The following is a 56,370-nucleotide window of genomic DNA, read 5'->3' as shown; positions in this document are numbered from 1 at the left end:
TGGACTCGGTTCATCGGTCGAGGAACGTCTGGCCGAGGAGGCGCGCACCGTCTCGGAGCTATCCGGAACCGCCGACGCGCTGGAAGGCCTGCGGGCCGTCATCGAACGCCGCAAACCGAATTTCACCGGCCAATGAGCGCCGACTGTGTCCTGGTCGAAGACCGCGCCGCGGTGCGGGTCATCACGTTGAACCGGCCCGACAAGCGCAACGCGATCGACATCCCCGTCCGCCTCGAGCTCGCAAAAGCGTTGGAGACAGCCGACGCCGACCGCTCGATCCGGGCCATAGTGTTAACGGGAGCCGGCCCGGCGTTCTGCTCGGGCGGCGACATCGCCTCGATGGAGCCGCTCGCTCCGGAGCCTGCCATGGAGCGGGTGCAGCTGGCGCAGAGGGTGATTCGTGCGATCTGGGACACACCCAAGCCGGTCGTTGCCGCGGTGGAAGGTTCCGCCTACGGCGCCGGCGCCGCGCTCGCGGCGGCCTGCGACCGTGTCGTCGCCGCCACGAACGTGCGCTTCGCGACGACGTTCACCAACGTCGGATTGGCCGGCGACATGGGCATATTCGCCTCACTGCCCAGGCGGGTCGGAATCGCCCGCGCTCGCCAGATGCTGATGATGCCGGCCCCCGTCGACGCGCCCGCCGCACTGGAGATGGGCCTGGTCGACGCGCTCGCCAACCCGGGAAGGGCGTTGCAGGTGGCGCTGACCGATGCCGAGCGCTTGGCCGCCGGTCCGGCACAAGCCTATGCGGCGATCAAATCGCTGCTCGCCGCGGCGGCGTCGCTCAGCCCATTGGAGATCCTGGATCGCGAGGCCGAGAACCAGGCACGGTTGTTCGGCAGCGATGACTTCGCCGAAGGGGTCGCGGCGTTTCGCGAAAAGCGCCGGCCGGAGTTCGGAGCGGTCCGGCAATGAGTTCTCCCGAGAGGAGCCATAAGTGACCTCACTGATCGAATCGGCCGCCGCCGCCGGCAGTCGATACGAGCGATTGATCAAACCCGACAAGGTGCACGGGTCGCTCTACACCGACCCGGACATCTTCGCCGAGGAGCTGCGCAAGATCTGGTATCGCACTTGGGTGTTCGTCGGACACGAGAGCGAGGTTTCCCAGGCCGGCGACTACGTGCGGAAGCGGCTCGGGCTGCAGGACGTGATCATGACCCGAGACCGGGACGGGCAGCTGCATCTGCTGCTGAACCGTTGTTCGCACCGCGGCAATCAGGTCTGCGCCGATGTCAAGGGCAATTCGTCGACCTTCCGCTGCCCCTACCACGGGTGGACGTTTCGCAACACCGGCGAGCTCGTCGGTTTCCCTTTTTTCAAAGGCTACGGCCGGCGTGACCTTGACCTGCCGCTGGGGCGGCTGCCACGAATGGACAGCTACCGCGGTTTCGTGTTCGGCAGTTTCGCCGCCGATGGCCCCAGCCTCGTCGAACATCTCGGCGCCGCGGCCGGCGAGATCGACCGGCTGGCCAGGCTGTCGCCCGAAGGTCGAGTCGAGCTGACCGCCGGCTGGCTGCAGCATCAGACCCGCGCAAACTGGAAACTATTGGCGGAGAACGAAACCGACGGATATCACCCGCAGTTCGTGCACGGCTCGATATTCGGTGTCACCGGCAGCCCGATCGGCGCGTTGTACAGCGACACCTCGACGGCGGTGACGCGGGATTTGGGCAACGGTCACAGCGAAAACGATCTGCGGCCCGAGTTCCGCAAGTTCGCCGAACCGATGCGCTGGTTCGGCACCACCGAGGACCGAGTGCCCGACTACGTCGCCGCGATCCGCCAACGCTACGGCGCCGACGCCGAAAAAATCCTCATCGAGGGCGGCCCTCACGTCATGATCTTCCCGAACCTCTTCATCGCCGAGATCCAGGTCTTCAACATCCAACCGGTCGCAGTCGGCGAGTGCATCCAGTACTCCACCGCGGTCCAGCTGGCTGGCGCGCCGGAATTGAACAAGCGGATGGTGTCGCAGTGCATGGGCTCGGTAGGCCCCGCCGGCATGCTGCTGGCCGACGACACCGAGATGTACGAGCGCAACCAGATTGGCATCGAGGCCCTGACACCCGAGTGGCTGGACGTGCGTCGCGGGCTCACTCGGGAACGCGTCGACGAGAACGGCTTCACCATCGGCGGAGCCACCGACGAGACCGGAATGCGCGGGTTTTGGTCGCGCTACAAGACGTTGATGGAGGCGCAGTCATGACGAGCACAGCGCTGGACAACGCCGCGGCGCTGGGGCCCGTCCCCGACGGCTTCGACCGCTGGGACGTGGAGCAGTTCCTCTACCGCGAAGCGCGTTACGCCGACGAGTGTGACTACGACGCCTGGGAAGCGTTGTGGACCGACGACGCGCTCTACTGGGTTCCCGTGGCCACCACCGACGACCCGCTGCGGACGATGTCGGTGATCTACGACAACCGCAGTCGCATCGCGACCCGGCTCAAGCAGGTCCGCACCGGTAAACGGCACGCGCAGGCGCCGCCGTCCAATCTGCGGCGCATGCTGTCCAACATCGAATTCCTGGGCGGCCGCGGCAATCCCAGTGGTGGCGTCGACCTGGAGGTGGGCGCGAACTTTTTGGTGTTGGAGTCCCGTGCCCGCGGCAACCACCTGTGGGGTGGCCGGGTGACCTACCGGCTGCGCCGTCAAGACGGTGAGTTGCGGTTGGCGTACAAGAAGGTCGTCCTCGTGGACAACGACCGGCCGATCCCCACGCTGGGCTTCCTGATCTGACTCGACATGACGATTGAATTCGGCGACAGCGAATCCGTGAACCTGCCGGGCGATGGTCCGGTGATCGGCAGCGAATTCGCGCAAGTATCTGTGACTTTCGATACCGCGGGAAATTCGCCACGCCTGAGACTGGAGGACCTTCGCTCAGGTCGCGTGCGTTACCTCGACGCGCTCGAACTGGAAACCATCATCTGGTTGCCCCAGGAGCGTCTCACCGCGCTGATGGATCCGTCCGCCGGCCGCTGGCGGGACGACGCGTGAAGCGTGCCGCGATCGTCAGCCCGCTTCGCACCGCCGTCGGCACGTTCGGCGGCAGCCTGCGTCCCCTGCGCGCCGAGGACCTCGCCGCCCGCGTCATCGAGGCGGTGGTGGAGCGCAGCGGCGTCGATCCAGCGGTCATCGAAGACGTCGTCTTCGCCCAGTCCTACGCCAACTCCGAGGCACCCTGCATCGGACGCTGGGCCGCCTTGCACGCCAATCTGCCGATCAGCGTGCCCGGTCTGCAGATCGACCGGCGCTGCGGCGGCGGCCTACAGGCCGTGCTCACCGCGGCGATGATGGTGCAGACCGGTGCCGCGGACGTGGTGCTGGCCGGTGGTGTCGAATCGATGAGCAACATCGAGCACTACAGCACCACCGCTCGATGGGGCGCGCGCTCCGGTAACCAGATGCTCTACGACCGGCTCGATCGCGGCCGCGAATTGTCGCAGCCGACATGGCGATTCGGTCCCAGCAGCGGCATGATCGAGACCGCCGAGAACCTGGCGGCCGACTACGGCATCGACCGTGACGCCGCCGATAGCTTCGCGGCCCGCAGCCATCAGCGCGCCGCCGCGGCCCAGCAGGCGGGCCGCTTCGACGACGAGATCGTCACCGTGCAGGTGCCGCAGCGCAAGGGCGCGCCGATCGAATTCGCCGACGACGAAGGGATCCGCGCCGACACCACGCCCGAAACCCTCGCCCGCCTGCGTCCACTGATGAGCGACGGCACGGTGACGGCCGGCAACTCCAGCCAGCAGAACGACGCCGCGGCGGCCTGCCTGGTGGTTGCCGAGGATCGCCTCGAAGACCTCGGCCTGGAGCCGCTCGGCTACCTCGAAGGGTGGGCGGTGATCGGCTGCGAGCCGTCACGGATGGGCATCGGACCCGTGGGCGCGGTCGAAAGGCTTTTCCGCAGAACCGGTTTGTACTTTGACGACCTGGCGCTGATCGAGATCAACGAGGCATTTGCCGTGCAGGTGCTGGCCGTACTGGCCGGGTGGGGAATCAAGCTCGACGACGTCGACGACCGGTTGAACGTCAACGGGTCCGGTATCTCGCTGGGGCACCCGATCGGTGCCACCGGAGTCCGGATCCTGGCCACCATGCTGCATGAGCTCCGCCGGCGCGGCGGTGGCTTGGCGCTGGAGACGATGTGCATCGGCGGCGGTCAGGGCATCGCCGCGATCTTCCGGGGAGCCGCGTCGTGACCGCGTCCCATCGTGCGCGCGATGTTCGGCATGGTGCTCTCGGCTGCCCTGCACGGTGATTGGATGGGCCTGGGCAAGAAGGTCTCCTACAAGCGCATGATCGACGCCATGACACAACTCACCGTCCGCGGATTGCGCGTCCCGGAAGACTGAATGGAACTTGCGGAAAGCAATCGTTGGCCATTGAATGCCGGGCCAGACGCGTAACCTTGGAATATGTCAAAGGTGCCATTTCTTGCCAAGACAAAGGTTGAAGACAACGATCCGAAATCCGAACGGACTCGGACGCGCATCCTCGATGCCGCCGCCCATTTGCTCAGCGTCAATGGCTTCGCGGAGACCCGGCTCGCCGATGTAGCCGAGTCCACGGATATCCCGTCATCGGCGATCTACTATCACTTCCCATCCCGGGATGACCTCATCGAAGAGGTGATGTACCGCGGGATCAGCGACATGCGCCAGCGCCTGCAACAGGTGTTGGACGGGCTACCCGCCGGCACCCCGCCGATCGATCACATCATGGCTGCCGTGGAGGCACACCTCCGGAACGAGCTGGAGCTCTCCGACTACTGCACCGCTTGGATCCGCAATTCGGGCCAGCTTCCCGAGGAACTGGCCAAACGGCAAAAGAAAGAGGCGGCCGCTTACGGGCGCATTTGGCAGGGGCTGTTTGATGATGCAGTTTCCGCCGGGGAAATCAATCCCGAATTGGATAGCGCATTGGTGCGATTGCTGGTGCTCGGGGCCCTGAACTGGGTGGCCGAATGGTGGGATCCTCGCCGCGGGTCGGTCGACGACATCGTGGCCAAGGCGCAGCTCGTGTTGCGCAGCGGCCTGATGGCCACGAACGGCGCGGCCGCCCAACCCAGCGCGAGCAGCGCCAGACCGGGCAAGCTTAGGCATCTGTTCGGCTGGCCGCATCGCCGGTAGCGCTGTCGAGCAGGAACGACCAGCAGACTCAATCGCGGGGGACCGAGGCGAACCGGCCCGCATCGAGTGCGTCGAGCAGCTGGCCGACGATCCACTCCAGGGCGGCCTTGTCGGGAGGTAGGGTCGCCTGCTCGTAGCCGACGAGCAGGTACACGGCCCAATCGGCGAACAGCTGTGCCTGGCGTTCGTCGTGCAAGATCTCCACCGCGGATTCGTGCAGGATCTGGTGGCGTTCGGCGTCGACATCCACTTGCACGGCATGGACATCGGAATCGGCGCTGCTCCACGCGCGGATCGCGGCCTCGGCGCGGTGCGGCAGATTCAAACCGATGTCGATCATGCGGTCGATGCGCCGCCGTGGATCGGGTTCCGTTCGAATCCACTCCACCAGCCGGACGGTGTTGGCCTGTCGCCAGAACTCGACCAGTTCTTTCGTGTATGTCGGCCAGTTCTCGAAGAAGTGATAGAACGAGCCGCTGGTGACCCCGAGCCGGTTGCACACCTCGGCCAGCTTCAGCCCGCCGTAGCCAAGGTCGGAGAGCACGTCGAGGCCCGTTTCCAGGTAGGCCACCCGCGATACGCCGCTCACCATGCTTGGGACTTTAGCCGGTAGGTCGGGCGCGGAATTCCTCCTCGGGTTCGGAACAGGGGAGCTTGCCCAACCCGCCCATCGCGGTTGACGCTCGTCCATATTTTAATCTACGTTAAACTGAGCGCCAGCGCGTCATACGAGCGGAGGAAACACAAGTGCCCGGAGTGCAGGACAAGGTCGTCATCGTCACCGGAGCCGGGGGAGGGCTGGGCCGTGCCTACGCGAGGTTCCTTGCCGGCAACGGCGCGCTCGTCGTCGTCAACGACCTCGGCGGGGCTCGGGACGGGTCCGGTTCGGGCACCAGCATGGCCGACGCCGTGGTCGAGGAAATCCGGGGCAACGGGGGCCGGGCGGTCGCGGACTACTCCAGCGTGGCCACCCGCGAGGGCGCCGAAGCGATCGTCGCCACCGCGATCGAGCACTTCGGCGCCGTGCACGGTGTGGTCAACAACGCGGGAATCCTGCGTGACGGGGCGTTCCACAAGATGACCGACGAGAACTGGGATGCCGTGATCAAGGTGCACCTCTACGGCGGCTACCACGTGACTCGGGCGGCGTGGCCGCACCTGCGTGAGCAGAAGTTCGGCCGCATCGTGATGGCGTCGTCGACCAGCGGGATATACGGCAATTTCGGCCAGGCCAACTATGGGGCCGCCAAGCTGGGGCTGGTCGGCCTGATCAACACCCTGGCGATCGAGGGCGCAAAGTATGGCATCACCGCGAATGCGGTCGCTCCGATGGCGGCCACCCGGATGACCGCCGACATCGCGCCCAAGGAAGTCCTGGACAAACTGGACCCGAACCACGTCGCACCGGCGGTCGGATACCTGCTCTCCGAAGAGAATCAGGAATCCGGCTCGGTGTTCGTCGTCGGCGGCGGGCTGGTACAGCGGGTGGCACAGTTCCAAAACGACGGCGTCACCTTCGGTGAACCGCCGACGCTGGAACAGATCACCGAGCGCTGGGCGGAGATCAGCGACATGTCGAACGCGAAGCCCGGCACCAACCCGGTGGGATAGCAACGGGGCCAACGTGGTTGGAGCGGTCCGTTGACCACGAGCATCGAGGCGCGACGGCGGTCGCTTCGCGAACGCTTCCCGGTGTGGCAGCCGCGCACGCTCGCGGGATGGCTTGACCTATGCGCCGAACGTTATGGCGACCGTCCCCTGGTGCTGGCCGACGACACGCGGCTCAGCTATGCGGATGTGGCGGCCGAGTCCCGATGTCTGGCCGACGGCCTCGCCGCGATCGGTGTTCGCCCCGGGGATCGCGTGGGCATGGTCATGGCGAATTACCCGCAATTCGTCACCGTGAAGTTCGCTATCGCTCGGGTCGGGGCGATCGCGGTGCCGCTCAACTTCTTCTATCGGCAGGATGAATTGCGCTACGTCCTTGCGGATTCCGGATGCCGGGTAGTGGTCACTATGACGGAATTCCGCGGCCTCGACTACCAGTCGATGTTCGACGGGATCGCGCCAGGCTGGGATTCACCGACGCCCGCCGGACCGTGGACGGCGGTGCTGCTCGACACCGATGGCCGAGCGCGGCAGGGCTGCCTGACGGTGGCCAGCCTGGCCGCGCTCGGGGACGAAAACCGCGACGCCAGCGCCGGTTTGGTCGTCGCTCCGCTCGATGCCGGCGACATGCTGTACACGTCCGGCACCACCGGCTCACCCAAGGGGGTCCTGGTCACCCATGACGCGGTGTTGCGGACGGCGTACGCGTCGGCGCTGACCCGGGCCTACGAGGACGGCAGGCGAATACTGTTCTCGCTGCCCTGCTACCACATGTTCGGCTATATCGAAGGATTGCTGTCGGTCATGTTCGTCGGCGGTGCGATCATCCCGCAGACCACGTTCAGCGCGGAGGGTTATTTCGCCGGAGTCGAGCGCCACCGTGCCAGCGACATCCTGTGTGTTCCCACCATGGCCGTCGCACTGATCGAAAGCCCGGCCCGCGAGCGGTACGACCTCGGCTCCCTGAACGCGATGCTGTGTGGATCGGCACCTGCGCCGATCTGGCTGTGGCGGCGAATCGAGGACGACTTCGGGGTCAGCGAAATCGTCACCGGTTACGGGATGACGGAGTGCGGGGGCGCGATGACGCTGACCCGGCCGGAAGACTCGCTTTGCCTGACATCCGAAACCGTCGGAAAGCCTAAAATGGCCGGCGCTGCCTCGGTTCCGGGCACCGATGCCCTCGTTGTCTACAAAGCGGTGGATCCCGAAACGGGCGAGGATGTGCCCATCGGCGAGGAAGGCGAGTTGGCTTCATCGGGGCCCACTGTGATGTTGCGGTATTGGAACCGGCCCGAGGAGACCGCGGCGGCCGTGCGTGACGGCTGGCTCTACTCAGGAGACGTCGGTCGGGTACGCGCCGACGGCTACCTTCAGGTGACCGGCCGGAGCAGGGAGCTGTACAAGAGCGGGGGAGAGCTGGTGATGCCCAAGGAGATCGAGGACCTCCTGGCGGCAAGCGACGAAATCAGCCAGGTCTTCGCCGTCGGTTTGCCCGACGACCGATGGGGCGAGATCGGGTGTGTCGTCGTGGTTCCGGCGCCGGGCGCGACCCTGTCCGAAACCGATGTGCTCGATATCTGCCGCGCGAAGCTGGCACGATTCAAGGTGCCCAAGCGGGTGGTGTTTTACCGCGCGGAGGACCTGCCAACCACGGCGACGGGCAAGGTTCAGAAATACAAGCTCGTGCAGCAGCTCACGTCGCAGAGGCGTTGACGCGGTCAGCCGTCATGCCGACGCCGGCGCTCCCGTCGTTTGGTTGGCGCGCGCGCATCCGTGCGACCGCGACGGTCACGCCGACCAACATCACGAACGCGCCGATTCCGGTGAGGAGGTACTGCCAACTGGCAAAGCCGCCACCGTAGTAGCCGACGGTCACGCCCCACCAGAGCACGACCATCGCGGCGAAACACCCGTAGATGACCGGAGATTGCGCCACGGCGGATCGCCGCCGCAGGAGCAGGGCCGTGGTCGCGAGTGGAAGGAAGAACAGCGTGATCGCGGGAACCGCCTGGTAGAGGGGATCGTCCCAGACGATCTTCATGTACTCCCAGACGATCACGAATGCCACGGCGCCGCCGACGACCAGGGCGGTCCATTGGGCTTGGGTGCCGTTGCGAAGGTACTCCGCTCGCCCGACTTTGATCGCCTGGGCGAAGAAGATCAATTCAAGGATCAGCGCGCTGAGCAGTCCGAGCCAGAACAGCTTGAGGAACCAGTGGTCGTACGTGTTGAACCAGATGTTGAAGCGGGCTACGACCCCAACGTCGTGCGCGAACCACAGGAACGTGCAGGGCAACGGGATCGAGATCCAGCCCTCGCGCCGGGTCATGACGACCGCGGTTATCATCGCGATGTTCTGCAGCACCATCGAAAGCCCGAAACCCACCAGGATCGGAACCGTGTTGTTGTCGATGGCTTCGAGAATCGCGTGCACGTCGTACATTCACGAATCGTATCGGTTATATGCGGACGTCTCGTTGTCGTACACGGTAAGTAACTGTCGATCGGGTGCACACCGCCCCATCCGCGGCCCGGCCAAGCACGTCGACCACCGCGGAGGTGGAGCCGACGCGCTGTAGATCGGCTCGCACTGTGATCGCTGCGTCGCCTCGTCCGGGTCGAAGGAAGATCGTGTGCAACCCGGCCGGAACCAACGCCGGATTGTGCTGCGCGACAGCCCGAGACGCCGCCATTTCCACCAGGCAGGTCCAGACGCCGCCGTGCACGAAGCCCATGAAATTGGTCCATCGCGACGGCTCGGACAGCGTGATTAGGACGGCGCCGTCACCTGCGCCGTGATCGACACCCAGGTAGTCGTCGATGTTGGCGGCCGGGCGGCACGTAGGCGGCGTCGCAGGCGGCGCCTCGAGCGGCACAACGGCCGCAGGAGAAACGGGCCGATGATGCAACCACGCGGAGTAGGTGGCGAGGAGATTGCCTTGCTCATCGCTGAGCTGGCCGCGGGCGTAGCCGCCACCGGCATCGACCATTGCGGCATCGGCGGCCGCCCGCAACCTGGTGAACGCCGGGACGGGCGCCAGGAAGTCGACCGCGATTTGCGACGTCACCAACCACCAGCCCGCGGGAAGTTGAGCGAAAATGCTCTCACCCATCACATGATCCAGCGCCGTGCCGACCGCGCCGGACTGCGGTTGCCCCAGGTTGTTTCGTGACCACGGACCCAGCACGACGTCGCACTGCCGCTGGTTGCCGGAGCTCACGCAGTTCTGCAGCCCGAACTTGACCTCCACCGACGTGGGGTCGTCGACCTCGCAGGGCCTCGTCGTCACATGTCACCCTTTGCTGACCTTGGAGAGGCCTCCGTGCGGGGCCAACCTACCCAATAAATTTAACCTATTCTAGAAAATGTCGCCTAGCAGCAGCGCATTGCCATGTATGCATCGTTGGGTTTTAATCCAGGTTAAGGCGATGCGCGCGCGGGCGGGAAGGTGGTGCACCCGGCGGGAGCCTTGACCATAAGTCAACTTATGGTACCGTCTCTGTGACGGGGGTCATAGGTGGCCAACCAGGGTTGATCATGACGGCGCTCCCGGCTCAGATCGAAATCTAATCAAGAATAGATTTGGGAGAGAAAAGGACAATGGGGTTCAAGAACTCGGCGGAGGTCGCGAAGTACATCGGCGGCATATTCGAGACGGCCTTCGACGATCCAGAGATCGGTCCCAAACTGGTCGACACCGGGCTCGTGGTGGCGTTCGCCTTCATCGAGCCGGAAGCCCTCGTCGTCATCGACATGGCGAACAAGTCGGTCCGCGAGGGACTGGAAGGCGGACCGTCGCCAACGGCGACGATGTCCATGACGGCCGACACCGGCAACGGCTACTGGCAGGGCAAGGTCAATCTGCCGCTTGCCATGGCCAAAAAGAAGATCAAGGTCGAAGGCAACGTGGCGAGCCTGCTCAAGCTGGCTCCACTCGGCAAGAAGCTCTACCCCGGCTATATCGAGCGGCTCAAGAACGACGGTCGCGACGATCTCCTCGTCTGATCGCATGTTTCCGGGTACCCACGCGGCGTCGGCGCCGGACCGGCCGGCCGTGATCATGGCCGAGTCCGGTCGGGCGCTTACCTACCGAGAACTCGACGACAATTCGGCTCGACTGGCGGCGGCGCTGCACGCAATGGGCTTGCGCCGGGGCGACGTCGTCGCCATGCTCTCGGACAACACCGTCGAAGCGTTCGAGATCTACTGGGCCGCATTGCGTTCCGGCCTTTACATCACCGCGGTGAACTGGCATCTGACTTCCGAGGAAGCCGCCTACATCGTGCGTGACAGCGGCGCGCAAGTTGTCATCGCGTCCACTGGGGTGGCAGAACTCGCCGAGCAGCTGCCCGATTTGGTTCCCGAGGTGCGGCATTGGTACTCCTTCGGTGCCGCAATCACCGGGTACCTGCCCTACGGCGCGCTCTTGGCCACGACGGATACCCGGCTGAGCGATCAGCCGCGCGGTTCGGAGATGTTGTACTCCTCGGGCACCACGGGACGGCCCAAGGGCATCAAGCCGCACCTGCTGCCGATCCAGGTCGACGAACCCGGCGACCCGCTGATCGGGCTGCTGGCCCATGCCTTCCAGATCTCCAGCGTCGACGTGTACTTGTCACCGGCGCCGATCTACCACACCGCCCCGCTGAAGTGGTGCGCCGGCGTTCAGGCGCTGGGCGGCACGGTGGTTGTGGTGGAGCGCTTCGACGCCGAGAAGGCGTTGGCCGCCATCCAGAAGTACCGCGTGAGTGTCACTCAGATGGTCCCGACGATGTTCGTCAGGATGCTCCAACTGCCGGACGAGGTGCGCGGCGCGTACGACGTGTCTTCGCTGCGCATGGCGGTGCACGCGGCCGCCCCCTGCCCGCCCGACGTCAAGGACGCAATGATCGACTGGTGGGGCCCGATCCTCGTCGAATATTACGGCGCGACGGAGCAACACGGCACCACGGTTATCACCACGGCCGAGTGGCAGAACAAGCGTGGGTCGGTCGGCAAGGCCGCCCTCGGTGTCCTGCACATCTGCGACGACGACGGTACCGAGCTGCCCCTGGGCGCGGTTGGCACCATCTACTTCGAACGCGACGTCGTGCCCTTCGAGTATCACAACGATCCCGAAAAGACCGCTTCCTCAAGGCATCCGGCACACCAGAACTGGGCCACTGTCGGCGACATCGGCTATCTCGACGAGGACGGCTACCTGTTCTTGACCGACCGCAAGGCATTCATGATCATCTCCGGTGGGGTGAACATCTACCCGCAGGAAGTCGAGAACGTGCTGGCGCTACACCCGAAGGTCTTCGATGTCGCGGTGATCGGCGTGCCCGACCCGGAGATGGGGGAACAGGTCAAGGCGGTCGTTCAATTGCGGCCCGGGACAACACCATCGGCCGAACTGGCCGACGAGATCATCAGCTATGTCCGGGACCGCATTGCGCATTACAAGGCGCCCCGGACCGTCGACTTCGTCGACGAGTTACCACGAACACCCACCGGGAAGCTCGTGAAGAGAATGCTGAAGGCCCGCTATGTGGAGGCAAGCGCATGACAACTGACACGGCCCCGAAGATCGACCGCCCGCCCTTCGATCCGGTGAGCATCTCGTCGCTGGAATTCTGGGCGCAGAGCTTCGACGAGCGTGAGAAGGCGTTCAAGATCCTGCGCGACGAACGCCCGGTCAGCTGGCACCGACCGATCGAGGGCTCGATGATGGAGCCCGAGGTCGACGGCGTCTGGGTGGTCACGCGCAACGAGGATGTCTGCTACGTCAGCAAAAACCCGGAGATCTTCTGCTCCGGGTATGGCATCACGTTCGAGGCCGTTCCCGAAGAGATGCTCGAGGCCGCCCAGTCGTTCCTGGGCATGGACGGCGCCAAGCACTCGAGCCTGCGCAGGCTCGTCAGCTCCGTCTTCACCCCGCGGCAGGTGGCTAAGATCAAGGACCAGATCGACCGCCAGGCGAAGTCCATCGTCGACGATCTGCTCAAGACCAAGGAGGGCGACTTCGTCGAGCAGGTGTCAAAGCGCCTGCCGATGTGGACCATCTACGAAATGCTCGGTCTACCCGAGGACGAGCGCGACGAGGCGGCACACCTGGCCGACGGCATGGTGGCCTGGGCCGACCCCGACGTTGCGGCCGGTCGCGAACCCGCCGAAGTGCTGACCGATTCGCTGGTCGGGCTGCTCAACATCGGCATCGGCCTGGCCGAGAGGCGGAGGGCGCACCCGCAGAACGACCTGATGAGCTCGCTGGTGCAGGCCGAAGTCGACGGGCGGCGACTCACCGACGACGACCTCGGCCCCTACTTCGTGCTGCTGTCCGTGGCCGGTAACGACACCACCCGCACCACCACCACCTTCACCACGCTGGCGTTGCAGCAGTTTCCCGAGCAAAAGGCGTTGCTGGAAAAGGATTTCGATGGGCAGATCAAGGTCGCCATCGAAGAATTCGTCCGCTGGACCACCCCGGTGATGACGTTCCGGCGCACCGCCACCCGGGACACCGAGCTGCGCGGCCAGCACATCCGCGAGGGTGACTGGGTGACGATGGTCTACTCGTCGGCCAACCGCGACGAGCGGGTGTTCGCCAACCCCTACGAGTTCGACATCACCCGATCGCCCAACCCCCACGTCGCGTTCGGCGGCGGTGGCCCGCACTTCTGCATGGGTGCCTTCATGGCGAAGATGCAGTTGGAAGCGATCTTCCGCGAGCTGATCTTCCGGGCGCCCAACCTGCGGGTCGGCGAGCCCGAGTATCTGACCGGAAACTTCATCACCGCAGTCAAATCCCTGCCCTACACCCTCGATTAGGAGAATCATGGCCGACTTCAGGGGCAAGCGCTACGTCGTCACCGGCGCGGCATCAGGCATCGGCCACGCGGTGGCCGAGCGACTCCTATCCGCGGGCGCCGAGGTCTACTGCCTGGATCGCAACCCACCGAAAGCCAAAGTGACCCAACACATCGAGGTCGACCTGGCCAACCCGCACAGCATCGACACCGCCGTAGAGCAACTCGACGGCGACTTCGACGGGCTGATGAATGTCGCCGGCATTCCCGGCACCGCGCCCGCCGAGTTAGTGTTGGCCGTCAACAGCCTCGCGGTCCGCCACCTCACCGAGTCGTTCTTCGAGCGCTTGCGGCCGGGCGGTTCCGTCACCATCGTGTCCTCGACCGCCGGGTTCGGCTGGCCGCTGCGGCTCGACACCATCCGTGACCTGCTGGCCACCGATACCTTCGAGGAGGGCGCGGCCTGGTTCAAGGCCAACCCGCAGCAGGGCAACGCCTACAACTTCTCCAAGGAAGTCACCACCGTCTACGCGATGTCGATGGGTTTGGCGTTGGCGGAGATGGGATTTCGCATCAACGCGGTGCTGCCAGGGCCGGTCGAGACGCCGATCCTGGTCGACTTCGAGGAGTCGATGGGCAAGGACACCCTCGACGGGCTGAAGAATCTGCTGGGACGGCACGCCGACCCTGACGACATCGCCGGTGTGGTGCTGTTCCTGGCCTCCGACGACGCCCGGTGGGTCAACGGCCAGGCGCTTGCGGTCGACGGCGGCATCAGCGGGGCGGTCGCGAGTGGCGTCGTGCCGGCCCCCGAAATCTGATCTGCCCAAGGAGGATCCGTGACTGTACACGCCGTCGAGGCGACCGATAGCGCCGGCGTGCTCGCCGACCTACGCCGGGCCTTCGCCACCGGGCGCACCCGACCCTTGGAATGGCGCCTGGACCAACTGCGCGGGATCGAACGGTTTGTCGACGAGCGGGAGGCGGAGATCGCCGCGGCTTTGGCGGACGACCTGGGGCGCTCGCCGGCGGAGGCATGGCTGGGTGATGTCGCTTCCACCAAAGGTGAAGCCGTTTACGCACGCAAGCATCTGAAGAAGTGGATGCAGAAGCGCCGCGAGCCATTGCCGTTGGCGCAGCTGCCAGGACGGGGGTGGGTGCAATGCGACCCCCTGGGTGTCGTGCTGATCATCGGGCCGTGGAACTACCCGCTGTATCTCAGCCTGGCACCGCTGGTCGCCGCGGTTGCGGCCGGCAACTGTGCGGTGGTCAAACCCTCCGAGCTGGCGCCCGCCACGTCGGCGCTGTTGGCGCGGCTGCTTCCTCGGTACGCCGATAAAGAGGCCGTGCGGGTCGTCGAGGGCGATGCCGCCATCACCCAAGAGCTGCTGGCGTCGGGATTCGACCATGTCTTGTTCACCGGCGGCACCGAGGTCGGCAAGAAGATCATGGCCGCGGCGGCGCCCACCCTGACCCCGGTCACACTCGAGCTCGGCGGCAAAAGTCCCGTGATCGTCGCGGCCGATGCCGACATCGACGTCGCCGCGCGGCGCATCGCCTGGGTCAAGCTGTTGAATTCCGGTCAGACCTGTATTGCGCCGGACTATGTGCTGGCCGATCACCGGATCGCCGAGGAATTGGTCGGCAAGATCGTTGCCAACGTGCGCGAGTTCCGTTCCGCCGAGCAGGATCCGGCACTGCGCATCGTCAATCAACGCCAGTTCGACCGATTGGTCTCGCTGATCGCGACCACCGACGGAAAGGTCGTTAGCGGAGGGCGGTCTGAGGCCTCCACGTTGCGGATCGAACCGACAGTAATCGTCGACCCATCGCCCACCGACCCGGTGATGGCGGACGAGATCTTTGGGCCGATACTGCCAGTCCTGACGGTCGAATCGCTGGACCACGCAGTCGATTTCGTAAATGGCCGCCCGAAGCCCTTGGCGTTGTATATCTTTGCCTCGGGTCAACTCGGCCGTGACTTGATCGACCGCATACCGTCCGGTGGCGCGGTGATCAATCATGTTGCCATGCATTGTCTGGTGCCGTCCCTGCCGTTCGGCGGTGTCGGTGCCAGCGGCATGGGCGCCTACCACGGCAAGTGGGGGTTCGAGACGCTCAGCCACCGGCGCGCGGTGCTGTCCAAACCGGCCAAACCAGACCCACGTCTGGTCTACCCGCCGTACAGCAAACGGGCCCTGAGCCTCATGCGGAGGATGTTCTGATGAAGGTGCGCGTCGACACCGCCAAGTGTTCGGGAATCGGGTTGTGCGAGGCAACCGCGCCGACGGTGTTCGAGATCGGGGATGACGGCCAGTCGCATGTGACCACCCCCGAACCGTCGGACGACGAACGCGCCGCGGTCGAAGAGGCGGTAATCAGCTGCCCGACCGGCGCGTTATCCATCGAGGGCTAGGGCAGTGGCTTTCGTCGTCACCCAAAAGTGTTTGCAAGGCCGCCTTCGGCATTACGGCATTGATGCGATGCGACGCCAGGGGTTGCCACGGTGCTGACGCAAAACGCGCGCGGCACCGGCCCGAGCGCTCAACCGCGGAGAACCATTGTTTAATATGGAATAAAATATTGCTCGTGAGGTGATGATGTGGGCTCTGCGTTGACCGATGAAGAAGGCCTGTTGGTCGACACCGTTCGTGCGTTCATCGACCGTGACGTCAAACCGACGGTCCGCGACGTCGAACACGCCAACGAGTATCCCGAGAAGTGGATCGAGCAGATGAAGCAGATCGGGATCTACGGCTTGGCGATCCCCGAACTGTACGGCGGCTCGCCGGTATCGACCCCTTGCTACGTGTTGGTGACGCAGGAACTGGCGCGGGGCTGGATGAGCCTGGCCGGAGCGATGGGCGGTCACACGGTGGTGGCCAAGCTGCTGACGCTCTTCGGCACCGAGGAGCAGAAGCAGAAGTACCTGCCCAGGATGGCCACCGGTGAGGTCCGCGCGACGATGGCGCTCACGGAACCCGGCGGCGGCTCGGATCTACAGAACATGGCGACCACCGCGGTTCCCGATGGTCAGGATCTGGTGATCAGCGGCGCGAAAACCTGGATATCCAACGCGCGCCGCTCGGATCTCATTGCGCTGTTGTGCAAGACCGATCCGAAGGCGACACCGAGGCACACGGGTATCTCCATCGTGTTGGTGGAGCACGGGCCGGGCCTAACGGTGTCGCGGGACCTACCCAAGCTGGGCTACAAGGGCGTGGAAAGCTGCGAGCTGTCCTTCGACCGATACCGCGCGCCCGCCTCGGCGATCCTTGGCGGCGTGCCCGGCAAGGGGTTCGCGCAGATGATGAAGGGTCTGGAGACCGGCCGCATTCAGGTCGCCTCCCGCGCGCTCGGCGTGGCGACCGCCGCGCTCGAGGACGCGCTCGCCTATGCGCAGCACCGGGAGAGCTTCGGTCAAGCGATCTGGAAACACCAGTCGGTCGGCAACTACTTGGCGGACATGGCAACAAAGCTCACCGCCGCCCGGCAACTCACGCTCTACGCGGCCGAGCGCTACGACCGTGGCGACCGCGCCGACATGGAGGCGGGGATGGCGAAGCTCTTCGCGTCCGAGGTGGCGATGGAGGTCGCACTTAACGCCGTGCGAATCCATGGCGGCTACGGGTATTCAACCGAATTCGACGTCGAACGCTACTTCCGCGACGCGCCGCTGATGATCGTCGGCGAAGGCACCAACGAGATCCAGCGCAATGTCATCGCGGGCCAACTCGTCGCGCGCGGCGGCATCTGAGGTCGCGCGCCGATTGCGCCGGCGGTACAGATCGCCCACAATCCGAGGTACCAGAGAGGGCGGAATTGCGGCCCGAAGAACGCCGCGATGGCCGCGAACCAGCAAGTGACTCCCGAGGGGCCGTCGTTCGGCACGTACGGCGACTTGATGACGCTGGACAGCGAAACCGGCTTGGGCGGACGACTTTTCGATCAGGGCATCCTGCATCGGTGTTCTGAGCGCCGGCATCCTGAGTGGCCGAGGCGCACGCGACAAGTCTCATGGAATCGCCGCCGGTTACGGCCCGTACAGGGTGCCCCGCCACATCGTTACCAACACGTCGACGGCGGCTTCCTCGTCGGCAAGATTCGGTTCGACCCCCAGCCCGGCGATGTACAGCACCCGCTCGGTGCCCCAGAACAGTGTTGCCGCGAGAGTCCTGCTCGGCACTTGCGAGGTGATGATCCCCGCCGCGCGTTCGCGTTCGATCTCGACGGCGCCGGCGGCGATGAAACGTTCGGCGATTGCCAACCACAGGTTGCGCAACTCGGGCTCGGAGTGCCAGTGGTGATTCGCCGCCTGTAATACCGGACGGTGGCGATGCCACGCATGTGTCACAGCCCGAATGCTGCGCTGCAGGGCGACCGTCGGCGAATCCTCGGGGGAGCGGGCCAGAAACGGTTGCACGGTCTCGAAGATGTCGTCCATCGCGCGCTCGAGCAGACCGCTGAGCACGGAAAACTTGGACGCGAAATAGAAGTAGAAGGTCGCCCTGGAGACCTGCGCCTCGGTGAGGATCTGCGCAACGCTGATGTCATTGAACGGTTGCCCTGCGAGCAGGCGCGCGGTGGCCGCGAAGATGTTCTCAGCGGCCGACGCCTCGGTGTCCGCCACCCGGCGTCGACCGACCGCTCGCCGCGTCATCTCGGTCATCGGCGACACCTTACCTGCGGTCTGCGCATCTCTCCGTGTCCCACCAGAGGAATCTAAGCAATTTTCAAAACAGGTATACACGCTGTCTGAACATCATGTTAGTGTGAGCTGGTCCACACCAGCCGAGCGGGTTGGCGCAACCACCGGCAGAAGCAAAACCGCACTTCAGCGCGGGGGAGAAAGGTCGGAGTTCGATGAGTTCGACGCTGAGTAGTAGCAGTTGGTGGCCGCTGGTGGGTGAGGAAGGATGGCCCCCGAATATCAAGCCGAGCCCGGGCGATTTCATCGCCAGCGCTCCGGCCCAGCTCACATTCTTCTTCGTAGCGGGCGCCGCCGCCGTCATCTTTGCGCTGCCCTGGGCAATCAGGGCAGCCGTGCGGAGCAAGAACTACATTCCTCTGCTGGTCATCGCCAGCGGATTCATTTGCAGCCAGTGTGAACCCATGCTCGACATGTTGGGCCACTTGCACTGGGCCAAGAACCTGGTGCCGGCCTTCACCAACTTCGGCATCACCGTGCCCGCGCTCATCCCGCTGTGCTACGTGGCGTTCCTCGGGCTCGAGTCCTACTTCTGCTACTTCGTCATCCGCAACGGAGCGCATGCGCGACACTTCATCATGCTGCTGGGATTGGGCATCGTCACCGACGCGGTCATGGAGACGATCGGCATCAACTTGCGGACCTACGAGTACTACGGCGTGCAGCCGTACAAGTTCCTCAACTTCCCCTACTGGTGGGGCTTCATCAACGGCGGCTCGTTCGTCACCATCGGCGCGATGTTGGCCTTCGCGGTGCCGCGGCTGAAGGGCGCGCACAAACTCTGGCTGTTGCTGGTTGCGCCGACCGGCATGATGATGAACTACTTCGGGATCGGCTGGATTCACCTACTCGCGCACAACTCGACGCTGCCGGTCGCGGCGCGCTGGGTGGCCGCGACGATCATGATGGCGATGATGGTCTGCTGGATGCTGGTCCTGCACAAGCTCGTCGGACGGCCCCAGTCATTGCCGGCGCCGAACTGGACGCTGTGGCGGATCTTCGCGTACGGAAAGCTGACGCCGAAGCGCTCGACGCGAATGGCGATGTGGCAGAAGATGTGCGAGGAAGGCGGCGTGAAACCCGGCGACGGGATCGCAACCAACCCCGAGGACCCAACCCAGGCCTTGATGGTCGGCCCCACCGTCGTATTCGCCGATGGGGCAAGCGCCGAGACGCGCCGACGCGAAGCCGCGGTTTAAACCGTTGCAGTCGTGGGTCGTCCGGGATGGGCCCAGGCGACCCGCGCGCCCAAGGGGGTCCTCCGATGACACCAGGTGTTCAGCTGACGATGGCGTTCAGCGGCGCGGCGTTCGTGCTGCTGCTGTTCCCCACGATCATCATGACCGGCCTGCTTCCGTCGATATCACCCATGCGGAACGCCAACGAGATAGCCGAATTTCCTCTTGGTGACCGCTTCAGGTTTGCAAGCGCCGTTCCGCGTTACACTGACATCTTCGTGAGGCCGTAGCGATGACCAAAATCCGTGCCGGCATTGGCATCTGGGCGTCAAGGCACCTCGATCCCAAGGTCGCGGGGCCGTATGCGGCAGCGTTGCAGGCCACCGGGCAGATCGACTACGCGGTGATCTGGGATCAGCTGACGAGCTGGTGGCCCAACAAGTTGTTCACGCCCGAGAACACCCCGCTGGCCGAGGCCTTCCCCGACATCGACTCGCTTCAGGATCCGTTCGCGACCATGGCGTTCGCCCTCAGCGCGGTCGACCGGATGGGCTTTGCGATATGCACGGACGCATCCAGGCGCGATGCCCCCGAGTTGGCGCAGACCATGCTCACTTTGGCCGGTTCGACGACGGGCCCCGCCCTGCTCTCATTGGGCGCCGGCGAGGTGCGCAACATCAATCCGTTCGGCCGCAAGCGCTCACTGGGTCTCAAGAGGCTCAGCGACACGCTGCAGGTGCTGCGGCTGCTGTGGACCGCCCGCGAGCCGGTCGATTTCGACGGCGAGATCTTCAAACTCAAGGACGCGTTCATCGGCAACGCCGGCAAAGACCGCCGTCCGGAGGTCATCGCCATGGGTGGCGGCCCGCGGCTGACCGAGATGGCATTCAAATACGCCGACGGTTTCGGCACCGGCGCACCGTTCGTGTACGCCGACCCCGCTAAGTACCACGCGTTGGTGCAAGGCCACCGTCAGACGCTGAAGGAATTGGGCCGCGCGGACGACAGTTTCCATTTCGCCCTGCACCACATCGCCTTCATCACCAAGGGCAAGGACGACTTCGAACAGTACGTCGACAACCCGTTGGTGAAGTGGTATGCGGCGACCGGTGGCCGGATCAACCAGCGAGACTGGGAGCCCGAGGGAATCGAACCCGTGATGCCGCTGGATTGGCATTACGCCTTCCACATGAAGCCCAACTCGATGACGCTCGACGAGATCAAGGCGATCACCGACCGGGTGACACCGGAGATGGTGCGCAAGACGTTCTTCTACGGCACGCCGGACGATATCGCCAAGGAAATCAGGCCTTTCGTCGAGGCCGGCTCCACGGTCAACCTCGTCGCCGACTTCGGCCCGATTCTGGTCCCGGCGGAGCCCGAGGCCACGATCGAGGCGTCCGCGGAGATCTGCCGACTGATCAAGCAGGCCGGACCGAAAGACTAGGGGACCGGCCGCCTCTCGATCAGAGTTCGGCGGGGAAGGGGTCGTTCTGGCCGCTGGAGTAGGGGTCCGCGTCGTGCTTCTTGCGGCGGGTCACCAGCTCCTTGAGCACGCCCAGCCGGCCGCCCTTGTCCTCGAGGTGGAAGTGTTTGAGCATGGTGCGGGCGGCGTTCTGGCCGGGCATCCCGCTGATGCCGGCGACGGGATGGGTGCCCGATCCGGTGAGGTAGAGGCCCTCGACCGGGGTCTTGTATCCGGCGAAACCGGCCACCGGCTTGTTGGGGCCGAACCGGCTAATGGTGGGGTCGACGTGGTAGACCGAGCCGTCGATCGCCCAGAACCGTTCCTCGATGTCGGGCAGCACCAACGGGCGGACGGCCACCTGCAGGTCCTCGACGCCCTTGTAGTACATGTCCGCGTCTTTGAGGATGCTGTCGGTGATCTTCTTGCGCGCCACATCCCAGCCGTCCTCGGGGTAGGACGGGGTCAGGCCGGTCCAGAACCACCACAGGTCTTTGCCCGGGGGCGACATCGACGGGTCGAACGAGTTGGTCACTTGGGCCAGACCGGGAATCGCGTCCGGCACCTTGCCGCGCACACACGCCCGCGCGGCCTCGAGCGCCTGCTCGTAGGTGTGATAGCAGTTGCACGCCTGCCGCATGTCGATGCCATCACCGCGCCACTTCTCGTGCTTTGACATGTCCACCCGCCCCGACAGCGCGACGTTCACCTTGGCGTCGGCGATGCCGCGCTTGCGGGTCGGAATGTGGTCGGCGGCGTTCTGCTTCTTGGGCTCCAACACGCCGCGGGGGAGCAGCCTGGTCAATGTGGTTTTCGGGCTGCATGCCGTCAAAACCGCACGGCGAGCACGGATTTCCGCGCCACCCCTGATCCGAACACCGGTGCAGCGGTTATTGGTGACGATCAACTCCTCGACCGGCGAACTGGTGATCACGTCGCCGTGGTTGTCCTTGATGACCCCGATCAACGCCTTGGGCAGCGATCCGGTGCCGCCGTGGAACATCGCCACGCCGTACTTGCTCAGCACGCCGAGGTAGATCAGCGACCAGCCTGACATGTCGGCATCGAACGGCATGAAGGGCAGACTCGCCAGCATCGGCGCGCGGATCATGTCGTGCTCGAAGCTTTCCTCGACCGCTTCGGCCTGCGAGCTCGACATCCAGCGGCCGAGGGCGGCCATTTGCTTGCGGTTTTTGACGACCGCGCGCGCCGACTTGAGCACGTTCTTGATCTCGGGCTCCACCACATTGGTCTGCATCATCGGCAGGCCGATTTCCACTGCGGCGTCGATGACTTCGTAGAGTTCGAGCAGCGCGCGCGCGTCCTTCTTGGAGAAGTACTCCAACTCCGCGGCGGTCTTGCGGGGGTCACGCCAAAGGCCGAGGGACGCGCCGTCGGCGGAGAGCTGGAAGTGGGCGGGGTCGATGACCGTCTGGCGCAATCCATAGTGACGCGACAGCCCGAGGTCGCGGTCGATGGTGGTCGTTCGGAACAGTGACGCCTGGATCGACGCCTCGTTGATCGTGTACTCCGGCGCTTCGGGTGCAAAGGAATTCGTCGACGTCATGCCGCCGGCGGTCGGGGAGGCTTCTACCACGAGCACGTCGAGCCCGGCCTTGGCCAAATAGGCTGCCGCGACCAGCCCGTTGTGTCCCGATCCGACAACGACAACGTCGGCTTCACGCGGCGGGGGAGCGACCTTCATGACCAGTCCTTCGAGCACGCGAGCGAGCGCCGCTCGCTGATTTAATCTAACTGCCGTTAAAATCGTATCGGAACGAAACCGCAATGTCGATGACGCTGGCCGGGCGGAGATCGGTGCCCGTCGCCGCGTGGAAATCGTGCCGCGACCGTGCGCCGACGTTGTAGGAAATTAATTGCCAATACATTCCGTCCATTGCGCCTCGGAACGGAGGTCACCAATGCCGACCGGAATCCGCAGGCGGCCGATCGGTTAACCGATCACCGTCGAGGCCAGCATTTCGCGGGGGTCGGAATAGCCCGACGCCATCACCTGAAGGAAGCGGGCGTCGGCGAACGCGTGCGAGATAGGGTATTCGCGCATGTAGCCGTAGCCGCCATGCAGCTGCAGGGACTGGTCGACCGCTTGCCCGCACACCCTGCTCGCGGTAAGGCGCGCGGCGCCCGCATCCGCGACATCGAGCGCGCCGCTGCCGCGCGCGTGCACGCAGGAATCGACGAACGCCGTCAGGCCGGCCAGCTCGGCCCAGAGCTCGGCCAGCCGGAACCGGGTGTTTTCGAACTCCGCCAGCGGACGGCCGAACACCTTTCTGGCATGCACGTAGTCGACCGCCAAACCCATCGCGGTGTGCGCACTGGCCAGCGCCAACACGGCGATCCACAGGTCGAGGTCGCGACGCAAGGAGGCCGGGGACGCCATCTCGGTATCCGTGTCGACCCCGGAGAGGGTCACGTCGGCCAGTCCGGCGTCGCGCCCGGCCAGGTTGTCATCGACGGGTGTGACGGTGACGCCCGGCTGGTTTAGCGGCACCAGGGCAACGCCGTCGATGTTGGGTACCAGAAGCGCGTCGGCGATGCGCCCGCCGGCGACGCTCGACAACGTGGCGGGTGCCGGGACGGCAATCAACTCACCGGTGCTGAGCCCGGGTAGCCACTGCTGTTTTTGTGCCGCCGTGCCGTGTTCGAGTAAGAACGGGATTGTGACACCGGCCTGCAGGGCCCAGATCAGCGCGAGGCCGCTCGCCCCGGCCGCGATCGTCTCCTCGATCAGGACGGCGAGGAAGCCGAGATCGTCGGTGCCGCCGCCGCCGTACTCCTCGGGCACCGCGGTGCCGAGGAATCCGGCGTCCCCAGCGGCGGTGATGATGCTGCGCGGCACGCCGTTCGCGTGGCGCCAGTCGTCAAGGTTCGGCGCGACTTCCGTGGCGATGAATCGCTTGACGCTGTCGCGGAAGGCGTCGTGGTCGTCGCCGTAAATACGTCGACGGCTCGAAATCACCTGGGCGCCATCCGGATTGCGCCGTCGAGTCGGATCGTCTCACCGTTGAGCATGCCGTTGTCGATGATTGACAGCGCCAGCCGGGCAAACTCGTCGGGCAGGCCCAGCCGGCTCGGATGCGGCACGGTCTTCGCCAGTGAGGCCCGCACGTCGTCGGAAACCTTTGCCAGCAGCGGTGTGTCGAACGTGCCGGGCGCGATGGTGCAAACACGAATCGCCTTGGACGCCAGATCCCGTGCGGCGACGATGGTCATGCCGACGATGCCGGCCTTGGACGACGCGTACGGAATCTGACCGATCTGGCCCTCGAATGCGGCCACCGACGCGGTCAGGATCACGACGCCGCGATCACCGTCCAGCGGCTCGTTGGTGGCCATCTGCGCGGCGGCCAGTCGCAGCACGTTGAACGATCCGATCAGGTTGATGCCGATGACCTCGGAGTAGGTCTCCAGCGAGCCAGGGGAGCCGTCCTTGTTGACCACGCGGACCGGGCCGCCGCGTCCGGCGCAGTGCACCACCGCCCGAAGCGGTCCCGACTCGGTGGCGGCGTTGATCGCTGCCGTGACATCCTCGGGACTGCGAACGTCGGCGGCGACGAACTGCACGGTGTCGCCGAGTTCCTTGGCCACCGTCTCACCGTCGGAGGACGGCAGGTCGGCGATGACCACCTTGGCGGCGCCGGATCCGACTAGGCGTTCGACGGTCGCCCGCCCGAGCCCCGAGGCGCCTCCGGTAACGACCGCGGTGATTCCCTCAATCTGCATGCGCTGCTTTTCCTTTCGCGGCCGTCACAGCCGTTCGATGATGGTGGCGTTGGCCATCCCGCCGGCTTCGCACATAGTCTGCAGCCCGTAGCGACCGCCCGTCGCCTCCAATGCGTACACCATCGTGGTGAGCAGCCGGGCGCCCGACGCGCCCAGCGGATGCCCCAGCGCGATCGCGCCGCCGCGCGGATTGAGCCTGGCCGGATCCGCCCCGAAATGCTGCGCCCAGGCCATCGGTACCGGCGCGAACGCCTCGTTGACCTCGTAGTGGTCGATGTCGGCCAGCGAGAGCCTCGACCGCCGAAGGACCCGTTCTGTCGCCGGGATGGGCCCGGTCAGCATCGTGATCGGATCATCGGCGGCCAGACCGAACGCGTGGAAACGCGCCCGCGGGGTGAGACCAAGCTCGTCGGCGATGTCGTCGCCCATGATCAGCACCGCCGCCGCGCCGTCGGCCAGCTGGGACGAATTGCCGGCGGTGATGTGCCAGTCGGTGATCTCGGGGAACCGCGCCGCCATCTCGGGGGAGTAGAAGGACGACTTGAGCGCCGCCAGACCCTGCGCCGTGGTGGATGGCCGCACGGTCTCGTCGGCGGTGACCACCCCACCTTCGGGAGTGGTGATCGGCGCGATCTCCGCGGTGAAGTCGGTGCTCGCCGCGTTCGCATGTGATCGGGCGGAGAACTCGTCGATGGACTCGCGGTCGAGTTTCCAGCGGGCGGCCACCAGTTCGGCCGAGACGCCCTGTGGCACCAGGCCGGGCGCGTACCGCTCCGTTACCGATGGCCCGTAGGGGTCCTGGCCGATCCGCGCGGTGAACATCGGGATGCGGCTCATCGATTCGACACCGGCGGCCACGACAATGTCGCACGCGCCGGCGATTACGGCCTGCGCGGCAAAGTCGGCGGCCTGCTGGCTGGATCCGCAGGCGCGATGCACCGCCACCGATGGCACGCTCTCGGGCAACCCCGCCGAAAGCCACGCCCAGCGCCCAATTGGTCCCGACTGTTCGCCGACCTGGCTCACGCAGCCGGCGATCACGTCGTCGACGCGAGCGGGGTCAACGTCGTTGCGGGCCATCAGCTGGCCGATCACCTGGCCCAGCAACTCGACCGGATGCACGCCACTCAAGGCCCCACCGGGCCGCCCGTCCCTGGGCGGCTTGCCCTTGGCCATCGGCGATCGAACTGCGTCGACAATGACTGCGCTGCGCGACATTTGGTTTCTCCTCGTGGCGTCTGGGTGGCGTCAGGCGTGCTGCGGCTGGGCGATGGCCGCGCTGTCCCAATAAAAAGCCCGGATTTCGCGTACCAGCCCGTCGGCGAACGACCACACCTCGAGGGCGGAGTTGGGAATGGTGCCGTCGGATCCGGGATTCTTCCAATCGAAGGCGATCCAGGCGACCACGTGATCGCCGTCGCCGATGGTCCGCACCAGCGTGAGGTTCGTGGCGCCGGCCTGGTTGCCCGCCTTGGCGATCCCGGTGAACAGGCTGCGCAGCCGACGGCTACCTTCCACGCGTCCGCCGTGCGGCAGCGAGGGCGGCCACTCGATCGCGGCGTCCTCGGCAAAGTGGTCGTCGATCGCGGCCGCGACCGCATCGGGGTCGGCGCCGGCGAGCGCGGCATAGAAGTCTGCGACGATCTGAGCATTCGGGCGCTGCGACATCGGGCACCTCACTATTCGGGGTTGGGGATCAATTTAGAACCTTATCGTCTCATTAACTGCTCGGCAACGGCGGTCCCGACGAGCCGCCGGCGATCATCGTGCCCTGGCTCGTGGCGCAGCGGTCACCGTTCCGATCCTCCACTACCACTTCGACGAACTTGGTGCGGCGGCCGCCGCCGAGCACGGTCGCGCGAAACGTCAACGGAGCCCCGGCGGGCCGGTGAAACTGGATGTGGAGGGAACCGGTCGCGGGCAAGAGCCCCTTGTCGCTCTGCCGCATGGTGAGCGCGCCCATGATCTGGTCGGCAGCGGCGGCGACGGTACCGCCGTTCACGGCCCCGTTGGGGTTGGGCGTCAGTGTCGAACGCTCCATGCGAAAGGTCGCAGAATCCACATTCAACTCGACGCACACGAGCCCGAGGTCCCGGCAGTATGGCAGGGCATTGGCCCAGGTCAGCCAGTCGGCGTCCTGGTCCGATGCTGGGTGCCACCACGCGGCGTCGGGCGCGGAACCGTCGTGGGACATCGTTGGCTCCAATTCCTTGGTTTCCCTTTGCAATGTAAACGATCGTTTCTGCAACGATGATCGCCACCCATGCGGATGTGACCATTGACAGAACTGCGTGGATCGGCAATTATGAGACGTTGAACCTTAAAAACGTGACCCGTCGGCAGAACGTCCGTTCGGGCGTGACTCAAGAAGACAAGGACAGCTAGGTTATGGGACTCGCCGACAACAAGGTCGCCTTCATCTCCGGTGTGGCGCGGGGTCAGGGCCGTTCGCACGCGGTGCGGCTCGCCGAGGAAGGTGCCGACATCATCGGCTTCGACATCTGCGCTAACGACGACGCGGTCGAATACCCCCTTGCCACCCGCGACGATCTCGACGAGACCGGCAAGCTGATCGAGAAGTACAGGCGCAAGGCACTGCTATCGGTAGTCGATGTCCGTGATTTCGACGCGGTCAAACGTGTCGTCGACGACGGTGTGGCCGAATTGGGGCGCTTGGACATTGTTTTGGCAAATGCCGGGGTTATGGCCATCACCGGCCAGCAGCGGCTGCAGCGCGAGGCCTTCCTGGCCGGGATCGACATCATGCTGGTCGGGGTGTTCAACACGGTGATGCCCGCCATCCCGCACCTGCGGGCGGGCGGGCGCGGTGGATCGATCGTGATCACCAGCTCCACCGCGGGTTTGGTCGGCGGACTCGGGGACGGCTCGCCGGGCGTGCTTGGTTACACCGCGTCCAAGCACGGCGTGGTCGGGCTAATGCGGGCCTGGGCCAATGTGCTGGCGCCGGAGAACATACGTGTCAACACCATCCACCCGACCGGCGTCAACTCGCCGATGATCGCTAACGAAGCCTTCGGGCGCTACGTCCAGGAGTTTCCGACGATCGCCCAGAACCTGCAGAACCCGTTGCCGGTACCTAACGGATTGCTTGAGCCGCAAGACGTTACGGATTCGATCATGCACCTGGTCTCGGACGCGGGCCGCTACATCACCGGCACCACGTACGTCATGGACGCGGGGTTTACGAACAACCGCTAGCCGCTCATCGAAAGGGGGCCGACGATGACCCAGATGGCTGAAAGGTTGGACCACCCGAGGCGTCCATCCGCTTCGCGCGCAGTCGATGCACCCCGCACGTCGGGACCGGTGAAGTGGTGGGCGGCGGTCGGCGCCGTCTACCTGGTCGTCATGGTGGCCGTGCTGACCCGCTGGGTGCTCAGCCCGTTGTTCAAGACCGTGCCGGTGGGACCGAGCCCCGTGCCGACCTTTATGAAGGTCGCCGTCGTGTTCTTCGAGGTGATCTCGATTCCTGCCGTGTTGGCCGCGTTCTATTTCCTGGTCGTCAGGCCGTGGCGGCGCGAGGGCAAGCTCAGCGTCGACGGAGCGCTGGTCATTGCTTTCGCGACTTTGTGGTTCCAGGACCCGTTGTCGGCGTACAGCGGCACGTGGTTCACCTACAACGCCTGGGCGCTCAACTACGGCTCCTGGGTCAACAGCGTTCCCTATGCGACCGGAAAGGCCGCACCCGGAGCCATGATCGTCGAGCCAATCCTGATCGTTCCCGGGGCCTACGTGTACTGCTTCGTGGTCGCGATGTTCGCCGGATCCTGGGTGATGCGCACCGCGCGCAACCGTTGGCCGCAGCTGAGCGCGGTCAAGCTCGCCGCCATCTGCGTCGGCGCGATGTGGGGCTTTGACGTCGTGCTCGAGGGCGTCATGTTCATGCCGTTGGGAATTTGGGAGTACCCGGGCGGGCACTTCAACATCTTCCCCAACACGTATCACAAGTTCCCGCTCACCGAGATGATCACGGCCGGTTCGGCTTTCGCCGCCGTCGCGATCTTGCGGTTCTTCAAGAACGACCGCGGCGAAACGCTTGCCGACCGGGGTGTGGAGTCGCTGAAGGTCTCGGATCGTCGCAAGAGCGTGTTGCGGGCGTTGGCGATGGTCGGCGCTGTCAACGTGTTGTTCTTCGTTCTGTACAACGTGGCCAACACGTGGACGGCGACACGGATGGCCGACTGGCCGGTGGACTTCCAGAAGCGCTCGTATCTGACCAATGGTCTGTGCGGCGCGGGAACCGACCAGATGTGCCCCGGGCCGGCCGTTCCCCAGTTCCGCAACAACAACCACGACCCCAACGGCGGATCGGCGCACCTGGATCCCAACGGGAACCTAGTCGTGCCCCCGAACACCACGCTGCCGAGCATGGTGCCCTTCGACCGCGGGAAGTAGTGCGAGGCGCGACATTTCATCCATCGTTAGATTCGCAGTCCTGGCATCTGCAATAGCGTCACGCCCGCTGGCCGTCGAGGAGACGCAAACCGAACCGACCCATACGGACGGGCGCACGGTATTCGTCGCCGCGGGCCTAAATGCCGCGGACGCGCGCGATGCGGTCGCGGTGCAGGCCGCGCTGCTAGGGGGCGGCGCCTTGCGCAAAGACCTGATGATGAGGCTTGCGCGGCATCGCCCCAGGGTGGCGCAGCGTTACCTCGCCCTCGAACTCGGCCGTGTTGTCGATCAACTCGATCAGGTGTTGCCGGCCGCGACGTCGCGTCGCATGAAATCCGCTGCAGTGCAGCCAGTCCCGAGCTGCAGCGAAGAGTCTTTCGATCGGGCGATGGGCCACGAGCGCATCCCGCCGGCTCCGGATTGGGCCGGCGTGCTGAGGCCGTCCCGGCTGCGGCGGGCGCGCGCCGAGGAACTGCGTGCCGCGCCGACCGACCGGGACCTGGAACGCCTGGGCCAGTTGGAAGAGGAAGCTTCCCAGGAGGATGACGGATCGGCGGACGACACCGACGAGAGCAAGATCATCAACCTGCTGTCGGCCCCTGGTATACCCAATCCGCTCGGCGACGCCCTCCAGAAGCTGCTCGGGATGGGCCGCAGCGGTCTGGACAAGAACCAGGGCTCGGCCGAAATCCCCGTCGCGAAGCAACGCTTCGGGCCGATCGGGCGCAACGCCACGAAGCGTCGGCTCGGCCAGATTCTTTCGGCGGCGCTGGCGCCGGTTCCGGCGGCGGGCATCCGATATCCGGAGTGGGACTGCCACAAGGGGACCTACCGCCCGGACTGGTGCACCGTCAACGAGTACGACCCCGCCGACGTCGAGTCCGGGTCTGAGCGGGCCGCCATTGCCGGGCCGTCGTTGCAGCGGCCCCTGGCGCGGGTCGGGATCGAACCGGAACGGCACCGGCGCCAGGCCGAGGGCGACTCACTGGATCTCTCGGCCCTGCTGGACTACGAGACCGACCGTCGGCACGGCGACAACCCCGACCCGTACATCTATGAAAGCAGCCGGTTGACCAAACGTGACCTGTCGGTTCTCGTCCTGCTGGACTGTTCCGGCTCGACCGCGGAGGCCTCCGGCGGCCATGTCGTCTTCGACGAGGAACGACGACTCGCCGGCGACGTCACGGTGGCCCTGGAAAGGCTGGGCGACCGGGTCGGGACCTACGGGTTCTATTCACGCGGCAGGGACGCGGTGCGTTTCTTGAGGATCAAGGGCTTCGGCGCACGGTTCGACACCGCCGCGAAGCGACGCCTGCAGTCGGTTCAACCGTCTGGCTTCACCCGGATCGGTGCCGCGATCCGGCACGCCACCCACGTTTTGGAGTCGCAGGCGCTGGCAAAGAATATGGTGCTCTTGGTGATCGGTGACGGACTGCCCTACGACGACGGCTACGAGGACCGCTACGCCCGCGCGGACGCGCGGCAGGCGATCCAAGAGGCCGTGCGGCGCGGCATCGGGGTCGCCGGAATCGGTATCCGATCGTCGACCGAGCCCCAGGTGCTCGAGGACGTATGGTCGGACGCGTCGTTTCGGGTGATCGGACAAAGCGAGGACATCCGCCGCCACCTGCGAGGTCTCTTGATCAACGCGCTGAGTGCGACGCGAAGCAACGGTCGCCGCCGCGAGTACCTGACCGAAGAACACCACGCCCACCTGCGGTCCCATGCGGCCAGGCGCGGCGCTATGAACACGTACAGCTGAACCGCGAGGTAAAAATGAGCGAATTGGCAATGGAAAAAACGGATTCGACGCGAGAAGGTGCCCGGGAGGAACCCGGGTACATCCCGGTCGGCGACGAGGTCGAGGTGTTTACCGCCGCGTGGCGTTCAGGTCTTCCGGTCATGCTGAAGGGTCCGACCGGTTGCGGCAAGACCCGGCTCGTCGAGCACGTGGCAAAAGAAGTTGGTGTGCCGCTCTTCACGGTGTGCTGTCACGAGGACATGACGTCGTCGGACCTGTTGGGCCGGTTCGTACTGCGCGATTCCCACACGGAATGGGTGGATGGCCCGCTGACGCAGGCGGTCCGTCAGGGCGGGATCTGCTATCTCGACGAGGTGGTGGAGGCCCGGCAAGACGCGATCGTCGCGGTCCATTCGCTGTCCGATCACCGCAGGGAGCTGAACATCGAGCGGCTCGGCGGACTCAAAATCCATGCGGCGCCGGGGTTTCAGCTCGTCGTATCGTATAACCCCGGGTACCAGAGCATCTTGAAGGACCTGAAGATGTCGACGCGCCAGCGCCTGGTAGGCATCGATCTCGGCTTTCCACCGCCGGATATCGAACGAAAGATTCTGCGACAGGAAAGCGGGCTGGACTCCGACGTGCTGGAGGACATCATCCGGCTGGGTCAGGCGATCCGGCGTCTCGATGATGCCGCGCTGCGCGAGACCGCATCCACCCGCGCGCTCGTCGCGACCGCCACCCTGGTCCGTGCCGGCTTGCGCCCACGCGCGGCCGCCGTGTCGGCGATCGCGAGCCCGCTGACCGATGACCCGGAAACCCGTGAGCGGTTGACGGTGCTGATCGAGTCGTATCTCTGAACGCGAGAATCGGGACGTAGCGCTGGTCCCAGGTTCGATGATGTCTTTTGGTGCTTGTGCCGGTTTTAACTAGCCCGTATCGCAGCATAGGCTCGTGACGCCGAGCACCTGGGGCGGCCGCGACGTGATAGCTTGAAGCGGATAACGATCGTTCACTTTGTGGCAAATTCGAAGCCGGGCGGAGTTGTGTCATGAATCCTGTTGGGTATCCAGATCAAACCCCGGGCCGCTCGGCCGTCGTTGTCGGTGCCGGTCTTTCGGGACTGGCTGCCGCGTACCGCCTGCAACAGGCCGGAATCACGGTCACGGTGCTGGAGTCGGGCCGTGGGCCGGGCGGTCGCGTGCAAACGGAGTGCCACGGCGGCTACATCGTGGACACGGGCCCCGACGCCCTCACCGCCGGCTACACGAGTTACCTGAAGTTGGTGGAGGACCTCGGGCTCGGTGACCGCCTGGTGGATACCAGCGCAGTCATGGGCCTGGTCCGGCGAGGACGCCTGATCGACATCGATCCGGCCAGTCCGCTGAAACTGCCTTTCACCCCCGTCTTGTCGATGGCGGCCAAACTGCGCTTGGCGGCCGGGTTCATCCGATTGCGGAAGCTGATCGCCGAAGTCGACTCCTACGACATGGGCCGATCGGCGGCGCTGGACGATCCGGACGTGTCCGCGTACGACTTTGGCCTGCGTCATTTTGGCCGTGAGGTGACCGAGTACCTCATCGATCCGATGATGCGATTGACCACCGGCACCGGCGCCCGAGATGCATCCAGCGTGAACGTTCTTGGCGCACTGGGTGCTTGGTCTGGTGGCCTGCGTAGCGTCCGGGGCGGATTGGCGACGGTCACCCATGAGCTCGCGTCGCAACTCGACGTCCGCTATGGCGCGACGGTTACCCGAGTCGACGAGACGGATTCCGGCGTGAGCGTGTCATACACAGACAGCAGTGGCAACCACGATGTCAGCGCGGAAACCTGTGTCATCGGTGCCATGTATCACCGCGCCATCGAAATGTGGCCGCCATTGTTGACGGCATCGCCGGCGTTCGGGGACAAGCTACGCAACGTCAAATTGATCAGCGTCTCACTCGGCTACCGGGTTCCGACCCGAAGCCGGGCGTACACCGTTTTGGTACCCACCCTCGAACGATCTGACGCGCTGTTGATCTTCTTGCAGCACAACAAGTCCCCCGATCGGGCGCCGCGCGGGCACAGCCTCGTCACCATCTACACCGACACCGCCGTCACCGATAGATTCCTCGAATACACCGACGCTCGACTCGAAGCCTGGGCCGCCGGCATCATCGAAGGGCTTTGCCCCGAACTCGCCGGAAACCGCGACTTGTCGGTGGTGACTCGCTGGCCATACGCGGGCTACCTCGCGGACCCTGGCTTCTGGCGCCGCAACAGCGCCCTGCGTGATTCACTGCCTGCCCGGGGGCCGGTCCAGATTGCCGGCGACCTGTTCGGCGCCGGGTCGATGGAATCCGCCGCACGATGGGGCGAGAACGCGGCCCGCCGCGTCCTCGAGAGTCGCTGAGCGGCCCGGTCTGCCGTGCGGCGGGCCATCGCTCTGATTCGGTGACGGGCGGTCGATGGCGAATATCTCCGACTTAGAACCGAGCTGATTATCCGGTTCGACCCTTGAGGTGCCCGCTCACTTCGATGCTCCGGCCCAGTGCCGCGGGGAGTTCGTCGGGATGCAGCACGAACGCGGCCATGTCGAGAATTCCCACAAAGTCGACACCGGCGTCGATGAACGGCCGGAATTGGGCGGCGGCCTCCGTGGGCGAGCCGTAGAAATACGATTTTTCGGCCATCGCGCGGGTCGCGCGGCCCGCCCATTCCTCGACTTCGGCCTTGCTCATCGACAGTGGCAGCATCTTCATCGCGTAGTGCCAGTCCCGCGGCATGGGCGGTTCGATACCCTCGAGGTCCCAATCGGATTGGTTGACTCGCCCGGCAATCGCGGTGAGCCAGCGGGTCAGTTTGTTGTCGAGTGCGCGGTCGACCACGTTGGGGTCTTCGTGTAGCAGCATCGTTGCCCACACGCCGAATCTGAAGGTGTCCGGGTCGCGTCCCTTGCGGACCAATTGTGCCCGCATGGTGTCGCGTTCCTCGGCGAACTTTTCGGGAGAACTCCATACGAACGGGCACATTGTGCAGAACCCGTCGCCGTAGCTGGTGGCCAGATCGATGATCCGCGGTCCGCCGCCCAGACCCCATAACTTGGGCCGGTTCGCCTTGGCGGTTCCGATCCACGCGTCGGTCAGTGTGGTGTGGTGCCCTTCGAAGTTGATGGGACGGTCGCTGGCCATCAGCTTGTCGAAAACTCGGTAGATGTCTTCGAGGCGATTGATGCCTTGCGCCCGTTTCCAGCCGAATGGTTGGGTCTGCTTGATTTCACCGGCGCCGATCTGCACGATCGTGCGACCCCCGGTGAGGTCGGCCAATGTGAGCATCGACTGGGCTAGTTCGGCCGGGCCGCGGCGGATCGAGTCGGTCGAGAGGACGATACCCAGTTCCGGGGCAAGCGCGGAGGCGTAGCCGGCCATCGTCCACACATCTGGAAAGCTGTCGCAATCCGGCATCACCGCCGCCAGCGGCGTGTTCTCCGACGTCCACAGCCCCTGCGGGTACCACGAGGTCAATTGGTCCCACACCTGGAAGTAATCGACGATGCCGCTGGCAGCGATCGCCTGCGCCATCTGACCGAAAGCGGCGGTGGGAAGATGACGATCGACGGTTATGGGGATGCTTGTCTCAATCTTCGACATGGCGACGATGACTACCTCAATCCAAATGATCCGCTGATGATTTCGCGCTGAATCTCGTTGGTGCCGGCGTAGATCGGCAGCACGAGCGAGTGGCGGACGTGGCTTTCCATGTCGTACTCGGTCGCGTAGCCGTAGCCGCCCATCATCTGCATGCCCTCCAGCGCGATGCGTTTGGCCACCTCGGAGGTCTTGACCTTGGCCATCGACGTCATCCGCGTGGTCACCGGATCGGCCCCCTGTTCGAGCCTTGCGGCGACCTCGTAGGTAAGCAGGCGGGCGCACTCCAGATCGGTGGCCAGATCGGCGATCCGGTGCCGCAGCGCCTGGAACGTGCCGATGGCTTTCCCGAACTGCTTGCGCTCCTTGACGTATGCGATGGTGTCGTCCAGCGCGCGCTGGCCGATGCCGAGGCCAACCGCCGCGCCGAGTAGTCGCTCGCCGTCGAGGCCGGCCATGATCTGGGGAAAGCCGCGCCCGAGTTCGCCGACGACGTTGCTGGCGGGCACGAAGCAGTCGGTGAAGAAGACGTCGTTGACCTCACGGCCGCCCAGTGTCGAGATGCGGCGCGTTTCAACGCCTTCGGCATCGCGGGGCACCTCGAAGATGGTCAAACCGGCATGGGGCTTCCCGTCGCGGCCGGTGCGGGCGACCAACAGGATGCGCCCCGCGCGGTGCGCGTAGGAGCACCACGTCTTCTGTCCGTTGAGTACGTAGCCGTCGCCGACCGCATCGGCCCGGCAGGCAATCGCCGCGACGTCGGACCCCGCGCCGGGTTCGGAGATAGAAATCGACATGATCTCACCGTTCGCGATGGCGGACAGCGCTTCACGCTTTTGTTCTCCGGAGCCAAAACGCTTGTAGCACCCGGCGACGGTGTTCGTCGGACCGAGCGCCTTGACCGGCGCAAGTCCGCGCCAGAGTTCCTCGAACAGAATCGTCTGCTCCACGTACGTGCCACCGGAGCCGCCATATTCCTCGGGGATCGCGACGCCCAGCCAGCCCAGCTCGGCCAATTTTTTGTATAAGACGGAGGATTGGTCTTCCTCGTCGGCGTCGAGCAGCGCCTCACGTTGGTCGCGCGTGCCGCATTCACGCGCGCAGAATTCGCGCACCGCCGTTTGGAAGTCTCGCTGTTCGACGGTGAGGGTCATGCTTGCGTGAACCTCCGGTGAGGAAACAGGCCTGCGGCCACACCGTTGCGCAGCACGGCAGGCGCGCCCCCGGCCACGACGTTGGTGACGCAGTCCCGATGAATGCGCTGGATGGGAAAGTCGGTGGTCACACCGTAGCCACCGTGCAGTTCCATTGCCTTTAGGGTGATTTGGGGACCGACCGTGGCGCCGAACAGCTTGGCCTGTGTTACTTCGGCCAGTTTCGGGAATCGACCTTCGATCGCCGACGAGGCGGCGCGGTAGGCGAGCAGCCGCAGGGCCTCGATCTGCACCCACATGTCGGCCAGGGAGTGGTAGACGGCCTGAAAGTCGATGATCTGCTTGCCGAACGCCTCACGCTCCTGGGTGTATTTGGCGGCCTCGTCAAAGGCGGCCTGGCTGAAGCCGAGCCAGAAGCCGCAGTTGTGCAGGCGCTCGAGATTGAAGGCGGTCATCAACCTGGCGAACTGGCCGGGACCGACGATGACGTTCTCGGCCGGCACCCGCACGTCGCGCAGCACCATGTCGCCGTGATGGATCCCGCGATCGCCGATGTAGATGGGGCCGCGCTGGACCTCGACGCCCGGCATTGAGGCTTCCACGACGATGGCGCCGATCCCTTTGGCGCCGGGCACATCGTCGAATCGCACGAAGGTCGCATTTAGGTCGTTAACGTTCGAACCGGTCAGAAAGCTCTTGGTGCCGTTGAGGATGTACGCATCGCCGTCGCGGACCGCGGTGGTGCTCAGGTGCGTCAGGGCCGAGCCGGCTCGCGGCTCGGTGAGCGCGATGTTGCATGCGCGATGGCCGGCGACGATATCGCGCAAGTACTTCTCCTGTACGGCGTCGCCGCCGAGCAGGAACATCGATGGCCCCGGACCGCTGGTGCAGAACACCGGCTCGGGCGGCAGCCAGGACTGGGCGTATCGGAATAGCGCCTCCACCACGATCAGGTACTCGACCGCGCCGCCGCCCTGGCCGCCGTACTCCGTGGGCATTGCGACACCGAAAAGCCCCTCGGCACCGACACGGTCGAAGATTTCACGGTAAGGCGCCTCGTCGGACTCGTCCCACTCGCGTGCCTGGTCGGCGAACGATCGGCCGAGTTTCTCGGCGCGTGCCTGCAGGTCCTGTTGCTTCGGTGTCAGGGTGTAGTCCATCTAGCGGCGCTCCTCTTTGGCGACAGTCAGATCCATCGCTTCGAAATCCCATGTCCCCTCGGTGTTCCCAGCGTCACGCAACTTGTGCTTCAACACGCGGCCCACACCGTTGCGGGGGAGCGCGTCGAGGAAGTCCACGTAGCGGGGGATAGCGAAGTAGGGCAGGTTGTTCTTGAAGAAGTCGAACAGCTCGGCCGGTTCGATCGGCGAGCGGGCGACGACGCAGGCCTTGATGTCGTCCTCACCCAGATCGGACGGCACGGCGACCACCGCTGACTCGACGATCGAGGGGTGGGCGTCGATGGCCTGCTCGAGTTCGAAGCTGGCGATGTTCTCGCCGCGGCGGCGGAGACTGTCCTTCTTCCGGTCGACGAACGCGTAGGCGCCACTCGGAAGGCGCCGGCCGTAGTCACCGGTGTGATACCACAGGCCGCGCAGCGCCTCGAGTGTGGCCGTAGGGTTTTCGAAGTAGCCGTCAAACATGGCGTACTTTGCCTTTGGCCGAAGGCAGATCTCGCCGGTGGCCTCGCCGTTGAGCACGTTGCCGTCGTCGTCGAGCAAGGCAACATCGAGGTCGGGCGCGCCGATACCGCACCCGTTCGGGTCACGCCGGTCCGACGAGAGCGGCGTCAATGTCGTTGGCATGCATTCGGTCTGGCCGAATATGTCCACCCAAGGATCGACCCCGAAGCGCTCCCGGAAAGTCGCCTGCGCTTCCAGTGACAGCGGCGCGCACATGATCCGGGTGACTTTGTGGTCGCGGTCGCTAGGCGACGGCTCCGTCGCCAGGATTGCCGCGCCCATCGCCCCGACGGCGATCATCAGTGTCGCGCCGACTTCCTTCGCGCGCGGGAAGTACGCGCGGGCGCTGAACGTCCCCTGCAGGTAGGCGGGAATGCCGTAGACCAACGGCAGCGTCACGGTGACCAGCCGAGCACCGGCATGGAACAGCGGCAGGCCGGCAAAGAGGACGTCGCCTTCGGTGACCTCCAGCGCCTGGCCGATGATCTCTCCACTGCGGCAGTAGTAGCCGTGGCTGGCCACGCATCCCTTCGGTAGCCCCGTGGTGCCGGATGTGTAAAGGATCGACATCGTGTCGTGGGCGGTCACTTCCACCCGGGGCGGGGCGTCGCCGCTGTCGAACAGGCTCGCATAGGGAATCTCGTCACCTTCCGCCTCGTCGAGCATGATCACCGCGCGGAGGTCGGGCAGCTGGCTTCTGATCGGAGCGACCGCTTCGCGGCCGGCGGCATCGGTGACCAGCAGGCCGGACCGGGACTGGCGCAGCTGATGCAGCAGGAACTCGCCCTTGAGGTATGCGTTGAGCGGCACCTGGGCCGCGCCGGTCTTAGCCGCCCCGTAGAACAGTTCGAGCAACTCGATGCGATTGGGAGCAAGCATTGCGACTTGCTCGCCCTTGCCGGCGCCGAGTTGGGCCAGGCCGGCCGCGAGCGCGTCTGACCGCCGATCCATTGCGGCATAGGAGAAAACGTTCTCGTCCATGGCGCAGCAGACGCGATCGGGCGTATGTAAGGCACGTTCGCGCAGGATGTTGCCAATGGCGTCACGAACCATTTCGTAAACCCCTCCTCAAAGCGGGGTTGGGGCGGTGATGGCGGTCGCTGACGCGCAGGGCCGGTGGACCGGTAAGCGTTGGGGGAGAGGTTAGTCGGTGTTGCATGTCTTCCGTCTTCGAGGGTGCGTTAACGTCCATTTACGCATTTTCCTCCGCGGTTGGCAGGGGTTTGGCGACGCTCTGTGAACATCCGCGATTATTTTGAGACAGTACGGCTATTAATTCTGCCTGTCAACGGTGCCAACGCGTTGGCGGACGTCGATTCGCAGCGGTTTCGAGCCGCGATCGCTCAGGGTTGAATGCATCAGCTGAGCCGATCGCTGGTGTGATATAGCTCACATTAATTCTATTAGATCCGTGTGGGATAGGTAGGTACAGCGGCACTAAAACGGAACTATTATTTAACGTTGGTTAACTCAGGTTTCGAGGCCGGAGGAACAATCATGGACGTCGTCTGCCCCACGCTGCCGGCGATGGAATCCTTGCCCTTCGCGCACGACCGCGAGACGGCTTGGCACATGCTCCTGGCGTCCGGCAAAGTCGCGGTGTCCGATGCCGGCGTCTACTTCCTCAGCGGCGCGGACGTCGTCGAGGCGGCGGCCACCAATCCGGAGTTGTTTTCCTCGCAGGGCGCATTCGAAGTGCTTGGCAGCCCCTTCCCCTTGGTGCCGATCGCCTTCGATCCGCCGGAACACAGCCGCTTCCGCAGGGTGCTGGACAAGTTCTTCGGTCCGCGTCGGATGGCCGAGCGCGCCCCCGAGTTGCGTAGGCAGGTGGCCGAGCTGATCGATCAAATCGGGTCTTCGGGCGGTAGCTGCGATGTCATGAGTGCACTCGCCATTCCGTTTCCTTCCCAGGTCTTCTTGACGCTTTTCGGGCTGCCGCTTGGCGACCGTGACCTGCTGATCGGTTGGAAGGACGCCGTTTTGGAATTTACCGCCGCGGGCGGATCTACACCGTCGCCGGAGACCCTGACCAGAGCCGGCGAACTGGTGGCATATCTGAACGGTCACCTTGCCGATCGCCGCGGCGGCGATGGTGATGACCTGCTGAGCAAATTGCTTGCGGACTCGAGCGACGGCGCGCTGAACGAGCACGAACTGATCGGGCTGTGCTTCTTGTTCGTGCTTGCTGGGCTGGACACGGTAACCGCCGCCACGGGATTCGCCCTTTACGAGCTGGCCCGCAACCCGGCTTTGCGGGCCAACGTGATTGCCGACGACGAAGCGGTCGGCCACTTCATCGAAGAGGTCTTGCGCATCGACCCGCCGGTCCCCTACGTTCCCCGGGTCACGACGGCCGAGGTCACCGTCGCAGGGGTGAGGATCCCCGCCGGGTCAACGTGTTGGCTGGGGCTGGGCACCGCCAACCGTGATCCGGAGCGATACGAGGACCCCGACGCCATCCACCCAAATCGAAGCAACCACTTCGGGTTCGGCCGGGGCCCGCACCGTTGCCTGGGTTCACATTTGGCTCGCTTGGAACTGCGCCTGATCATCGAGGAATGGAACCGGCGGATCCCTAGGTACTCGGTGCTGCGCGAGCCCACGGTTGGGTGGCCGTGCGGGACGCTCCACTTCCAGGAACTGCACTTGCAAATCGGCTGATTTGGGCCCTGCCGGCCGACACCACGTTGGCCTTTGGCGCCAACAGGGAGTTGACGATTCGGTTGGCCGCCTCCTGGCCGCTGACCAACGCGCCATTGAGTCCGGATATCCGGTCTAAATCGGACGCGAACTGGACTCGCGCGGTCCAATCGAGGCGCTTCTGAAAATCGGCGATCCGCGCAAACCGGCCCTTGTCCATGACCGGGACGGATTCGGGCCAGCGCGCGACGGCATGCTCCTCGAGGGAGTCCACCACATCACCGTAGTAGCGACGAGCGCGGCCGAGCGCGTACTCCAATACGTCCTCGTCGCTGAGATTCAATGTGCGCTCTAGGTATTCGTGAGACAGCAGGACAGTCAGCAGGCCCTTGCCCTCGGGCGCGCGGCCGGGTGCCTTGGCGTGGTCGGCGATCACGGCGATGGTGTCGGGGTCCTCGTGCGGCGACACCATGTAATAGGTCGCGGGGTCGTTGGGGCGCTGCGACAACCCGAGGCAGATGCTGCCAAGCCGGCGGTAGCGGGTGGTCTCGTACAACCCTCGGTGGTTTTCGTCCATCTGGGGGAACATCGCGAGCGCGTACTGGGCTTGGGTGGCGATGACGCAGGCATCGAAGGATTCCGTTTGTTGGGCCCCGCCTCCGGGTGTGAAGGTGACCTCAACGGCGGGTCCGGTGTCCGCGACGTTGGCCACCGGGTGTCCTAGCCGGACCCGCAGCCGTCGGGCGAGTTCTTCGGGGAGTCCGCTCACTCCGGGGCGGAGGTTGTACATCGTGCTGACGAGCATGTTGCGTATCGTCCAGAGCAGCAAGGCGATCGAGGTATCGGCGTCGTCGGCGACCCAGGTGCTGCTGACCAGTGGGCGGCCGGCCCATTGGAGCAGTTCCTCGTTGAGTTCGCGACGGAAATACTCGCGGACGGTCTCGGTGTCCAGCTGGGCGACCTGGTCGTAGGTGTGGTAGCCGAGGCTGCCCCTGGCCTCGACCATGGGTCTGACCAACTTCAGGGCCTTGAGCTTGCTGCGCGCCGACAAGGCACGGGTGGTCAAACCGGTGCGCAGCAGCTTGCCGTAGTCGAGCAGGTGCTTGTCACCCCGTTTCGGCATCACACCCCATACTGGAACTTCGGTAAACAGGGGACCGAGGCCGACTTCGTGGATCAGGTCGATCGATTCACGATAGGTACCGAGGTAGAAGGCGGCGCCCAGGTCCATGATGTAGTCGCCCTTGCGCACCGTCCATACGCGGCCGCCGACTCGGTCGCGCGCTTCGAATACGGTGACGTCAAAGCCGCGTTGTTGCAGTCGATACGCCGCTGTCAGCCCGGCCAGCCCGGCGCCGACGACCGCGACTGTTCCCTTGGGTTCGCTCGACATGGAGCCTTACCGCACCGGGCGATTCGTCTGGCCGACCAGTTCGGGGCCGACTGCCTCGAACTTGGCCGCAGCCACCGTGCCTTCCGCGGAGCCACGCTGCGCCTGCTCGTCCTCCCTGATGGCTCGCAGTAGCAGCACGACCATCACGACGAACCAGCAGAAGTAGACGCACAGTGGGACCCACCACGCGAAGAGCCCGTTCCACGCCAGCGGGCCCGTCTTGAAGAACGGGATGATCGCCGCGGGCACCCAGATCATCGACACCCAGATGTTGAAATAGCCGGCCCAGCGTGGAAATACGGGCTTGGCGCCCTTGTCGAGCAGGATCGCGACGCCCAGTGATGCGACTTGGATGCAGGCCGAGGAGATGATCCCCAGGAACATCAACCAGGCCATGTCGTTGAGCATCTGGACGATTTCGGGACTCCACTCGTGCAGCCGGTACAGCGCGGTCTGCCAGATAGCAAAGGGCACCAGGAACTCGACGCACAACAAGCCGCCCGAGACCAGTTGCGACTCGGCAAGAACGGACCGCACGCCTTCCATCCGGCGCATCTGGGCGGCGATCACCGCGCAGAACGGCACCAGGAGCGCACAGGAAAATAGGCTGATCACCAGCCCAAGCCGGATCACGTTGGTGTGCTCGCCGAACTGAGCGACGAGCGCCGCGCGTGACTTGGCGGGGCTCGGCGGCGGGATGAAGTGGCACAGGAACGCGAACGCCGACGCCCAGATGACGATCATGATCGGGCCGCACCATACGCAGAGCCGTTGGGCCGTCACGTTCATGTTGGCCATCACCGGTCCTCCCTATTCACGTCGAATTGCCTTGTCATGACTGCTCTTGGCGGAGCGCGTGCTGGGCAGCCAGCCGTCCCGGCCACCCGACCACCCCGCCGCTCGGGTGCGTGCCGGCACCCGTCTGGAACAGGCCCTTGATGGGGGTGTCGTAACCACCGAGGCCGGGTGCCGGGCGGTTCTTGCCCATCCGGGTGACCAGCATGTCGACGTGGAAGTAGGCACCCGCCGGTGCGGCGAAGCGGTTCTCCAGATCCTGCGGTGTCGACACGATCCGTCCGATCTCGGTCTCGAGGCCACCGAGGAAGCGCAGGCTCGACTTCCAGATCTGTTCGGTGTAGGCGTCCTTATTGACGTCCCACCCGTTGCTCGGGTAGGCGGGCACGTTCGAGTGCAGGTAGAGCACGTCGCCCTCGGCCGACGCGATCGATCGATCCGGAGCGGACAAGATCGCCATGTAGACCGGCGGAGTGTCCACGTTGACCCCTCGCTTCATCGCGTACATCTGCTCGATGTGGTCCTCGAGGGTCCCGGTCATGAAGGTGGTGGTGCGAATGTCCTCCCCGTCACGCTTGGCCCGGGCCGCCTCGGCCTTCGGATAACCGATGCGACCGGCCGTCGCGACGTCGATCTTGAACGCGGCGGCGTTGACCGAATTCGCCGGGATGAGAGCGACTTTGGTCCGGTCTTCGCGGCTCAGCTGCTCCTGCGGGACGAGCTTGCCTAGGGTGACTTGTGACGCTGCGTTTGAGACCACCCCGCGCCGGGCGGCGAGCTCGCTGCCGTCCTCGAGCAGGACTCCGGTCGCGCGTCCGGCGTCGACGCGGATTTGCTTGACCCCGTTGCCCAGCCGTACGATGCCGCCGTGGCTCTCCAGCTTGCCTTTGAACGCCTCGACCAGGTTCGTCATCCCGCCGCGGGGCCGCTGGACGCCGAGATGGCGATGCACGCCGGCGAATCCCAGGAAGTAGGCGCCCGAGCCGACTGAGTCCGCCGGACCCACCATGGACGACCAGTAGGCCCACAGGCCACGCATGGCGTCGGATTCAAAGGTCTCCGAAATCAGCTCGAATACGTTCAGCGCCAACATGCTTCCCAGGAAGCGGCGGGTGGCGCGATCGGGGCGATGCCTGAGCAGGTACTTGGCGAAATCGAGCTTGCCCCACGCGGAGGGGTCCTGGACCGTGAGGACATCGATGAGGTCCATCACCCAGTCGATCGGTCCCCGAAGCTGCTCGTAGGTGCGCGCGTCCTTCGGGGAGAAGTAGCGGATGTCTTCGAGCGTGCGCGCGAAATCGCCCCACAGCAGCAGCGTGTCGCCGTCCTCGTTCATCCAGCCGTACGGGTGGGCAAGCGGCACGGTGTCATAACCGAACTCGGCCAGTCGCATCTGGCGGGCCAGCGGCGTCTGCGCCATGAAGAGGTCGTCCATCGCTCCGATGCTCAGCTTGTGCTCGGGCGCATCCTGCAGGTACGGATAGCTCGCCGAAAGACCACCGAGCACCGGCAGCCGCTCGACGACGCATACGGACCGGCCCTGCTCGGCGAGGGTCGCCGCCGCGCAGAGCCCGTTGTGCCCCGCCCCCACCACAATGTAATCGAACGTTTCCATATCTAGAATCCTAGGCCAGTCGGGATCGGGTAGTAAGGGCTTCGAAATGATCGGCTTCCTGCCGCGTATTTAGCTGCATTCATCGCTGGCTTCTCCCGGCTGACCGGGCTGACAGACATAACGATCGTTCTAAACGCGGACTAGGTGTGTGCCAACGCATGCTTTGGGTCTTCGGTGGATGTTTCGAAGGTTTGTGGAGGCAGCAGGCGCCATTGGCCGGTACCGATTCGGATAAGGGCGTCGATCGCGATCAGGCCCAGGACCATGCTCAGCACCGCGGCCGCCATTCGGACACCGCTGGGCATGTCGGTGTTGGTGATCGCGAAGTACGGCATCGCCAGTACCCACGAGGTCATATAGGTCGCGAACGGCACGAACACCAGCAACAACTGCCGCGCGCCGGTGAAGAACCACGACAGCCGAACGACCACCACGGCGCCGAACAGCGCGCCCAGGCTGTTGATCACCAACCAACTGACCGGGAAACCACCGATCGCGAAGGGCTGGTCCCCGTAGTAGACGTACAGCTTAGCGCTCAGCATCGGTAACTCCAGCAGGACGTTGAGCACGCCGAAAGTGGCGATCCCGCACCACATCGCGCGGCGGCTGGCGCCGCGCCTGAACGCCAGCGCCATCACATACGCCAGCCCACCGAAAAAGACCACGTACGCTAGCACCACCCACACCGGCACGCCTCTGCCGAAGGCGGTATAGCCGAGCACCCCATCGAGGGGGAAGAAGCAATGGCCCAGCACGTCGACCGTGGCTTCGTTGAACGAGCAGACGTAACCACCGACCAACACGAGGAGGAAGGCCGGCGAGCCGGATCGTCTCCAATCGACCAGGGCGGCAACCACAAAGGCCGCCACGACCACGGTGAGGACGGCGGTGATGATCGTCTGCGCCGTGGTTGGGGTGGTCATCTCCCAGGGTGGCTGAGCGATCGCGAGTACCGAGCTTGTCATCGCGTCCTTTCCTCCTTTGCGAAAACCGATGAGCTGCGACTAGCGAACGCCCGCAGACACTTTGTCGGCGAACAACGCCGACACACGCGCGGCCGCCTCCTTGCCGCTGACGAGGCCTCCGTTGAGCCCCGGGATGCGGTCCAGGTCGCTGGCGAACTGCACCCGAGCATTGCGGTCGATCTTCTTGCGGAAGTCGGCAATTCGCTTGAATCGACCCTTATCGAGCACCGGAACGGATTCCGGCCAGCGGAACAGTGCGTGCTGCTCCAGGTCGCCGGGAAGCTTGCCGTAGTAGTACTTGACCCGTTCCAGCGCATGGTCGATCAGGTAGTCGTCGTCGCGGTCGTCGGTCCGGTCGAGGTAGGCGGGGGATAGCAGCACCGAGATGAGGCCCTTGCCGGCCGGCGCCCGGCCCGGGGCCTTGTTGTGGTCGGCAATGACGGCAATGGTGTCCGGATCGTCGTAGGGGGAGACCATGGAGAAGGTTCCGGGATCGTCGGGCCGTGCCGAAAATGCAAGCGACACATTGCCCAATCTGTGGTAGCGGGCCGTCTCGTAGAGATCGCGGTGGTTCTCGTCCATCTGCGGATACATGCCCAGCGCGGGTTGGGCCGTCGTCGCTATGACCGCGGTGTCGAATGTCTCGGTCTGTTCCCCGGACGACGGCGTCTCGTAGGTGACCTCGACGGCGGAACCGTTGTCGGTGACGTTGGTGACGGTGTGCTCGAGCCTGGTTTCGACCAGCGTCGCCAGCTTCATCGGCAGCCCGGCCACGCCGGAGGTCAGGTTGAACACCGATTTGACCAACATGTTGCGCACTGTCCAGTGCAGCAAAGCCACTGAGGTGTCGTGGTCCTCGTGGACCCACGTACCGCTGACCAGTGGCGCGGCTACGTAGCGGGCGAGCTCCTCGTTGAGCACCCGGTGGCTGTAGTCGTAGACGGTCTCGTCGTCGATCTCGGCGAGGCCGTCATAGGTGTCGTAGCCCAGGCTCGCCCGGTGCTTGAAGACATCCGCGAACAGACGCAGCGCTTTGATCTTGGCCGGCCAGGAAATGACGTGCGTGCTCAGGCTCGCCCGGATCGGCTTTGCCAGATCGAGATAGTGTTGCTTGCCTTGCCGCGGCATCCCGAAAATCACCGGCGTTTCGACGAATTCGTCCGTCAAGCCGACCTCGTGGATCATCGCGACCGCCTCGCGGTAGGTCCCCAAATACACCGCGGTACCCAGGTCCATTACGAAGTCGCCCTTGCGCACCGTCCAGATTCGCCCGCCCACTCGGTCGCGGGTCTCCAACACGGTGACGTGGAAACCGGCTTTCATCAGCTCGTAAGCGGCGGCCATGCCGGCGATGCCACCCCCGATCACCGCGGCCTTGCTGTGCTGTGTCATCGATGCCTTTCTGGTAGGAGCTCGGGCCGATCCGGTGCCGATTGACGCGAGATTGGCAGCTTCGGATCGGGACAGTTGAAGGCGGTCGTGGGGCCACACACCCCACCGTTGCGCCATGCCCGTTCGATGTGCGGCTGGGGCATTGGACCTGAGTGCAAGGCGTAGAAACCATAGGGGAAATTGAAGGCGATCAGGATCGCCAACTGTGCCGCGCCGGCGATCGCGCAAAACCTCGCGAAGGTCTTGACCCCTTCGCGGTTGAACTTCAGATTGTCGATGCCGCGTTCAGGCCAGGACCGGCCACGGTCATCGCGGAAGAAGTGCAGGCAACTCAAGATGATGAACGTCCCGGGCCAGCTCAGCGGTTCGTAGAGCGGGAATTGGTGATCGGTGCCGGCAAACAACGTCAGCCACGGGATCGTCGACGAGTAGCTGATCAGCCCAGTCCTGGTCATGATCAGCTCGACGATGAAATCGCCGACGATCATCACCAGATAGGTCTGCACGATGAGCCGAAATACGCTGCGGGACGGATCTTTTCTGCGTTGGTAAGTCATGTACCGGGACCCGGCGTAGCCCGACATCGCGCACATCCACAGGTAGGCGGTGAAGTACACCATCGGCACCGGGATCAATTGCCCGTTGCCCGAGCTCCAACCCGGGATGTGCGGTAGCCAACTGCCGAAGTTAACGAACGTCGTGGCGTACTGGAATTGGTAAACGGTCCAATCGATCCAGGGCTCTTGGAAGAACATCAACCAACCGGCGAGGAAGAACAGGCCGTCAAAACTGAATCGGCCGGTGCGCAGCTTCGGCCCGATGACGAAGTGCCACAAGATCCAGCCGGTGATGCAAATCCCAAAGTTCACTTCGACGCAGCGAACCAGGACTACGTACCACGTGGGCTCTTGACCCCGGCCGAGCGTGTTGGGCGTGAAGTCGCCGCTGACGACCCACATGGTCCAGCAGTAGGCGATCAGGGCGAGCCACAGCAAGCCGTGCACGATCCAGACCTTCGCCCATGTCCGCTGAGCGGCCACGGGATCCGGGCCCGCCGCGTCAACCTCGACCAGCCTCGTCGCCGTTAACGGGCGTTCATCGAGCATGTGACGACGGTAACAGACTAATCTGTCAATGAACAGATACTTATCTGTTTTCGGACAGAATCGTCGTACACTTCGGGGGTGTCCAGTGCGATCAGACGCCGCCCGAGGACGAATCAGCAGCGTGTCGAGGAATCGACACTCGCCCTGATCGCCTCGGCGATCCAGCTGTTCGCCCGCCAGGGCTACGAACGCACCACCGCAGTGGAGATCGGCATCAACGCCGGATTCAGCCGCAACATGGTCCGTGACCGTTACGGTTCCAAAGAGGCGTTGCTGCAGTCGGTCTTCGACACCTTCGCCGAACTCCTGCTACCCGCCGTGCGGCGCGAGCGGGGCGGCACGGGCCTGGATCGCGTCCTGGGCCAGCTCGACGATCTCTTGGGCGCGGTCGAGCGGGAACCCGAAACGATGCGGGCGATGATCGTGCTCACCTTCGAGACTCCCGCCGCGTTGCAGAACTTTTCCGGTTGGTTCGACACGCTGATCGCCGAGTATGAGGCCGAACTCGCTGACCACCTCGCGGCAGGGCAGGCGGACGGCTCGGTGAGAAACGGCCTCGATCCGGCCCGCGAGGCCGAAATCTTCGTGTCGTACGCGATCGGCCTGTGCTTCAGGTCGGCCCTGCGCCGCGACGGGTACGACTTCGTTGGGGAGATCAGAGCCTGGCGTGTCCGGCTTGCGCAGCACTTGTCGGTCTGAAACGTCTGGACGCGGCCGGAGACTGCTCCAAGGCGCCGAACGAATCCAGGTCGTCGATCATGCTCGTCATGCGCTCGAGGTTGGCCAGCGATACTTCGTCGGGCTGCATCGCCGGCTGGAGCCGGCCGGCGCCAATGGTGTACAGCCAGAACACCAGGCCGTGGAAGGCCTGTTGGCGATATGCCAGCCACGCTTCCTCGAAGGAGAGCGCGGGGCCGCCCGCCGCATGCAGGCGGTCGACGTACAACTCGATGAGCTCCCGCTCCCACGCGCGCCGATCATCGACGGTCAAAGCGGAACTGAGCGCGTAGGCGACATCAAGGGCCCACACGCCGCGACTGATCAGCTGCCAGTCGTAAAGGCCCATTCCGCCGTCGGGGGTCAGATACCAGTTGCGGGAATGCACATCGGAATGCAGCAGTGTGTTCGGTGCCGATTTGTGCATCGCCAGGGAGGTCATCGTAGCCGGGAAGACGTCGGCCCGGCGACGACGGAACCCGGCGGGGAAGACCGACGCCGCACGGTCGAAGCCGATCAGGGTCCGACGCGGAAAGTCGATCGTCCCGTTGACGTCGCTTTGCCACGTGTAAGCGTCCTTGACGAGCGCCAGGTCACCGGCGAAGCGCGGGCTCTCCCAGAGAGTTCCGTGGACGGTGGCCAAGGTGGTGACGATCGATTCGGCCCGCGTTCGGTCGATGTAGTGCTTCGTCGGGTCGCCAAAAGTCGCGTTTCTAGAGCTCGCGACGTCTTCCATCAGGAACATCGAGCGTCCGGATCTGTTGTCCACCGCCATGTAGTAGCCACGGGGGGCCTCGATGTCGAGGGTGGGCCGGATGCGGTCGTAGAACAGCGCTTCGCAGGTCAATGCAGCCGACGGGACGGTGACGGCTCGGGAGGTGAACTTGGGCGTCGACTTGGTGAACACCGACGTCGGAAGCCCGGCTCGGCGGCCGACATCGTTGTAGCCGATGCTCAGCACTCGCCTGGTTGTGGACCCGTCGCTTCCCGATGCGGTCGAGACCGCGGTGACCCATGCCCCCGGCTGTCCGCGGCACAAAGCGGCCGTCAGCCACTCAGGTGTCAGCGCGTCCACCGATGGTGGGATTTCGGCAAGGGTAGTGGGTCGCGGCCTGCGCAAACGCTCGTTGACGATGTGCAGGCCGATCCGGCCCAGTTGGCCGGCGACCCTGATCTTCTGGGTGAGCGACTCGGGCATGAGGGTCTTCTTTCGCGATGGCGAGAGCGATCGTGTTATTGATACAAGTTATATCAAAATTATGGCTCCGCAAATATGTCCGCCGTGCGCGCTCGTGAGGAGCGACTACTCGTGATGCCAGCCGGCGTGCGCCGCCGCGGGTGCTGAGCCGGGGAGGGCCGAAATGCGAGCCTGGTCGCGGTGAATCGCCCGGCGCAACACGATGAAGTTGACGATGAAAAAGCCACTGAAGACGACGACCGGGATCCAGATGCCGAACAGGCCGTTCCACGCGAACGGGCCTTTGTGGAAAAAGAACAGCAGCTGATCGGGCAGGAGCGTCAGCGCCAGCCAGCCGTTGGTGTATCCGCACCATCGCGGAAAAACGGGCTCCGCGCTCTTGTCGCACAGCGATGCGACCATCACCGAGAGCGGCATGGCCAGGTATATGGTTACGCCACCGAGGAATTGCAGCCATGACATGTCGTTCATCAGGTAGATCAGCTCGTCGCGGCGGTCGGGGCGGAAGGCCGCGGTCAACCACCAGATCGCGGGATAGAAGGTCAGCGCCATGTTGCCGGCCCCGCCGAGGAGAAAGGTGTAGGTCAGTACCCCGGCGGTGCCCTCGATGCGCGCGATGAACTGGGATGTCACCGCGACGAACGGGATGAAGATCAACGCCGAGACCATGACGACAAGCATGCCGATGCGGATGCGCGTGTAGTCGCCGTGGTAGAGCGCGGCGATCTGGGCGGCATCGGCCGAAGGGGCCGTCGGTGGCAAGAACCCGGCTATCGCGCCCCAGCCGATGAACAGGGCGGCCAGATAGCCGATGGCACACCAGACGCCAAACATCTGGATTCGTGATTTGGTCAGCGGTTCCATCGGCATCTCCTCGGGGGTTCGCCCGTGGCCGCCGCGACGAATAGGGCACGCCTGCGAGCGCATCTTCTGCGCGAAGGGTATCCCGGTTAACGAACGTTTACAAGATCGGACCGGGTCATGCCTCAGGCGGAACGAGGTCTCTTTTGCCGAACGCTCTTTGGTGCGGACGTGGCGCGCGCCGCGTCGGTGCCCAGCCACTCCAGCCCCTGCAGGGCCATCCCGGTCAGGATCTCATCGAGCCCGGCCGTCCTCAGCGACTTTTCGGGCCACATCGACACCGAGTCGATCAGTCCATGGGTCGCGTGAACGGCAGCGGTCAGCACGTCATTTGGCAGGTTCGGGTAGCAGGCATCGAGGCAATCCACCCACCGGTCGATGTAGCGCTTGATCCGGGCGCGCAACCTCGACCGGTACGCCTTGGGAATCGAATTGCGTTCCCTGGTCCATACGCTCATGAGTTCGCGCTCCTCGAGCGCCCGCTGCACGTGACCGCGCACCAGGTGCTCCAGCTCCTCGCGCGGATCGTCGAACTCGCCGCCCGTCGACATCAGCACCCGGTCGATCGCCTCGTCCAGCAGTGTCATCAGGATCTCGTCCTTGCCGCTGAAATAGCGATAGATCGCCGGCCCGGAGACGCCCGCCTTCTCGCCGATGAGATCCACCCCCACGCCGTCGAAGCCGCGCTCGTGGAATAGGTGCATCGCCGTGCGCAAGATCTGCTCTGAACGGTCGTTACGGTTGGCCATTCCTCAACGGTAGCGCAACTCGGTCAGTGAGCCCGGTATTCGACCGACCGGCGCAACGCAGCCTTTCAGCTCATCCGGTCCGGTGGCGTGCGTTCGGCCAGCCGCGGTGGCCGCTTCTCGGCGAACGCCCGGGTGGCCTCGGCGAAATCGGGCTGCTGCTGGAGCCAACCCTGCGTCTCCGCTTCGTAGTTCAGCTGGCTCGCGAACTCGGCTTCGAAGGTCCGACGGTGTGCCTCTTTGATCGCGCCGACGCTGACCGACAACTCGGCGAAACGCCCGGCCATCGCGACCGCGTCGCTCAGCGCCTCACCGTCCTCGGATAGGCGGTTCACCAGTCCCCAGTCACGCGCCTCAGCAGCCGACAGCCGCCCGCCCAGCAGTGCCAGTTCATTGGCTCGACCCAGCCCGACAACGCGGGGAAGCAGCCACGTCAGGCCCGCATCAGGCATCAGCCCAATCTTCGCGAACGACAACTCGAATCGTGCCGACACAGCGGCGACGCGCAGGTCACACGCCAGCGTCAGCGACACCCCCGCGCCGGCCGCCACGCCATTGATCGCCGCGATGATGGGTACCTGTAGCGACCGCATGGTCATCACCAGTGGGTTCCATGCCTCCAGGAGTACCTGCCGGGCGTTGCCCACATCGCCGGAAATGTCTGCGCCCGCACAGAATCCGCGGCCGGCGCCCGTGAGTACGACAGCGCGGATGCGACTGTCGGCCTCCAACTCGAGGAAAGCCGACCGCAGGATGTCACCGGTCTCCGGGGTGACCGCGTTGAGTCGCGCCGGCCGGTTGATCGTGATCACGCCCACGGTTCCATCGCGCTCGACGAGCACATCGGCGGTGGGTTGCGCGCGGTCGGCGGTGGGAATCGAAGATACCATCGGTTTTACCGTCCTAAGAACTGTCGGACATAGTCGTGCCACTGGACTTGCTGCAGGTCGCCATGGCAGTCCCGCGGCTTCCCGCTCGCCAGCGCGTGAAACAGGCTCTGGTGTCCGTCGTCGGCCACCGCTCACGTCTGTCTTCGCCATCTTGGCGGCGATTGCTCTTCTACCGACTGTTGTGCTGGATTATTTTGAGACAGTAAGTTTATAAATAAGGGTTGTCAACTATCGTTTACCAGAATCCGAGAGTGGCTAGGCCCGGAGTCCGGTCTTTCCGATCTCCGCTAGTAATCCGGGTCAAGACCATGTGTCACGAGGTACCGTGTCAAGACCACGGACCGACAACGATCGTTTACGCCGATGCAAGTCGAGCCGGGCCGCGTTTGGTGACCTGGAAAGGATGCGAAATGCTATCGCCACAGTCCAACCTCGAACCCCTGAAGCGCACTTTTTGGAGCGGGCACGTCGACGATGTCCTCCGGACGGTCCGTATCGACCTCATGGGCGTCGGCTCGCTGGCGGCCGTGCAGGAAAGGCCGCGCACCGCTCCGATCGCCGCGGCCAAGGTGGCCTGAGCATGCCGCGTTGCGCCGTCGTCGGAGCGGGCCTCGCCGGGCTGACGGCGGGCTATCGCCTCCAGCAGGCCGGCTGGCAGGTCGATGTCTTCGAAGCGACCAATTCGCCCGGTGGCAGGGTGCAGACTGTGCGGCGCGACGGCTACGCGATCGACACCGGCGCGTCGGCGCTCGGTTCGACGTACCATGGCTACCTGGAGCTGGCCCGCGAGCTCGGCATCGAAACCCGTGCCACCGCACCTTATATCGCCATCCGCCGGGCCGGCGCGACGCACCTGCTCGACATGAATCACATGGTGCGATCTGGGATGAAGACCGGCGTACTGTCGCTGAGCGCCAAACTGCGCGTCACGCGATTGGCGCTCGACGTGGCGCTGGCCAAAGCGCGCGGCCGGCTGGACTACGCCGACATGCGCAAGGCCGCGCCGATCGACACCGAGAGCGCTCGCACGTATGCGACGCGCGCGCTGTCGGCCGAGCTCGATAGTTACCTGTGCGAGCCGATCGTGCGCACCATGCTGATCGCCGACAGCGACAAGGTGTCCAAGGTGGAGTTGTTCTCCGGGATCGGCAACATCTTCACGGCCAAGATCCTTGCCGTCGCCGGTGGCCAAGGCAGGATGCCCGAGGCGCTGGCCGACCGCCTCAAGGTGCACCTACAGACGCCGGTCACCGAGGTGCGGCGCACCGAAAACCGTGTCCGGGTCAGCCATTCCGGGACGACGTCGGAGTACGACGCCTGCGTGGTCACTTGTCCGCTGCCCGAGGCAGCGGCGATCTGCGTCGACGATCGCGGCGTCCTTGACCCGCTTGCACACAGCCTGGGCTATACCCAATGCGTCAGCGTCGCGGTCGGAACCACCAGGCCACCTGATTGCCCCGCGTTTCTCCTGATGTTCCCGTCGGTGGAGGACCCCGACATCGCCCTGATGTTCCTCGATCACCACAAGGCGCCGGATCGGGCGCCCGCCGGACACGGCTTGCTGAGCTGCCTGTGGGAGACCGGCGCGTCCGAGCGAATGATCGACGCGCCCGACGAGCAGGCCGTCGATCACACCCTGGCCACCGTGTTCGAGGTGTTCCCCGAACTGCGCGGCACCGTCGAGTTCACCCACGTGACCCGGTGGAGAAGGGCGTTGCCGTTCACCCGGATCGGCGCCTACCAGGACATCGGGCGTCTGAACGCCCAACTCGATCCGGCGTCGCCGGTGCAGTACGCCGCCGACTTCATGTCGGCCGCCGGGCAGAACACCGCAGTCGAATTCGGAAGCCGCGCCGCGCGCAATCTGATTCGTGCGGCGGCGCGAGGCTGAATCAGCTGCGTGTCGACGCGGACGAGGCCGCCTTGACGGGCGTCGTCACCGGGCAACGGGGCATCTCGGCTAGTGCGGGTGACGCGGTCAGGGGGTCCCGCCTGGCTTGAACAACGATGCGCGCGCCGCGGTGCGGCACCAGGACGACATGCTTTACCTTCTGTCGTTCGCCTTTGGCCCTGGTGGTCTTCAGCTCAACCCGGCGCAGCACTTCGCGTAGCACGACCCGCATCTCGGCCATCGCGAACGTCGCACCGAGGCAGCGGCGATTGCCGCCGCCGAATGGCAGCCAGGTGGTGGGACTGAGGGTGGCTCCGAGCATCCGATCCGGGTCGAACCGGTCGGGCTCGGGATATTGCTTGGCACTACTGTGCACCAGCCCGATGCCCGGAGCGACCATCACACCGGCGGGCAGGCGATAGCCCGCCAGCTCCACCGGTTTCGTCAGGACCCGGCCGACGTCGAAAATCACCGGGCGAATCCGCAGCGTCTCCTTCGCGATCGCGTCGAGGTACTCGTCGCCCGCGGGATCGCCGGCCGCGCTCGCGTCGGCGGCGCATACCGCCTTCTCGAGTATGTCCGGATGGCGGATGAGTCGCTCCAGCGCCCACGACAGCGCCGTCGCGGTCGTGTCGTGCCCGGCGGTCAGCAGTGTCATGAGTTGGTCACGCAGCTCAGCGTCGGTCATCGTTCGGCCGTCGTCGTGGCTGGCGCGCACAAGCATCGCGAGCACATCGGTGCGCGCGGCGAGGTTGGAATCGGCGCGGCGATCGGCGATCTCGGCGTACAACAGCTGGTCGGCTTCGTCCATGCGCCGACGCACGTATCGCCAGGGGCGCCGGCGCTGCAGGTCGGGATTGGCGATCGCCAGCGAGGCCCACGACCCCAGGTTGAGCAGCTGCGGCATCACTGCCCGCAGCGAGGCCAGCCGGGCCGGATCGCTGGCCCCGATGACAGTCCGCAGAATCACCTCGAGCGTGATCTCCGACATTCGGGGCGCGACCGGGAACTCGGTTCCCACCGGCCAACGGGCAATGTTGGCCGCGGCGACCTCGGCCATCACAGCGGTCTGGCGCGCAACGGCCTCGCGCTGAAACGGGGCAATCATGAGACGACGACGGTCCCGGTGCAGGTCGCCGTCGATCACCAGCACTGAGCTCTCGCCCACAGCACCCGCCAGGATCGAGTTGGCCTCGCCGGCATGGTAAATGGCGGGATCACCGGCAAACACCGCCTTGATGTCGGCCGGATCGTCGAGGTAAACCAGCGTTCCCACCGACGCGACCCGGATCGTGAACACCTTGCCATAGCGGCGCCGACAGGCGGCCACGAAACGTGGCCAGTAGCGCAGCATGAGCATTGTCTGGATGGCCCTGGGGAGCGGGGGTCCGGGCGGCAACGGCGTCGGCCTAAATCCGCTCATAGTCGCAGCATACGAGTATCCGCAGCAGCGGCTAAAGGGCTTTTGAGAACCGGCTGGAGCGGGTTTCAGACTCAGGTCACCGATTGTGCACCGTGGGGAATTCGGCGGAATCGAGGATGCTCGCGCGTTCACGTCGAATGGCTTGACGCACGACCACGAAGTTGACGATGAAGAAGCCGCCGAACGCGGCGATAGGGATCCAGAATGCAAACAGGCCGTTCCACGCAAACGGGCCGCGGTGGAAAAAGAACAGCAACTGATCCGGCAAGATGGTCAGCGAAATCCAGCCGTTCGCGTAGCCGCACCAGCGTGGGAAAACAGGTTCCGCGCTTTTGTCACTCAGCGCGACAACCATCACGGACAGCGGCATGGCGAGGAACACCGTCACGCCGCCCACCAACTGAAGCCAGGCCGTGTCGTTCATCAGATAGACTAGTTCGGCGCCGCGATCCGGTCGGAAGGCGGCCGTTAACCACCAAATTGCCGGATAGAAGGTCAGTACCATGTTTCCCGCTGCGCCAAGCAGAAACGTGTACGCCAGCACACCGGCCGAACCCTCGATGCGCGCGATGAATTGAGACAGCACCGCCGCAAAGGGGATGAATATCAGCGCGGCGAGCATCAGCACGAGCATGCCGATGCGGATACGCGTGTGGTCACTGAGGTAGAGCGCAGCAATATGGCCGGCGTCGGCGGACGGCGCCGTAGGCGGTATGAACCCAGCAAAAGCACCGAAGCCGATAAACACGGTAGCGAGGTAGGCGATGCCGCACCACACTCCGAACATCTGGATGCGGGACTTTGTCAACGGGTCCATTGCTTTTCCTTTACCATCCCGCGAGGTGTGGCGAATGCTGACGGTGATATCCGTACAGTCATCCCTCGCCCGCTCCGTAGGCCAGCTCACCCCTGAGGCGTCTAGAAATTCGATTTAGTGAACGATCGTTAATACTGCCACGTTGCTCAATAGCCAGCAAGCGTCCAGCACCTACAGCGATTTCAGGACGGTGCGGGCGGTGGTCCGGCCGGCCCAGCCGTGCACGCCGCCCATCGGGTGCGCGCCCGCACCGGTGTGCCACGGGCCCGGGATGGGTGTGCGGTAGCCCGCCAGCGCCGCGGTCGGGCGATTGGGGCCCATCTGGTTCAGCGACATGTCGACGACCACGTAGCTGCCTTCGTGCGTCATGTCCCGCAGCTCGTCGGGACCCTTGACCCAGCTGCCGATGACGGCATCGGCGAATCCGGGCACCACCTCGTCGACCTTGCATATGGCCTGAGTGGCTAGCGGCTCGCGGTGCGACGCCCACGCGCTGCCGTCGGCGAAGGCCTGCGGGACCGCCGTGCAGAACAGATACATGGTGTCGCCGGCGCTGCTCGGCGGCACCTGCGAGCGGTCGAAGGCCGACGGCATCAGCGCCCACATCGGGGTCTCGGGCGGAATCGCGCCGTGCATCGCACCGTCGAGCGCGCGGTCGAC

General features: G+C 64.9%; 57 protein-coding genes (1 of these 57 only partly in view). 30 read left to right on the top strand and 27 right to left on the bottom strand.

The genetic code is table 11. From position 1 onward, the window contains the following. The 8 genes from A5712_RS05420 to A5712_RS05390 all read left to right on the top strand — a co-directional run. Positions 1-136, top strand: the end of a protein-coding gene (locus tag A5712_RS05420; RefSeq protein ID WP_068102241.1) for an enoyl-CoA hydratase/isomerase family protein. 668 nt of this gene lie to the left of the window's left edge; 136 of the gene's 804 nt are visible here — the last part of the coding sequence; its start codon lies beyond the left edge, outside the window; it ends in the stop codon at positions 134-136. Then, on the top strand, positions 133-918 hold the full coding sequence (locus tag A5712_RS05415) for an enoyl-CoA hydratase/isomerase family protein (protein WP_068102239.1): 786 nt from the start codon (positions 133-135) through the stop codon (positions 916-918). Before A5712_RS05420 ends, A5712_RS05415 begins: the two co-directional genes overlap by 4 nt. Positions 919-940: 22 nt before the next feature. Beyond that, the gene (locus A5712_RS05410) at positions 941-2,212 is read left to right on the top strand and encodes a Rieske 2Fe-2S domain-containing protein (protein ID WP_068102236.1); all 1,272 of its coding nucleotides are present in this window, start codon (positions 941-943) and stop codon (positions 2,210-2,212) included. Next, positions 2,209-2,742, top strand: coding sequence for an aromatic-ring-hydroxylating dioxygenase subunit beta (locus A5712_RS05405; protein WP_068102234.1), 534 nt, complete (start codon positions 2,209-2,211; stop codon positions 2,740-2,742). Before A5712_RS05410 ends, A5712_RS05405 begins: the two co-directional genes overlap by 4 nt. Before the next feature lie 6 nt (positions 2,743-2,748). Further along, positions 2,749-3,003: a hypothetical protein gene (locus tag A5712_RS05400; RefSeq protein WP_068102232.1), complete on the top strand. Its 255-nt coding sequence runs from the start codon at positions 2,749-2,751 to the stop codon at positions 3,001-3,003. Further along, the gene (locus A5712_RS05395; RefSeq protein WP_068102230.1) at positions 3,000-4,211 is read left to right on the top strand and encodes an acetyl-CoA C-acetyltransferase; all 1,212 of its coding nucleotides are present in this window, start codon (positions 3,000-3,002) and stop codon (positions 4,209-4,211) included. Before A5712_RS05400 ends, A5712_RS05395 begins: the two co-directional genes overlap by 4 nt. Before the next feature lie 12 nt (positions 4,212-4,223). Continuing rightward, positions 4,224-4,364 carry a hypothetical protein gene (locus A5712_RS30675; protein WP_156766429.1) on the top strand — a complete coding sequence of 47 codons (141 nt, stop codon included), beginning with the start codon at positions 4,224-4,226 and terminating at the stop codon, positions 4,362-4,364. A 63-nt stretch (positions 4,365-4,427) separates the two neighbouring features. Further along, positions 4,428-5,141, top strand: a complete 714-nt coding sequence (locus tag A5712_RS05390) for a TetR/AcrR family transcriptional regulator (RefSeq protein ID WP_082973285.1) — start codon at positions 4,428-4,430, stop codon at positions 5,139-5,141. A gap of 28 nt (positions 5,142-5,169) precedes the next feature. Here A5712_RS05390 and A5712_RS05385 read toward each other — a convergent pair whose 3' ends face one another. Further along, positions 5,170-5,733: a TetR/AcrR family transcriptional regulator gene (locus tag A5712_RS05385; protein ID WP_068102228.1), complete on the bottom strand. Its 564-nt coding sequence runs from the start codon at positions 5,731-5,733 to the stop codon at positions 5,170-5,172. Between the two features lie 155 nt (positions 5,734-5,888). Here A5712_RS05385 and A5712_RS05380 point away from each other — a divergent pair, with 155 nt between their 5' ends. Further along, on the top strand, positions 5,889-6,752 hold the full coding sequence (locus A5712_RS05380; protein ID WP_068102226.1) for an SDR family oxidoreductase: 864 nt from the start codon (positions 5,889-5,891) through the stop codon (positions 6,750-6,752). 30 nt (positions 6,753-6,782) lie between these two features. Then, complete coding sequence (locus A5712_RS05375; RefSeq protein WP_068102225.1) at positions 6,783-8,465, top strand: class I adenylate-forming enzyme family protein; 1,683 nt, start codon at positions 6,783-6,785, stop codon at positions 8,463-8,465. Here A5712_RS05375 and A5712_RS05370 read toward each other — a convergent pair. Further along, complete coding sequence (locus tag A5712_RS05370) at positions 8,446-9,195, bottom strand: hypothetical protein (protein WP_068102223.1); 750 nt, start codon at positions 9,193-9,195, stop codon at positions 8,446-8,448. The two genes, A5712_RS05375 and A5712_RS05370, sit on opposite strands and share 20 nt — an antisense overlap. Positions 9,196-9,211: 16 nt before the next feature. Beyond that, positions 9,212-10,042: a PaaI family thioesterase gene (locus tag A5712_RS05365; RefSeq protein ID WP_156766428.1), complete on the bottom strand. Its 831-nt coding sequence runs from the start codon at positions 10,040-10,042 to the stop codon at positions 9,212-9,214. A 311-nt stretch (positions 10,043-10,353) separates the two neighbouring features. Here A5712_RS05365 and A5712_RS05360 point away from each other — a divergent pair, with 311 nt between their 5' ends. The 7 genes from A5712_RS05360 (at position 10,354) to A5712_RS05330 (ending at position 17,298) form a co-directional block, all read left to right on the top strand. Then, positions 10,354-10,758 (top strand): SCP2 sterol-binding domain-containing protein, encoded by a 405-nt coding sequence (locus A5712_RS05360; RefSeq protein ID WP_068102218.1) that lies wholly within the window; start codon positions 10,354-10,356, stop codon positions 10,756-10,758. Between the two features lie 4 nt (positions 10,759-10,762). Then, positions 10,763-12,301 (top strand): acyl-CoA synthetase, encoded by a 1,539-nt coding sequence (locus A5712_RS05355; protein ID WP_082973284.1) that lies wholly within the window; start codon positions 10,763-10,765, stop codon positions 12,299-12,301. Then, positions 12,298-13,563: a cytochrome P450 gene (locus A5712_RS05350; RefSeq protein ID WP_068102216.1), complete on the top strand. Its 1,266-nt coding sequence runs from the start codon at positions 12,298-12,300 to the stop codon at positions 13,561-13,563. Before A5712_RS05355 ends, A5712_RS05350 begins: the two co-directional genes overlap by 4 nt. Positions 13,564-13,570: 7 nt before the next feature. Continuing rightward, the gene (locus tag A5712_RS05345) at positions 13,571-14,362 is read left to right on the top strand and encodes a coniferyl-alcohol dehydrogenase (RefSeq protein WP_068102214.1); all 792 of its coding nucleotides are present in this window, start codon (positions 13,571-13,573) and stop codon (positions 14,360-14,362) included. Between the two features lie 18 nt (positions 14,363-14,380). Further along, the gene (locus A5712_RS05340; protein WP_068102213.1) at positions 14,381-15,766 is read left to right on the top strand and encodes an aldehyde dehydrogenase family protein; all 1,386 of its coding nucleotides are present in this window, start codon (positions 14,381-14,383) and stop codon (positions 15,764-15,766) included. Then, positions 15,766-15,957, top strand: coding sequence for a ferredoxin (locus A5712_RS05335; RefSeq protein ID WP_068102212.1), 192 nt, complete (start codon positions 15,766-15,768; stop codon positions 15,955-15,957). The genes A5712_RS05340 and A5712_RS05335 overlap by 1 nt, the downstream gene beginning before the upstream one ends. A 186-nt stretch (positions 15,958-16,143) precedes the next feature. Continuing rightward, a complete protein-coding gene (locus A5712_RS05330) occupies positions 16,144-17,298 on the top strand; it encodes an acyl-CoA dehydrogenase family protein (protein WP_068102209.1) in 1,155 nt (384 codons plus the stop codon). 276 nt (positions 17,299-17,574) lie between these two features. Here A5712_RS05330 and A5712_RS05325 read toward each other — a convergent pair whose 3' ends face one another. After that, positions 17,575-18,210, bottom strand: coding sequence for a TetR/AcrR family transcriptional regulator (locus A5712_RS05325; protein ID WP_197519299.1), 636 nt, complete (start codon positions 18,208-18,210; stop codon positions 17,575-17,577). 194 nt (positions 18,211-18,404) lie between these two features. Here A5712_RS05325 and A5712_RS05320 point away from each other — a divergent pair, with 194 nt between their 5' ends. The 3 genes from A5712_RS05320 to A5712_RS05310 all read left to right on the top strand — a co-directional run bounded on the left by A5712_RS05320 (position 18,405) and on the right by A5712_RS05310 (position 20,874). Beyond that, on the top strand, positions 18,405-19,448 hold the full coding sequence (locus A5712_RS05320; protein ID WP_068102206.1) for a hypothetical protein: 1,044 nt from the start codon (positions 18,405-18,407) through the stop codon (positions 19,446-19,448). A 65-nt stretch (positions 19,449-19,513) separates the two neighbouring features. Continuing rightward, on the top strand, positions 19,514-19,717 hold the full coding sequence (locus A5712_RS05315) for a hypothetical protein (protein ID WP_156766427.1): 204 nt from the start codon (positions 19,514-19,516) through the stop codon (positions 19,715-19,717). A 2-nt stretch (positions 19,718-19,719) separates the two neighbouring features. After that, on the top strand, positions 19,720-20,874 hold the full coding sequence (locus A5712_RS05310; RefSeq protein ID WP_068102203.1) for an LLM class flavin-dependent oxidoreductase: 1,155 nt from the start codon (positions 19,720-19,722) through the stop codon (positions 20,872-20,874). A gap of 19 nt (positions 20,875-20,893) precedes the next feature. Here A5712_RS05310 and A5712_RS05305 read toward each other — a convergent pair whose 3' ends face one another. The 6 genes from A5712_RS05305 to A5712_RS05280 form a co-directional block, all read right to left on the bottom strand. Beyond that, positions 20,894-22,597 (bottom strand): NAD(P)/FAD-dependent oxidoreductase, encoded by a 1,704-nt coding sequence (locus A5712_RS05305; RefSeq protein ID WP_068102341.1) that lies wholly within the window; start codon positions 22,595-22,597, stop codon positions 20,894-20,896. 249 nt (positions 22,598-22,846) lie between these two features. Then, entirely contained in the window at positions 22,847-23,872 is a 1,026-nt protein-coding gene (locus tag A5712_RS05300) for an acyl-CoA dehydrogenase family protein (RefSeq protein WP_068102202.1), read from the bottom strand. Beyond that, a complete protein-coding gene (locus tag A5712_RS05295; RefSeq protein ID WP_068102201.1) occupies positions 23,869-24,636 on the bottom strand; it encodes an SDR family NAD(P)-dependent oxidoreductase in 768 nt (255 codons plus the stop codon). The genes A5712_RS05300 and A5712_RS05295 overlap by 4 nt, the downstream gene beginning before the upstream one ends. Positions 24,637-24,660: 24 nt before the next feature. Next, positions 24,661-25,854, bottom strand: coding sequence for a thiolase family protein (locus A5712_RS05290; protein ID WP_068102199.1), 1,194 nt, complete (start codon positions 25,852-25,854; stop codon positions 24,661-24,663). Between the two features lie 30 nt (positions 25,855-25,884). Further along, positions 25,885-26,304: a nuclear transport factor 2 family protein gene (locus tag A5712_RS05285; RefSeq protein WP_068102198.1), complete on the bottom strand. Its 420-nt coding sequence runs from the start codon at positions 26,302-26,304 to the stop codon at positions 25,885-25,887. Between the two features lie 52 nt (positions 26,305-26,356). Continuing rightward, positions 26,357-26,830, bottom strand: coding sequence for a PaaI family thioesterase (locus tag A5712_RS05280; RefSeq protein ID WP_068102196.1), 474 nt, complete (start codon positions 26,828-26,830; stop codon positions 26,357-26,359). A gap of 56 nt (positions 26,831-26,886) precedes the next feature. Here A5712_RS05280 and A5712_RS32310 point away from each other — a divergent pair, with 56 nt between their 5' ends. From A5712_RS32310 to A5712_RS05255, 6 genes are all read left to right on the top strand, one after another. Then, positions 26,887-27,021: a hypothetical protein gene (locus tag A5712_RS32310; RefSeq protein ID WP_255404394.1), complete on the top strand. Its 135-nt coding sequence runs from the start codon at positions 26,887-26,889 to the stop codon at positions 27,019-27,021. A 3-nt stretch (positions 27,022-27,024) separates the two neighbouring features. Then, positions 27,025-27,855, top strand: coding sequence for a mycofactocin-coupled SDR family oxidoreductase (locus tag A5712_RS05275; protein WP_068102194.1), 831 nt, complete (start codon positions 27,025-27,027; stop codon positions 27,853-27,855). A gap of 33 nt (positions 27,856-27,888) precedes the next feature. Then, positions 27,889-29,052, top strand: a complete 1,164-nt coding sequence (locus A5712_RS05270; RefSeq protein ID WP_197519298.1) for a spirocyclase AveC family protein — start codon at positions 27,889-27,891, stop codon at positions 29,050-29,052. Between the two features lie 388 nt (positions 29,053-29,440). Beyond that, positions 29,441-30,814 (top strand): nitric oxide reductase activation protein NorD, encoded by a 1,374-nt coding sequence (locus A5712_RS05265; protein ID WP_068102187.1) that lies wholly within the window; start codon positions 29,441-29,443, stop codon positions 30,812-30,814. A 14-nt stretch (positions 30,815-30,828) separates the two neighbouring features. Next, the gene (locus tag A5712_RS05260) at positions 30,829-31,653 is read left to right on the top strand and encodes a MoxR family ATPase (RefSeq protein WP_082973281.1); all 825 of its coding nucleotides are present in this window, start codon (positions 30,829-30,831) and stop codon (positions 31,651-31,653) included. A 191-nt stretch (positions 31,654-31,844) separates the two neighbouring features. Further along, a complete protein-coding gene (locus A5712_RS05255) occupies positions 31,845-33,191 on the top strand; it encodes an NAD(P)/FAD-dependent oxidoreductase (protein ID WP_068102184.1) in 1,347 nt (448 codons plus the stop codon). Between the two features lie 88 nt (positions 33,192-33,279). Here the strand turns inward: A5712_RS05255 and A5712_RS05250 are convergent, their stop codons facing one another. Genes A5712_RS05250 through A5712_RS05235 form a run of 4 tightly spaced genes read right to left on the bottom strand, consistent with a single transcriptional unit; the run spans position 33,280 to position 38,314 of the window. Then, complete coding sequence (locus A5712_RS05250) at positions 33,280-34,428, bottom strand: LLM class flavin-dependent oxidoreductase (RefSeq protein ID WP_082973280.1); 1,149 nt, start codon at positions 34,426-34,428, stop codon at positions 33,280-33,282. Between the two features lie 11 nt (positions 34,429-34,439). Beyond that, positions 34,440-35,579 carry an acyl-CoA dehydrogenase family protein gene (locus A5712_RS05245; RefSeq protein WP_068102182.1) on the bottom strand — a complete coding sequence of 380 codons (1,140 nt, stop codon included), beginning with the start codon at positions 35,577-35,579 and terminating at the stop codon, positions 34,440-34,442. Beyond that, a complete protein-coding gene (locus A5712_RS05240) occupies positions 35,576-36,739 on the bottom strand; it encodes an acyl-CoA dehydrogenase family protein (protein ID WP_068102180.1) in 1,164 nt (387 codons plus the stop codon). Before A5712_RS05240 ends, A5712_RS05245 begins: the two co-directional genes overlap by 4 nt. Next, a complete protein-coding gene (locus A5712_RS05235) occupies positions 36,740-38,314 on the bottom strand; it encodes an AMP-binding protein (protein WP_068102178.1) in 1,575 nt (524 codons plus the stop codon). It lies immediately after the preceding gene. Positions 38,315-38,758: 444 nt separating this feature from the next. On the opposite strand from A5712_RS05235, the gene A5712_RS05230 reads away from it, so the two are divergent. Continuing rightward, positions 38,759-39,922, top strand: coding sequence for a cytochrome P450 (locus A5712_RS05230; RefSeq protein ID WP_068102176.1), 1,164 nt, complete (start codon positions 38,759-38,761; stop codon positions 39,920-39,922). On the opposite strand, the gene A5712_RS05225 is transcribed toward A5712_RS05230, so the two are convergent. From A5712_RS05225 to A5712_RS05200, 6 genes are all read right to left on the bottom strand, one after another. Further along, the gene (locus tag A5712_RS05225) at positions 39,837-41,294 is read right to left on the bottom strand and encodes an NAD(P)/FAD-dependent oxidoreductase (protein ID WP_068102172.1); all 1,458 of its coding nucleotides are present in this window, start codon (positions 41,292-41,294) and stop codon (positions 39,837-39,839) included. The genes A5712_RS05230 and A5712_RS05225 overlap by 86 nt on opposite strands. Before the next feature lie 6 nt (positions 41,295-41,300). After that, positions 41,301-42,092 (bottom strand): hypothetical protein, encoded by a 792-nt coding sequence (locus A5712_RS05220; RefSeq protein ID WP_068102170.1) that lies wholly within the window; start codon positions 42,090-42,092, stop codon positions 41,301-41,303. A 34-nt stretch (positions 42,093-42,126) separates the two neighbouring features. Beyond that, a complete protein-coding gene (locus tag A5712_RS05215) occupies positions 42,127-43,704 on the bottom strand; it encodes an NAD(P)/FAD-dependent oxidoreductase (protein WP_068102168.1) in 1,578 nt (525 codons plus the stop codon). Positions 43,705-43,844: 140 nt separating this feature from the next. Next, positions 43,845-44,669, bottom strand: coding sequence for a hypothetical protein (locus tag A5712_RS05210; protein ID WP_156766426.1), 825 nt, complete (start codon positions 44,667-44,669; stop codon positions 43,845-43,847). A gap of 39 nt (positions 44,670-44,708) precedes the next feature. Continuing rightward, on the bottom strand, positions 44,709-46,061 hold the full coding sequence (locus A5712_RS05205; protein WP_068102162.1) for an NAD(P)/FAD-dependent oxidoreductase: 1,353 nt from the start codon (positions 46,059-46,061) through the stop codon (positions 44,709-44,711). Then, positions 46,058-47,167, bottom strand: a complete 1,110-nt coding sequence (locus A5712_RS05200; RefSeq protein WP_068102158.1) for a spirocyclase AveC family protein — start codon at positions 47,165-47,167, stop codon at positions 46,058-46,060. The genes A5712_RS05205 and A5712_RS05200 overlap by 4 nt, the downstream gene beginning before the upstream one ends. Before the next feature lie 78 nt (positions 47,168-47,245). Between A5712_RS05200 and A5712_RS05195 the strand changes: the two genes are divergently transcribed. Further along, a complete protein-coding gene (locus A5712_RS05195) occupies positions 47,246-47,866 on the top strand; it encodes a TetR/AcrR family transcriptional regulator (RefSeq protein WP_068102156.1) in 621 nt (206 codons plus the stop codon). On the opposite strand, the gene A5712_RS05190 is transcribed toward A5712_RS05195, so the two are convergent. The 4 genes from A5712_RS05190 to A5712_RS05175 all read right to left on the bottom strand — a co-directional run bounded on the left by A5712_RS05190 (position 47,823) and on the right by A5712_RS05175 (position 51,579). Beyond that, positions 47,823-49,082 carry a phosphotransferase gene (locus A5712_RS05190; protein WP_082973278.1) on the bottom strand — a complete coding sequence of 420 codons (1,260 nt, stop codon included), beginning with the start codon at positions 49,080-49,082 and terminating at the stop codon, positions 47,823-47,825. The two genes, A5712_RS05195 and A5712_RS05190, sit on opposite strands and share 44 nt — an antisense overlap. 105 nt (positions 49,083-49,187) lie before the next feature. Then, positions 49,188-49,946, bottom strand: coding sequence for a hypothetical protein (locus A5712_RS05185; protein ID WP_156766424.1), 759 nt, complete (start codon positions 49,944-49,946; stop codon positions 49,188-49,190). Between the two features lie 122 nt (positions 49,947-50,068). After that, a complete protein-coding gene (locus A5712_RS05180; protein ID WP_068102152.1) occupies positions 50,069-50,692 on the bottom strand; it encodes a TetR/AcrR family transcriptional regulator in 624 nt (207 codons plus the stop codon). A 65-nt stretch (positions 50,693-50,757) separates the two neighbouring features. Further along, positions 50,758-51,579, bottom strand: a complete 822-nt coding sequence (locus A5712_RS05175) for an enoyl-CoA hydratase/isomerase family protein (RefSeq protein ID WP_068102151.1) — start codon at positions 51,577-51,579, stop codon at positions 50,758-50,760. 410 nt (positions 51,580-51,989) lie between these two features. Between A5712_RS05175 and A5712_RS31220 the strand changes: the two genes are divergently transcribed. Together A5712_RS31220 and A5712_RS05170 are read left to right on the top strand one after the other, a co-directional pair. Beyond that, positions 51,990-52,157 (top strand): hypothetical protein, encoded by a 168-nt coding sequence (locus A5712_RS31220; RefSeq protein ID WP_197519297.1) that lies wholly within the window; start codon positions 51,990-51,992, stop codon positions 52,155-52,157. A gap of 2 nt (positions 52,158-52,159) precedes the next feature. After that, complete coding sequence (locus A5712_RS05170; RefSeq protein ID WP_068102149.1) at positions 52,160-53,470, top strand: NAD(P)/FAD-dependent oxidoreductase; 1,311 nt, start codon at positions 52,160-52,162, stop codon at positions 53,468-53,470. 1 nt (position 53,471) lies between these two features. On the opposite strand, the gene A5712_RS05165 is transcribed toward A5712_RS05170, so the two are convergent. From A5712_RS05165 to A5712_RS31215, 3 genes are all read right to left on the bottom strand, one after another. Continuing rightward, a complete protein-coding gene (locus tag A5712_RS05165; RefSeq protein ID WP_068102146.1) occupies positions 53,472-54,893 on the bottom strand; it encodes a cytochrome P450 in 1,422 nt (473 codons plus the stop codon). 76 nt (positions 54,894-54,969) lie between these two features. Beyond that, the gene (locus A5712_RS05160) at positions 54,970-55,710 is read right to left on the bottom strand and encodes a hypothetical protein (RefSeq protein ID WP_068102144.1); all 741 of its coding nucleotides are present in this window, start codon (positions 55,708-55,710) and stop codon (positions 54,970-54,972) included. 171 nt (positions 55,711-55,881) lie between these two features. Then, positions 55,882-56,370 (bottom strand): phytoene desaturase family protein (locus A5712_RS31215; protein WP_369830360.1); only part of this gene is annotated, 489 nt, incomplete at its 5' end.

Source organism: Mycobacterium sp. E2327 (assembly GCF_001672675.1).
In the GTDB taxonomy this organism is placed as follows: Bacteria; Actinomycetota; Actinomycetes; order Mycobacteriales; family Mycobacteriaceae; genus Mycobacterium.
The sequence above is the reverse complement of the archived record's forward strand: the minus strand, read 5'-3'. Positions and strand labels throughout refer to the sequence as shown.

Bases quoted from the DNA above. Each gene is read 5' to 3' on its own strand.
- A5712_RS05415 (WP_068102239.1), top strand. From the start codon at position 133: ATGAGCGCCGACTGTGTCCTGGTCGAAGACCGCGCCGCGGTGCGGGTC.
- A5712_RS05405 (WP_068102234.1), top strand. From the start codon at position 2,209: ATGACGAGCACAGCGCTGGACAACGCCGCGGCGCTGGGGCCCGTCCCC.
- A5712_RS05400 (WP_068102232.1), top strand. From the start codon at position 2,749: ATGACGATTGAATTCGGCGACAGCGAATCCGTGAACCTGCCGGGCGAT.
- A5712_RS05390 (WP_082973285.1), top strand. From the start codon at position 4,428: ATGTCAAAGGTGCCATTTCTTGCCAAGACAAAGGTTGAAGACAACGAT.
- A5712_RS05385 (WP_068102228.1), bottom strand. From the start codon at position 5,733: ATGGTGAGCGGCGTATCGCGGGTGGCCTACCTGGAAACGGGCCTCGAC.
- A5712_RS05370 (WP_068102223.1), bottom strand. From the start codon at position 9,195: ATGTACGACGTGCACGCGATTCTCGAAGCCATCGACAACAACACGGTT.
- A5712_RS05360 (WP_068102218.1), top strand. From the start codon at position 10,354: ATGGGGTTCAAGAACTCGGCGGAGGTCGCGAAGTACATCGGCGGCATA.
- A5712_RS05355 (WP_082973284.1), top strand. From the start codon at position 10,763: ATGTTTCCGGGTACCCACGCGGCGTCGGCGCCGGACCGGCCGGCCGTG.
- A5712_RS05350 (WP_068102216.1), top strand. From the start codon at position 12,298: ATGACAACTGACACGGCCCCGAAGATCGACCGCCCGCCCTTCGATCCG.
- A5712_RS05345 (WP_068102214.1), top strand. From the start codon at position 13,571: ATGGCCGACTTCAGGGGCAAGCGCTACGTCGTCACCGGCGCGGCATCA.
- A5712_RS05335 (WP_068102212.1), top strand. From the start codon at position 15,766: ATGAAGGTGCGCGTCGACACCGCCAAGTGTTCGGGAATCGGGTTGTGC.
- A5712_RS05325 (WP_197519299.1), bottom strand. From the start codon at position 18,210: ATGACCGAGATGACGCGGCGAGCGGTCGGTCGACGCCGGGTGGCGGAC.
- A5712_RS05320 (WP_068102206.1), top strand. From the start codon at position 18,405: ATGAGTTCGACGCTGAGTAGTAGCAGTTGGTGGCCGCTGGTGGGTGAG.
- A5712_RS05315 (WP_156766427.1), top strand. From the start codon at position 19,514: ATGACACCAGGTGTTCAGCTGACGATGGCGTTCAGCGGCGCGGCGTTC.
- A5712_RS05310 (WP_068102203.1), top strand. From the start codon at position 19,720: ATGACCAAAATCCGTGCCGGCATTGGCATCTGGGCGTCAAGGCACCTC.
- A5712_RS05305 (WP_068102341.1), bottom strand. From the start codon at position 22,597: ATGAAGGTCGCTCCCCCGCCGCGTGAAGCCGACGTTGTCGTTGTCGGA.
- A5712_RS05295 (WP_068102201.1), bottom strand. From the start codon at position 24,636: ATGCAGATTGAGGGAATCACCGCGGTCGTTACCGGAGGCGCCTCGGGG.
- A5712_RS05290 (WP_068102199.1), bottom strand. From the start codon at position 25,854: ATGTCGCGCAGCGCAGTCATTGTCGACGCAGTTCGATCGCCGATGGCC.
- A5712_RS05285 (WP_068102198.1), bottom strand. From the start codon at position 26,304: ATGTCGCAGCGCCCGAATGCTCAGATCGTCGCAGACTTCTATGCCGCG.
- A5712_RS05280 (WP_068102196.1), bottom strand. From the start codon at position 26,830: ATGTCCCACGACGGTTCCGCGCCCGACGCCGCGTGGTGGCACCCAGCA.
- A5712_RS32310 (WP_255404394.1), top strand. From the start codon at position 26,887: ATGATCGCCACCCATGCGGATGTGACCATTGACAGAACTGCGTGGATC.
- A5712_RS05275 (WP_068102194.1), top strand. From the start codon at position 27,025: ATGGGACTCGCCGACAACAAGGTCGCCTTCATCTCCGGTGTGGCGCGG.
- A5712_RS05270 (WP_197519298.1), top strand. From the start codon at position 27,889: ATGGCTGAAAGGTTGGACCACCCGAGGCGTCCATCCGCTTCGCGCGCA.
- A5712_RS05265 (WP_068102187.1), top strand. From the start codon at position 29,441: ATGGGCCACGAGCGCATCCCGCCGGCTCCGGATTGGGCCGGCGTGCTG.
- A5712_RS05260 (WP_082973281.1), top strand. From the start codon at position 30,829: ATGAGCGAATTGGCAATGGAAAAAACGGATTCGACGCGAGAAGGTGCC.
- A5712_RS05255 (WP_068102184.1), top strand. From the start codon at position 31,845: ATGAATCCTGTTGGGTATCCAGATCAAACCCCGGGCCGCTCGGCCGTC.
- A5712_RS05250 (WP_082973280.1), bottom strand. From the start codon at position 34,428: ATGTCGAAGATTGAGACAAGCATCCCCATAACCGTCGATCGTCATCTT.
- A5712_RS05245 (WP_068102182.1), bottom strand. From the start codon at position 35,579: ATGACCCTCACCGTCGAACAGCGAGACTTCCAAACGGCGGTGCGCGAA.
- A5712_RS05240 (WP_068102180.1), bottom strand. From the start codon at position 36,739: ATGGACTACACCCTGACACCGAAGCAACAGGACCTGCAGGCACGCGCC.
- A5712_RS05235 (WP_068102178.1), bottom strand. From the start codon at position 38,314: ATGGTTCGTGACGCCATTGGCAACATCCTGCGCGAACGTGCCTTACAT.
- A5712_RS05230 (WP_068102176.1), top strand. From the start codon at position 38,759: ATGGACGTCGTCTGCCCCACGCTGCCGGCGATGGAATCCTTGCCCTTC.
- A5712_RS05225 (WP_068102172.1), bottom strand. From the start codon at position 41,294: ATGTCGAGCGAACCCAAGGGAACAGTCGCGGTCGTCGGCGCCGGGCTG.
- A5712_RS05220 (WP_068102170.1), bottom strand. From the start codon at position 42,092: ATGGCCAACATGAACGTGACGGCCCAACGGCTCTGCGTATGGTGCGGC.
- A5712_RS05215 (WP_068102168.1), bottom strand. From the start codon at position 43,704: ATGGAAACGTTCGATTACATTGTGGTGGGGGCGGGGCACAACGGGCTC.
- A5712_RS05210 (WP_156766426.1), bottom strand. From the start codon at position 44,669: ATGACAAGCTCGGTACTCGCGATCGCTCAGCCACCCTGGGAGATGACC.
- A5712_RS05205 (WP_068102162.1), bottom strand. From the start codon at position 46,061: ATGACACAGCACAGCAAGGCCGCGGTGATCGGGGGTGGCATCGCCGGC.
- A5712_RS05200 (WP_068102158.1), bottom strand. From the start codon at position 47,167: ATGCTCGATGAACGCCCGTTAACGGCGACGAGGCTGGTCGAGGTTGAC.
- A5712_RS05190 (WP_082973278.1), bottom strand. From the start codon at position 49,082: ATGCCCGAGTCGCTCACCCAGAAGATCAGGGTCGCCGGCCAACTGGGC.
- A5712_RS05185 (WP_156766424.1), bottom strand. From the start codon at position 49,946: ATGGAACCGCTGACCAAATCACGAATCCAGATGTTTGGCGTCTGGTGT.
- A5712_RS05180 (WP_068102152.1), bottom strand. From the start codon at position 50,692: ATGGCCAACCGTAACGACCGTTCAGAGCAGATCTTGCGCACGGCGATG.
- A5712_RS05175 (WP_068102151.1), bottom strand. From the start codon at position 51,579: ATGGTATCTTCGATTCCCACCGCCGACCGCGCGCAACCCACCGCCGAT.
- A5712_RS31220 (WP_197519297.1), top strand. From the start codon at position 51,990: ATGCTATCGCCACAGTCCAACCTCGAACCCCTGAAGCGCACTTTTTGG.
- A5712_RS05170 (WP_068102149.1), top strand. From the start codon at position 52,160: ATGCCGCGTTGCGCCGTCGTCGGAGCGGGCCTCGCCGGGCTGACGGCG.
- A5712_RS05165 (WP_068102146.1), bottom strand. From the start codon at position 54,893: ATGAGCGGATTTAGGCCGACGCCGTTGCCGCCCGGACCCCCGCTCCCC.
- A5712_RS05160 (WP_068102144.1), bottom strand. From the start codon at position 55,710: ATGGACCCGTTGACAAAGTCCCGCATCCAGATGTTCGGAGTGTGGTGC.